Source organism: Mesorhizobium sp. WSM4849 (assembly GCF_055811385.1).
Genome location: NZ_JBVVPW010000006.1, coordinates 51,912 through 108,686 on the forward strand (window position 1 = coordinate 51,912; position 56,775 = coordinate 108,686).

The window sequence follows — 56,775 nt, forward strand, 5'->3', positions numbered from 1 at the left end:
CGGGCCCCGCCCCCCCCCTTTCAAACCCCCCCGCCCAAACCGCGCGGTTGGGGGGGCCGCCCGGCGCCGGTTACCCCCCCCGCCGGCGGCGACCTTCGCCAGCACGCCGCAGCCCACCCCGCAATAGGGGCAGGTGGTCCTCACCTCGCGTGCTTCGCCGATCTTCATATTCAGGCCGCGCGGCTGGCCAGCGCTTCCAGCGCAATAAACAGACGCTCGCCCTCGATCCGCACCGGAATGGTGCGCACCGCGCCTTCGTCGGCGCCGAGCGCTTTGCCGGTCTCTAGCGAAATCACCCAATTATGCAAGGGACAGGTCACCGCTGCACCATGGACGATCCCCTGGCTGAGCGGCCCGCCCTTGTGCGGGCAATGATCTTCGATGGCGAAGACCTGGTCCTCCGCCGTGCGGAAGACGGCGACCTTGCCTTGCGGCGTGGCGACGCAGCGCGCGCCACGGCGTGGAATGTCTGAGATCGAGCCGATAGATACCCAGTTCATCACGGTCACTCCGCCGCCTGCGCGAAACCGACCGAAGCCATCGGCCGGAACTCGTGCTTGTCTTTGCCGGAAACGCGTTCCGACCAAGGGTCGACCTGCGCGAATTTCTGCGAAAAGACGAAGCGGTCGAAATAGGTCCTGCGTTTCTCGCCATCGTCCATGATCTGGCGCTTGATCTCGGCGATTCCGATGCGCTTGGCCCATTTGTAGATGCGCTCGAGATAACGGCCCTGTTCGCGATACATCTGCGTCAGCGCCACGATATGTTCCAGCGCCTCGTCCTCGGTTTTGACCAGGCCGAGCACCTCGGTGCCCTTGATGTCGAGGCCGGCGGCCCCGGCGAAATGGATCTCGTAGCCTGAATCGACGCAGATCACGCCGACATCCTTGCAGGTTGCTTCAGCACAGTTCCTAGGGCAGCCCGACACCGCCATCTTGACCTTGGCGGGCGTCCACGAGCCCCACATAAATTTCTCGATGCGGACCCCGAACCCCGTCGAATCCTGCGTGCCGAAGCGGCACCAGTCTGAACCGACGCAGGTCTTCACGGTGCGTAGGCCTTTGGCATAGGCATGGCCGGAGACGAAGCCGGCCTGACCGAGTTCGGCCCACACCGCCGGCAGGTCTTCCTTGCGGATACCGAGCATGTCGATGCGCTGGCCGCCGGTGACCTTGACCATCGGGATCTCGAATTTGTCGACGACATCGGCGATGGCGCGCAGTTCGGCGGCATTGGTGACGCCGCCCCACATGCGCGGCACCACCGAATAGGTACCGTCCTTCTGAATGTTGGCGTGGACGCGCTCGTTGATGAAACGCGACTGGTAGTCGTCGGCATACTCGTCCGGCCAGTCGCAGACGAGATAATAGTTGAGCGCCGGCCGGCATTTGGCGCAGCCGCAGGAGGTCGTCCATTCCAGTTCCTGCATGACGGCGGGAATGGTTTTCAGGCCCTTGGCCTTGATCAGCCGGCGAACCTCGTCATGGCCGAGCGTGGTGCAGCCGCACATCGGTTGCACTGCCGCCGGATTGTATTTGTCGCCGATGGTCAGCACCATCAGCTTTTCGACCAGGCCGGTGCAGGAGCCGCAGGAAGCGGACGCCTTGGTGTGGGCACGCACGTCGTCGAGCGAGGTCAGGCCCTTGGCTGTGATTGCGCCTGATATCTTTCCCTTGCAAACGCCGTTGCAGCCGCAGATTTCCGCATCATCCGGCAAGGCTGCAACGGCCGCCATAGGGTCCAGGGAGGCGCCTCCCTGGTATGACTGGCCGAAGATAAGCGTGTCGCGCATTTGCGATATGTCGGTCTGCTTCTTTTTGAGGTCGTTGAACCAGGCGCCGTCCGCCGTCTCGCCGTAGAGCACGGTGCCGATGATGCGGTCATCCCTAAGCACCAACCGCTTGTAGACGCCGGCGGCGGCATCGCGCAGCACGATCTCCTGGCGGTCCTCGCCCTCGGCGAAGTCGCCGAGCGAGAACAGTTCGATACCGGTGACCTTGAGCTTGGTCGGCGTATCCATATGGACGAAAGCCGCCGCCTCGTTGCCGGCAAGCTGGCTGGCTGCGACGCGCGCCATCTCGTAGAGCGGCGCGACCAGCCCGTAGACCTGTCCGTTGACCTCCGCGCATTCGCCGAGCGCATAGATGTCAGGATCGTTGCTGCGCATGCCGGCGTCGACGACGATGCCGCGGTTGACGGCAATGCCGGCTTCCTTCGCCAGCGCCGCATTCGGCCTGATGCCCACCGCCATGACGACGAGCGTCGCCGGGATGATGGTTCCGTCGGCGAGTTCCACCTGCTCGACCTTGCCCTTGCCTGTGATCGCCTGGGTGTTGGCCTTGGTGATGACCTTGATGCCGCGCTGCTCGACGGCGCGCTGCAAGAGATAGCCGGCGGCCGGATCGAGCTGACGCTCCATCAGCGTCGGCATGACATGCAGCACGGTGACGTCCATGCCTTGCGAGTTCAAGCCCGCTGCCGCTTCCAGCCCGAGCAGACCGCCGCCGATGACCACGGCCTTGGCCCGCGACTGGGCGGCAAGCAGCATAGCCTGAACGTCGTCAAGATCGCGATAGGTGAGCACGCCCGGCAGATCGTGGCCGGGCACCGGAATGATGAACGGCACCGAGCCGGTGGCGATGACGAGCTTGTCATAGGGCTCAGTGACACCGTGGTCGGAAGTAACGGTCTTTGCCGTCCGGTCGATAGCGACGATCTTGTGGCCCTTGTAGAGGGTGATGCCGTTGGCGATGTACCAGCCGTCGCCATGGATGATGATTTCCTCAAAGGCCTTCTCGCCGGACAGAACCGGCGACAGCATGATGCGGTCGTAATTGACCCGCGGCTCGGCGTTGAAGATGGTGACCCGGTAGCGACCGGGCGCCTGTTCGAATAGGTGCTCCAGCATCCGCCCGGGCGCCATGCCGTTGCCGATGATGACGAGTTTTTCGGTCACTGAGCTACTCCGCGGCTTCGACGAAGCGGTGGCGTTCGTAGAGGAACTTCAGCACCGCCTCGCGGCAGCGCAGGAAGGTCCGGTCGGAGGACAGCTCGATGCGCCGGCGTGGTCGGGCCAGCGGCACGGGAAGCACCTCGCCGATGGTCGCCGCCGGACCGTTGGTCATCATGACGATGCGATCGGACAACAGCACCGCCTCGTCGACGTCGTGGGTGATCATGATCGTCGTCGAGCCAAGCCTCGAATGGATATCCATCACAGCGTCCTGCAGATGCGCGCGGGTCAGCGCGTCGAGCGCACCGAACGGTTCGTCGAGCAGCAGGATCTTCGGTTCCATGGCCAGCGCGCGGGCGATGCCGACGCGCTGCTTCATGCCGCCTGATATCTCAGCGGGCCGCTTGTCCCTGGCATGTGCCATCTGCACGAGGTCGAGATTGCGCATGATCCAGTCGTGCCGTTCGGCCCGGCTCCTGGTGCGGCCGAAGACCTTAGACACCGCGAGGTTGATGTTTTCGTAGACGGTGAGCCATGGCAGCAGGCTGTGGTTCTGGAACACCACGGCGCGTTCAGGACCAGGGCTGTCGACCTCCTTGTCTTCGAGCAGGACCGCGCCGGCGGTCACTTTCGTCAGCCCGGCGATCAGGTTGAGCAAGGTCGACTTGCCGCAGCCGGAATGGCCGATGATCGAGACGAATTCGCCCTTGTCGATCGTCAGCCGGATGTCCTTCAGCACCTCGCTGACCTGGCCGCCGCGGGCGAAGGACTTGTCGATATGGTCGAGCTTCAGGTAGGCCGTCATAACGCCTCTCCTCACTTTGCCGTTGTGCCGCGGGTGACGAAGGCGCCGACCGCCGCGACCAGGCGATCGAGGCAAAAGCCGGTGACGCCGATATAGGCGAGCGCAACGATGATGTCGGGCAGCCGCGACGAGTTCCAGGCATCCCAGATGAAGAAGCCGATGCCGACGCCACCTGTCAGCATTTCGGCGGCGACGATGGCGAGCCAGGACAGGCCGATGCCGATGCGCAGGCCGGTGAAGATGTAAGGTGCCGCGGCCGGCACCATGATCTTCACGAAGAATTCGAGCTGGTTGAGCCTGAGGATGCGGGAGACGTTGCGATAGTCCTCTGGAATGTTGCGGACGCCGACGGCGGTGTTGATGATCACCGGCCAGATCGAGGTGATGAAGATGACGAAGATCGCCGACGGGCTGGAATCGCGGAAAGCGGCCAGCGACAGCGGCAGCCAGGCGAGCGGCGGCACGGTGCGCAGGATCTGGAACACAGGGTCGAGGCCGCGCATCGCCCAGATCGACTGGCCGACCAGAGCGCCGAGCGCGACGCCGACGATTGCAGCCAGGCCGAAGCCGATGGCGACGCGCTGCAGCGAGATCAGCACCCGCCAGGCCAGTCCGATATCCTGCGGACCATAGTCGAAGAACGGATGGGCGATCAGATCGTAGGCCTCGTTCCATACCTGGCTAGGTGGCGGCAAGCTGGCGTTGGGCGACGAGCAGGCGATCTGCCAGATGACGAGCATGACGACGATGACGATTGCCGGCGGTACCAGCGTGCTCGCCAGTTTGCCGGCGATCGCGCCGGGATCGAAGCGGCGCCTCACCTTGGCAGTGAAAGCTATGACCTCTGCGGGCTTGGCAGGCGTGGGGAACGCCTTCACCTTGGTGTCCTCGATGGCTTGGATAGACATTTCGCAAAAAGCTCCTTGAGCACTTGGAGTGACCCGCGGCGCAAGCAGCGCCGCTTGCCGTCAACGTCAGGCCGATGCCTTGATCTTCAGGCTGTCGAGATAGGCGGACGGATCGGCCGGATCGAATATCTTGCCGTCGAAGAAGGTCTCGACACCGCGCGATGAAGACGCCGGGATGTCGGCCGCAGCGACGCCGAGATCCTTCGCCGCCTCGCGCCACAGATCTTCCCGGTTGACCTGACCGACCAGCGCCTTGATGTCGGTGGTCGCCGCGAATTTGCCCCAGCGGATGTTTTCGGCGAGGAACCAGCTGTCGTGGCTCTTGAACGGATAGGACACACCGCCCTTCCAGAACTTCATGTAGAGGTCGGTGCCGGTGGCGACGCGGTCATTGCCGTAATTGATGTCGCCCTTAAGGCGACCGATGATGTCGGCGGTCGGCACGTTCATCCATTGCCGCTTGCCGATGATGGCCGCCATCTCGTCCTTGTTCTCCATGGCTTCGCACCATTGCTGGGCTTCCATGACGGCCATCAGGATCGCCTTGGTGGCGTTCGGGTTCTTGTCGATGAAGGCGGCGCGCAGGCCGAGCGCCTTTTCCGGATGGCCTTTCCACAACTCGCCCGTCGTGGCGGCGGTGAAGCCGACGCCCTGATGGACGAGCTGCTCGTTCCATGGCTCGCCGACGCAGAACACGTCCATATTGCCGACCTTCATGTTGGCGACCATCTGCGGCGGCGGCACAACGATGGTCGAGACATCCTTGTCGGGATCGATGCCGCCGGCAGCCAGCCAGTAGCGCAACCAGAGATCATGGGTGCCGCCCGGGAAGGTCATGGCGGCTTTCACCTCCTTGCCTTCGGCTTTCTTGGCCGCAAAGGCGTCCTTCAGCTTGGAGGCATCGAGGCCGACGCCGGTGCCGGCATATTCCTGCGCGACGGAAATCGCCTGGCAGTCGTAGTTGAGCCGCGCCACGATCGCCATCGGCATCGGCTGATTGTTCTGCGTCACCTTGCCGGTGTGCATCAGGTAAGGCATCGGCGTCAGGATATGGGCGCCGTCGATGCCGTTGGCTTCGCCGCCGAGCATCAGATTGTCGCGTGTCGCGCCCCAGGAGGCCTGCTTGAGCACCTCGACATCGGGCATGCCGAATTTTTCGAACAGGCCCTTCTCCTTGGCGATCATCAGCGGCGCTGCATCGGTCAGCGCGATGAAGCCGAGCTTGGCGCCAGTGACTTCCGGCGCCGCCGTTGCCGCATAGGCGCCGGACGGCAACAGCGCGCGTGCGGCCGCCAGCGTTGCCGCGGTGGCCGCGCTCATCATCAGGAAATCGCGGCGGGTTACGCCCGTGAGGGCGGATTGGGTTTTGATGCGTTTCGTCATCGTCATCTCCGTTGGGCGCGGCTTGGGATCTGCGCCGTCGATTGCGTGTTCGACCAAAACAAAAAAGCCGCCGGCCAGGCCGCCGCATCCGTTGATCCGGATCGCGTGTTGACCTGAGCGGCAGCTTTGCCTGTGGCGCCCGCCATTGGACGCCGTATTCAATGGCCCTGAAGGCCCACAGATTACTATGCAGGAACCGTGCCAGTTTGAAGAAACGGTAGATTCAGCAATGAAAACAATCGAGAGAGCGGGCGTAAAGGCTGGAGCGCCGGATTGTCGATGCTCATGCGACAGTCACGTTCATTGTGCAGCGGCACAAAAATTGTGCAGTGCACGATAGTGCGCAAGGAATGCTCAACCCGTCGGCATTGCCCAGTCGCGGATGGCGAGATAGTCGTCGATCCTGTCCGGATCGAAGATGCGGCCGTCGAAGAAACCATCCGGACCAAGGACGAGGCTGGCGCCCGCCGAGCCGACCGGCGTGGCAGCGGTCAGGGCCCCCTCGACCTTGGCATTGGCTCCCGGCAGGGCGACGCCGAGCGGCTTCAGCGCTGCGCGATAGAGGTCGGGCCGGTAGGTGTCGCGCGCGAGCGCCATGTGGGCATCGCTGTGCTTGACCTGCCCCCAACGGACCATCTGCGTGTAGAACCACAGCGCATGGCTCTTCCACGGAAAATTCGCCGCCTTGCCGAAAGGAAGAAAGAAGTCCTCGACGCTCAATTCCGCGACCCCGCCCAGCGCAAGATGTCCGGTCAGGATTGGCATCAGCAGCGCCGGCGAAACGCTGAGGAAGGAAGGCTGCGCCATCAGGGCGGCCAGTTCACCGCGGTTTGCCGGATCCTGGCACCAGCGCGCAGCATGATGCAGCGCACGCAGCAGGGCCGAAAGGGCCTCCGGGTGTTTTTCGGCCCAGGCCTTGCGCACGCCGACGACTTTCTCGGGGCTGGTCTTCCAGATAGCGGCCTTGACCGTGGCGATATGGCCGGTGCCGGCGACTACCGAGGCGCTGTTCCAGGGTTCGCCGACGCAGTAGCCGTCGATCCTGCCGGCGGCGAGTGCGTCGGCCATGAAGGGCGGCGGCACGATGACGATTTCTATTTCGCGCGACGGATCGATGCCGCAGGCCGCGAGCCAGTAGCGCAGTTCGTAATTATGCCCCGAGTGCGGATGCACGACCGCAAAGCGCATCGGCTCGCGACCGGCATTTGCCCGTTCACGGATCAGCGCTCCCAGGGCCTTGCCGGCTCGCGCCGGATCGAGATCGGGCAACGCGCCGTGCGCGGCCATGCCCGTCCAGAGCGTGTTCGAAACCGTTACGCAGTTGCCGCCCAGCCCAAGCGACAACGGCACGATCGTATCGGAGGCGAGTGGGGTGAGCCCCAGATTGCAGGCGATCGGCATCGGTCCCAGCATATGCGCCAGGTCGAAATGTCCGATCGCAATACGATCGCGGATGTTGGCCCAGGACGTTTCGCGACTGAGCGTCAGGTCGACGCCTTCGCGCGCGGCAAAGCCGATCTCCCTCGCTGCGACAAGAACCGCGCTGTCGAAGAGCGGTATGAAACCGGCATTGATCTGGTGTTCGGCCGCCATGCTCAACTCTCTCCGGGATCCAGAAGGCCTGCCGCCGTCACCAGGCTCTGCGCGATTTCGCTGATCTTGCGGTTCTGGTTCATGGCGGTCTTGCGCAGAAGGGTATAAGCGGCGTCCTCCGACAGGCCGCGCGACCTCATAAGGATGCCCTTGGCGCGGTCGATGACCTTGCGGTCCTCCAATTCACTGCGGGCCTCTTCCAGTTCGCGCGCCATCCGCGAAAAGGCGTTGAAGCGGCTGATCGCCATGTCGAGGATCGGCTTGACGCGCTCCTGGCGCAGCCCGTCGACGACGTAGGCGGAGACCCCCGCTTCCACCGCAGCCTCGATCGAAGCCTGGTCGGACCGGTCCACGAACATGGCGATCGGCCGCTTCACCACGCGCGAAAGCTGGAACATGTTTTCAAGCATGTCGCGGTTGGGATTTTCGAGGTCGATGACGATCACGTCCGGTTCGATCTCGGCGATCCGCCGCGCTATTCCGGCAACATCGTGAACGACCGTGACCTGCTGATGCCCGGCCTCCCGCAATCCCGCCTCAATGATGGAGGCGCGGATGTGGTTTTCGTCGATCACCAGGACGGTGAGGGATTTCCGGATCATGCCGCATTTTGCGCACGCCGCGCGATTGTGCAATGCGGCATGGTGAGAATTGACGCAGTTATCGCTTCGGGGGCTACCACATGTTTGCGGAGCCGACCCGTCAAGCTTCTTTAAATACCATTCATAGGGACTACTTTGCTTTTGTATCGACCGCGCTATCTCTTGAGTTTGCGAACCTTGTCTCGCTGGCTAGAAGATTGGAGGTTTCCAAGGATCGGCGATCATTTTGACAGGAACGTTTGGCATTGCTGGGGCAGCAGCCCTTGCGAGCGCAGTTCGGCCAATTAACGCGACCTCTACGCATTGCATGATGATGCTGTATGGTTCTCCGGCGCCCCGAGACACGCGCATTATATTGGCAGCAAGCTGTCGTAGAGGCCATTCGATATCTTGCTTTGCCCAGGCCTTGTCGACCGTCTTCTTGTCGTTTTCGACGGCCAGTCGGATATGTGGCTTCTTATCGTCTTCAGACAAATCCCAACCCTCCCCAGCAGGCAGGGGTGACAATTGCGCAGCCGGCAGGTTACGGCAAGACCCCAGTTCTGCGGCGGCGGTTGAACCTTTTGAACCTTTTGAGTGTTCTCCATAGGGGGCCTATGCAAAAATTCGCCGCTGCACCACTATCAGAACGGCCCGTTGCTATAGCGTGGTAATCGCGGCCATTACCCACTATTGGGGAGGGTAATTTCGGGACCGGTACGCGCATGCTCGCGAGGGGGAGTTAGTTCAAAAGCCCCTATAGAGGACAATGGCTTAGGCCGATTTAATTAACGATTTTCCGGTTAATCGATTCTGTGCCCTGCATAGACTTCGCAGGCAGGTGACCTTTTGAACCTTTTGAGTGTCCGCTCTAGGGCGCTCATAGGAAATTTTTTGCGGCCTGGCTGACTTTCCGGCAAATCTGCCGAAAGTCTATCGGAACGGTCGGTTACTGTTCGCTGAAAACAGCGGGAGAAACTACTCGGGCGGTTATATGGACCCGTCTGCGAACCTATAGCGAGCTAGGCCGCGCGTCTGAAAACAGACGGGAAACAGATGGGCGCGCCGTTCCAAGCTTGCAGGTTCGCGATATATATTACTATGACCATCTCGCTCGCAGGATGCGTTTGCCGCGCGGGATGGCATAGCAAGCCCCGTAATGAGTGAGAGCAAACAAGCCTTCCTTGCCGCCGATAGGACCAGCCTCTCGTAGGTGTTATGCTGATACTGGTTTTGGGACTCGTGATTTTCTTCGGTATCCATTCGATCCGGATCGCCGCCGGCGACTTTCGTGATGCGCAGATCGCGACAAACGAGCGGCGCTGGAAAGGCATCTATTCGCTCGTATCGGTTGTCGGCCTCGCGCTGATCATATGGGGTTGGAATCTCTATCGGCCCGATGCGCTTGAGATCTACCAGGCGCCCGCTTGGGGCCGCCACGTCGCATCGGTGTTGGTGCTCGCCGCATTCGTCTTGCTGGCGGCCGCTTACCTACCTGCGGGTTCGATCAAGCACCGCCTGAAACATCCGATGCTGGTGGGCATCATCCTTTGGGCCATCGGCCATCTCCTGGCTAATGGCGACCTTGCCTCGCTGCTGGTTTTCGGTGCGTTCCTGGTTTACGCGATTGTCGATCTGATTGCCGTCTATCCACGCGGCGACCCGGTACCGGCGGTCGTGCAGCCGCGTAGCGACCTGATCGCTGCGGGCATCGGCTTGGTGGCTTTCGTGCTGTTCGGGCTCTGGCTGCACGGCTGGCTGTTTCGGGGTCTCGCCCTTCGCTTGAATGCGGCGCTTACGGAGCGCCAACTTCGGAAGTTTGCATGCGGCAGACGGGCATCCACTGCTACCGATTCCCACCAGATGAGAATCCGCAGGAAAACCCCGCCGCCCGTTCGTAGGGCGCGTTCATTGCGTCGGCTGGGGGAAAGACCGGGGAACCCAGAATTGCGCTCCTAGCGCCGCCTTATATCTCGCGGCAAACGCCAAGATTTGAGATATTGTGTCTTCGGCAGATCACCCCGATCTGCCCGATTATGGAGGAGAATGTCCTATGCCATTGTTCATAATCACAGGGTGCTATTCAGCCACGTCAGCGAAAGGAATGATTGACAAGCCGTCGGACAGAGAAGCGGCGGCTCGTGGCATAATGGAAGCAGCAGGCGGGAGAATGCATTCTTTCTACGTCACGACCGGCGAAACCGACTGGATGGTAATCGCGGAATTCGCCGACGGTGCTGACCTGATCCCCGCACTTCTCGTCGTCGGCGCATCGGGAGCAGTATCGAATGTCAAAACCGTGCGGGCATACTCGGGCGCGGAATTCAAGGCTGCTCAAGAGAAGGCGGGCAAAATCGTATCTTCCTACAAATCCCCGGCAAAATAAGCAGACCACTGGTTGAAACATCTCTGGCAGCGGAGCGAACCTCCGCTGCCAGTTCGTCCCGGCTCCGCCCTCTTCTTCGCGACGAGCGCGAGGCGTAGTGGAAACGAGAGCGAAAATTATTTTTCGAGCCCCAAAATGCGTCTGGCGGTGCCCTGGCGGTGCCCCGAAAGCTTCCGGGGCAAGAGACCCCCAAAGGGCTGACTGCTAATTATCTGAAAACACTAGAGAAATTTTGGTGGAGCCAATCGGAATCGAACCGACGACCTCTTGAATGCCATTCAAGCGCTCTCCCAACTGAGCTATGGCCCCACTCCCGGCAGTCAACCGGCGCCGTTGCCGGCGAAGAGATCCGGCGCGGGTTGAGACCGCGCCGTTAGTGCAGCGGCTTCTAACCCCGCCTTACGTCAATATCAAGCCTTCAAGAGCCGCTTTTTATTAAGACGCCGCGAAAGTCGGCAGGTGCTTGCGTCAGAGGCCGGATCAGACTTCGTCGTCGTCGTCGCCGACGCCGATCATGTCGGCGACATCGTCGTCTTCTTCCTCTTCGTCGGCGAGGAAAGTATCGTCATCGTCGTCACCGAGGTCCACATCGTCCTCGTCATCGCCGAGATCGGGAAGATCGTCGGGTTTCGCATCCTCGTCCGCCTCTTCGAGCGAGACGACTTCGACGCCCTCTTCCTCCTCGGCGTCCACTTCCTTCTCGGCAACTTCCTCTTCCTCCTCGAGGGCGGTGATCTTGCCTTCCTCGAAATAGGAACGTGGATAGCTCTTGCCGGTATAGGGCGAGACGATCGGATCCTTGTTCAGGTCGTAGAATTTTTGACCCGTTTCGGGGTCGATGCGTTTGGTGCCAAGTTCGGGTTTTGCCACAGCAAGCCTCGTCGATGAAAGTTTGGTCCCCATAACCACAGTTTGCGGCGCTGTCAAAGCCTAAAGCCAGCCTCATAAATCGCCGCGTTGAGCGACCTCCTGCAAGGGGATGACCATTTCCGTCCGCCGTGATACGAGACCGCCCAAACCAAAAGAAAAAGGCCGGCCACCGGCGTTTTCAGCCAGGGAAAAGCCATGTCGCATACTGCCGCCCCGAAACCGGCCACCGCTCGCAAATCGTCAGCGCTTTCAGGCGCGGCGCGGGTGCCTGGCGACAAGTCGATCTCGCATCGCTCGTTCATGTTCGGCGGCCTCGCCTCCGGCGAGACCCGCATCACTGGCCTGCTGGAAGGCGAGGACGTGATGCGCACCGGCGCCGCGATGAAGGCGATGGGCGCGCATATCGAGAAGCGCGGCGCCGAGTGGGTGATCCGCGGCACCGGCAACGGCGCGCTGCTGCAGCCGGAAGCCCCGCTCGATTTCGGCAATGCCGGCACCGGCTCGCGCCTGACCATGGGCCTGGTCGGCACCTACGACATGGAGACGACCTTCATCGGCGACGCTTCGCTGGCCGGCCGGCCGATGGGCCGCGTGCTCGAACCTTTGCGCCAGATGGGCGTGCAGGTGCTGAAGGCGACGCCCGGCGACCGCATGCCGATCACGCTGCACGGGCCCAAGCACGCCGCGCCCATCACCTACCGCGTGCCGATGGCCTCGGCGCAGGTGAAGTCGGCGGTGCTGCTCGCCGGGCTGAACACGCCCGGCGTCACCACCGTCATCGAGCCGGTGATGACGCGCGACCACACCGAAAAGATGCTGAAGGGATTCGGCGCCAATCTGTCGGTCGAGACCGACGAGCGCGGCGTGCGTCACATCTTCATCGAGGGCCAGGGCAAGCTCACCGGCCAGACGATCGCTGTGCCGGGCGACCCGTCCTCGGCCGGCTTCCCGCTGGTGGCCGCACTCATCGTGCCGGGCTCGGACATTACAATCGAAAACGTGCTGATGAACCCGACCCGCACCGGTCTTCTTTTGACGCTGCAGGAAATGGGCGCCCGGATCGACATAGTCGACCCGCGCAATGAAGGCGGCGAGGATGTCGCCGATCTGCGCGTGCGCTATTCCGAGTTGAAGGGCGTCACCGTGCCGCCCGAGCGGGCGCCGACGATGATCGACGAGTATCCAGTGCTTGCCGTCGCCGCCAGCTTCGCCGAGGGCGAGACGCTGATGCAGGGGCTAGAGGAGTTGCGGGTGAAGGAATCCGACCGGCTGTCGGCAGTCGCGAACGGGCTGAAGGTCAACGGCGTCGACTGCACCGAAGGCGAAGCCTCACTGGCGGTGCGTGGGAAACCGGGCGGCAAGGGGCTCGGTCAACACCCCAATGGACAGAGCACAATCGTCCAGACTCATCTCGACCACCGCATTGCCATGAGCTTTCTGGTCATGGGACTGGCAACGGAAAAGCCGGTGACCATCGACGACCAGGCGATGATCGCGACGAGTTTTCCTGAATTCATGGGCCTGATGAAGGGGCTGGGCGCGAAGATCGAGTAGCGGTACTGCGAGCAGGACTAGCCGCGCCAGCGGTCTTGTGAGCGACTTTCGATTTCTTTGTAAGCAACCGCGCAGGGGGGGGCGAGTGGATGGCAAGTCCTGATTTTCAGAGGCCGGGGGCCAGGGGCTCTCATTGGCAAAGGCAAGCAGACGGTACTTTTCTGTTCCGCTTGGACAGGTCCGCCAAAACCCGGATCGTCAATGCCAATGAACTTACCAGCCTCATCGAGATCCAAAATCGCGAATGGGCGTTTGTTTTGTTCACTCTCATTCCCATGCTCGTGTTCATCGTGCTTTGGCTTTCCGACCGGATGGATAGTATCTGGGTTCTCCTTGCTGCAGCGATATGGATTGCCTTGAACCATCACATGCATCGCAAGTTGAGAGCACAGACTGGAGCTATTCTTTCTACTAGCCAACTGTCTTCCAATGAGTTCGTTTTTCCAAAAGCCTCGATCGATGGGATAGCTATTGAGATCGCAAAGAAGGTTTCTGCTCGCTCCGGTAATTTTTGTCTTGTGATGTCGATATTGTTTACCGGAGCTGGCGCGGTAGCCTTGGTAGACGGCATATTTCATCTGGGTCTTGGCGGGCAGGAGATAAGTCCGCTGGCCAGCGGCTATGCATTCGCCTTCTTTGGCCTCCTATCCTACCTATTTTATCGTGTCCGAAAGCTACGCCCTTGACCTTCACCATCGCCATCGACGGACCCGCCGGCGCCGGCAAAGGCACGCTGGCGCGGCGGCTGGCTGACCATTACCGCCTGAACCTGCTCGACACCGGCCTCACCTATCGCGCGGTCGCCCATGCGCTGCTTCGGCTCGGCCTGCCGCTCGACAATGTCTCGGCGGCGGAAACCGCGGCGCGGCAGGTCGATCTGGCCAAGCTCGACCGGTCGGTGCTGTCGGCGCATGCGGTCGGCGAGGCGGCTTCGAAAGTGGCTGTTATCCCGTCGGTGCGGCGCATACTGGTCGAAAAGCAGCGTGAATTCGCCAAGGCGCCGCCCGGCGCGGTTCTCGACGGCCGCGATATCGGCACCGTCGTCTGTCCCGACGCCGACATTAAGCTCTATGTGACGGCGAGCGCCGAGGTGCGGGCACAACGCAGGCTGGCCGAGATCGAGAGCATCGGCGGCACCGCCGGTTTCGACGAAATCCTGGCCGATATCCTGCGCCGCGATGAGCGCGACATGGGCAGAGCCTCCTCGCCCTTGAAGCCGGCCGCCGATGCGCACTTGCTCGACACGTCGGAAATGGCTATAGAAGCCGCGTTTCTTACGGCCAAGGCGATCATCGACGACGTTCTGGCCAAGAGAAACAAAGCCTGAGCCGGGGTTTCCTCCCGTTGCCGATTGCCGGCGGCGAAAAGATACCCCATATCGGGCACGAACCAGCCTGCCAGCATTTTTCATGCGCCGGAATTGCCGCTTAGGCGGCCAAGGGCTTTTTTGAAGCCCGGAACGCCGGCAGGCCAACGCAACGCTAACCCACGGCGCCCGCCCCGCTTGAGATGCGGGGCATTCCAGGAGAAACTATGTCAGTTGCAAATCCCACTCGCGATGATTTCGCGAGCCTGCTCGAAGAATCTTTTTCCGCCGGCCATTCCGGCGAAGGCCAAGTCGTCAAGGGCACGATCACCGCGATCGAAAAGGACATGGCAATCATCGACGTCGGCCTCAAGGTCGAAGGCCGCGTGCCGCTGAAAGAATTCGGCGTCAAGGGCAAGGAGTCGACGCTCAAGGTCGGCGACACGGTCGAAGTCTATGTCGAGCGCATCGAGAACGCGCTTGGCGAAGCGATGCTTTCCCGTGAGAAGGCCCGCCGCGAAGAGAGCTGGGTCCGTCTCGAAGAGAAGTTCACCAAGGGCGAGCGCGTCGAAGGCGTCATCTTCAACCAGGTCAAGGGCGGCTTCACCGTCGATCTCGACGGCGCCGTGGCCTTCCTGCCGCGCAGCCAGGTCGACATCCGCCCGATCCGCGACGTCTCGCCGCTGATGCACAATCCGCAGCCTTTCGAGATCCTCAAGATGGATCGGCGCCGCGGCAACATCGTGGTGTCGCGCCGCACCGTGCTTGAGGAAAGCCGCGCCGAACAGCGTTCGGAAATCGTGCAGAACCTCGAAGAGGGCCAGGTGGTCGAAGGCGTCGTCAAGAACATCACCGACTATGGTGCGTTCGTCGACCTCGGCGGCATCGACGGCCTGCTGCATGTCACCGACATGGCATGGCGCCGCGTCAACCATCCGACCGAAATCCTCAATATCGGCCAGACGGTCAAGGTGCAGATCATCCGCATCAACCAGGAAACCCACCGCATCTCGCTCGGCATGAAGCAGCTCGAGAGCGATCCGTGGTCCGAGATCGGAACGAAATTCCCGATCGGCAAAAAGATCAAGGGCACCGTCACCAACATCACCGACTACGGCGCGTTCGTCGAACTGGAGCCGGGCATCGAGGGCCTCATCCACGTTTCGGAAATGTCGTGGACGAAGAAGAACGTGCATCCCGGCAAGATCCTGTCGACGACGCAGGAAGTCGACGTGGTGGTGCTTGAGGTCGATCCGGCCAAGCGCCGCATCTCGCTTGGCCTCAAGCAGACGCTCGAGAACCCGTGGCAGGCTTTCGCCAGCAGCCATCCGGTCGGCAGCCAGGTCGAAGGCGAGGTCAAGAACAAGACCGAGTTCGGCCTGTTCATCGGCCTCGAAGGCGATGTCGACGGCATGGTCCATCTTTCCGACCTCGACTGGACCCGTCCGGGCGAGCAGGTGATCGAGGAGTACAATCGCGGCGACATGGTCAAGGCGCAGGTGCTCGACGTCGACATCGACAAGGAGCGCATCTCGCTCGGCATCAAGCAGCTGGCCAAGGACACGGCCGGCGAGGCGGCAACTTCAGGCGAACTGCGCAAGAACGCCGTCGTCACCTGCGAGGTCACCGGCGTCAAGGATGGCGGTCTGGAAGTGCGGCTGGTCGACAGCGGCATCGAGACCTTCATCAAGCGCTCCGACCTCAGCCGTGACCGCGACGAGCAGCGCCCAGAGCGCTTCACGGTCGGCCAGAAGGTCGACGCCCGCGTCATCGCCTTCGACAAGAAGACCCGCAAGCTGCAGGTCTCGATCAAGGCGCTGGAAATCGCCGAGGAGAAGGAAGCGGTCGCCCAGTACGGCTCGACCGACTCCGGCGCTTCGCTGGGCGACATCCTGGGCGCCGCGCTGAAGAAGCAGGGCAGCTAAATCTACAACGCCGCGCCTCGCGCGCGGCCTGTAAACAAAACCCCGCTGGAGCGATCCGGCGGGGTTTTTGTTTGACCATGGTCAGAGCATCGGACCCAAAGCCTGCATTCGGGCCTGACCCCGGGGGTGGAAACCGATTTTGGGAAATCCGCGCTCAACAAAAAAGATAGATCAGGCCCTGCCGTAAAGCGGCACCAGCGTGCCGCTCATCGCCAGATTGGCCGGCGAAGCGAGGTAGGCAATGGCCTCAGCGGCCGCTTCGAGGCTGACCCATTTGCCGAAATCGGCTGCCGGCATGTCAGCCCGGTTGGCCGGCGTGTCGAGGGTCGAGGGCGCGACCGCGTTGACCAGGATGCCCTTGCCCTTGAGTTCTTCCGCCATCGCCACCGTCATTGCCGCGACCGCCGCCTTGCCGGCGGCATAGGCGACCATGCCGGAACCGCGCCGCAGGTCGAGCCCGGCGCGCGCCGTGACATTGACGATGCGGCCCGACACGGAAGATTCCAGCATCGAGCGGATCGCCGCGCGGCAGCACAGGAAGGTGGTGCGGGCGTTGGTGTCCATCATTTCGGCAAAGGACGCGGGCTCGATCTTCTCGACCGGCGCGGCGGTGAAGCCGCCGGCCAGATGGATGGATGCCCACAAATCCGTAACGCTGGCGTAGAACGCATCGACCTTGGCGGGGTCGGCGAGATCGACATTGTGCGCCAGCCTGACACGCTCATGGGCCGGGAAAGGAAAATGCGCGGGCGCGGCGGCATGGGCATTGGGCACATGGCAGACCGCGCCCTGCTCCAGCAGTTTGCCGACAACCGCGCCACCGAGCGCTCCTGTGCCGCCGGTCACCACAACATGCCTGCCGTCCAGTGTATCCGTCATCTTCGACCGCTCCAGTCACTCTCTTATGCCGCGCCGCCGCCGAAGGGTCGCGCCTTTCGCGCGATCACTCAACCGAAATCTCGATGACGCGGCGTCGTTTGCGCGCCTCGAGCCGGCGGCCATCAGTCGAGGATCGCATCCCCAGGCAGACGCTGCCACAGCACTCAATCGACAGTGATTTCGATGACATACGGCAGTCCGGTCGCCCGCGCGCGCTTGAGTGCGTCTGCCAGATGACCGATGCCGGCGAGCCGCTCGGCGGCAATGCCATAGGCTTCGGCCAGCTTGCAGAAGTCAGGCGGCGCCGGCGAAACGCCGACCGGCTCGACCCCGACATCAAGCATCGAGGTTTCGATTTCGCGATAGCCGCGATTGTTCCAGACGACGAAGATCACCGGCGCCGAGGCGTCGAGCGCGGCGCCCAGTTCGGGCAGCGTGAACTGGAAACCACCGTCGCCTGTGAGACAAACGACCGGCGCATCGGGCACGGCGATGGCCGCACCGATCGCCGCCGGCGGACCATAGCCCAGCGCGCCGAAGCCGGTGGCGGCGTTGAACCAGCCGCCCGGGCGGTCGTGATCGTAATAGAGGTTGGCGGCATAGACCGGCTGGGTCGAATCGCCGACGATAATCGAGCCCGGCAACGCATCGCGGATCGCCTCGACGGCGCGTGTTTGCGCCTGGAGGGCCGGGCTGATTTCGGCGAAGGCCGCCTGCCTTGTTGCAGCGGCGCGAGCCGGACCGTCGTCCGATGGCGGCTGGCCCTTGCCGATTTCGGCAAGCAGCGCCTCGAGTGCTGCGCCGCAATCGGCCTGGATCGAAATCCGGGCCAGCCGGCGGACAAGCTGGTCGGCGCCGATGTCGATGCGGATCAGATTGGTCGGCAGGACAAAGCCGCCGTCGCCATACCCATCATAGTCGGTCGGGCCGAATTCGGTGCCGGCGGCAATGACCAGATCGGCGTCGGCCATCAGTGCACGCACCGCCTTCAGACTGGGGCTCGCCGGCACGGCAAGCGGATGGCGATGCAGCAGGCCGCGGGCATTGGCCGTCTGGACAACCGGCGCCCCCAGCCTTTCGGCAAGGCGCTGCAACGGCGCTTCGGCTCTCTTGGCGCCGCCGCCGGCAAGGATCAGCAGGCGGCGGGCAGCCGCGCAAAGTTTTGCCGCCTCTATTATCGCCGCCGGACCCGGCTCGGGCGGCGCGACATTGGCCAGCAAAGCCGCGATGCCATCGGCCGGCTTGACCATGATATCGGTCGGGATCTCGATATGGACCGGGCCGGGGCGCGATGACGAAAACAGGGCGAAGGCGCGGGCAAGCACGCCTGGCAGTTCGTCGGCGTCGGTGACACGGTGCGAGAACAGCGCGACCTTCTCCATCATGCCACGCTGGTCGGGCAGTTCGTGCAGATGACCAAGACCCTTGCCCAGGGTCGGCGTGGCGTTGACGCCCGAGATCACCAGCATCGGGACCGAATCGGCACGGGCCTGGCCCATGGCGGTGATGGTGTTGGTCAGTCCCGGTCCGGTGATGACGAAGGCGACGCCAGGCTTGCCGCTGGCGCGCGCATAACCGTCGGCCATGAAGCCGGCGCCCTGCTCGTGACGCGGGGTGACGTGGCGGATCTTCGAGCGCGCCAGCCCGCGATAGAGTTCTACCGTATGCACACCCGGAATGCCGAAGACCATGTCGACATCATGGGCTTCGAGCAAAGTGATGAGCGCTTCGCCGACTGTCGTCATTGTCTGAGCACCGGACGTGTGAGGCAAGTCGGTCCGCCCTCGCAGGCGATGCACAGCGCGTCCGCCTCGAAGGTCGAAACCCTGCAGCCGGCGGCCGCCATGGCCGCCGCCGTCTTCGGGAAGCCGGCAACGGCGATCACCTCGCGCGGCGCGGTCGGCAGCACATTGAGGCTGAGGCCGTTGGAGGCGAAGAACTCCTCAGCGTCGCCCTCGACCAGGCGAGTGCCTCGCGCCCGCAGCATCTGGTAGAAGGCAGCCGGCAAAAGCGGTGCATAGACCAGCGCCAGATCGTCGGCGAGCGGACTGATCACCGACATCAGATGCAGGCACGCCTCCTCGCCATGCCAGAGCGGCAGGTCGTAGCCATAGACCTGGATACCATTGGGGGTGAGCAGGTTGGCGAGTTGCTGAATGCCGTCCTGGTTGGTGCGCACGCCGCGGCCGACGGCCAGCGTCCGTGAGTCCACCCAGACGCAATCGCCGCCCTCGACCTGTCCGGGATGCTCGATGCGGCCGAGGATAGGCACGCCCATGCGCCTGTAGGCCGCCTCGTGCAGGCCGGGCTCGGCCCGGCGCAGCGCCTTGCCCATGGCAAGGATGATGGCGCCGTGGTCGGTCATCAACGAAGGATCGTGCGTGAAGACGGAATCGGCAAGCCCGTCATCGGCGTCGGTCAGCCATTCGATCTCGGCGCCGGATGCCAAAACCAGCGTCGTCAGCGCCTCATACTGGGCAGCGGCCTTTTGCGGATCGAAGCCCGGGCCATAGTGCCATTCCGATGCTCTGGCGCGGGGCATGGCGCTTGCGGCGGACCGCATCAGCACGCGCTGCAGGGGCCCTGCCATGGACTGCGACCCGTATGCTTTACCCACCAAGTGCTCCTGAAATGTCACATCCAGCCAATAGCCACTCAGCGAGCCGCGATCAATGGTCCAAAAAGCATGGTTGACGGAGGCAAGCGGAACGGTCCATCTTGAGAATGAGAAGTCTGTCCAGTGATGGTAATGGGTAAAAAATTCCAGCAGCGACGGGTCCAGCCGCTTCGTGAGGCACCCCAAAGGTGATAGCGCAAGGCACGGCCTCCGCCCCGAAGTACACGGCGCAGAACGACGCCGCCGAAGCCATCCATGTCGAGAACCTGCACAAAAGATTCGGCGAACTGCATGTGCTGAAGGGTGTTTCGCTGTCGGCGCGCGACGGTGAGGTCATCGCCATCATCGGCGGCAGCGGCTCGGGCAAGTCGACGCTGCTGCGCTGCATCAATTGCCTGGAGAACCCGACCAGCGGAATCGTCCGCGTCAATGGCGAGGAGATCCGGATGAAGGCCGACAGTCACGGCCACACCGTTCCCGCCGACCGCAAGCAGATCGAGCGCATCCGTTCCAGGCTCGGCATGGTCTTCCAGAATTTCAATTTGTGGAGCCACATGACGCTGATCGAGAACGTCATCGAGGTTCCGGTGCATGTTCTGGGCGTCAAGCGCGACGTGGCCATCGCCGAGGCCGAAAAGCTGCTCGCCCGCGTCGGCCTGGCCGAAAAGCGCGATGTCTATCCGGCCTATCTGTCGGGCGGCCAGCAGCAGCGCGCGGCTATAGCCCGGGCGCTGGCCATCAATCCGCGCGTCATGCTGTTCGACGAGCCGACCTCGGCGCTCGACCCGGAACTGATCGGCGAGGTGCTGAAGGTGATCGGCGATCTGGCGCGCGAGGGCCGCACCATGGTGCTGGTGACCCACGAGATGAAGTTCGCCCGCGAAGTCGCGACGCATGTGGTCTACCTCTACAACGGGCTGGTCGAGGAAGAAGGGCCGCCGGAGCAGATCTTCGGCGCGCCCAAATCCGAAAGGCTCAAGCAATTCATCCGCAACATCGGTTAAGCCGAGGCGGATGGAAAACGGGAACAACAACAAACTGGGAGTTATTGAAATGAACACCGTCCTTAAGACATTGGCCGCAGCGCTATTGCTCGGTGTCGCTGCGATGGGCATCGCCAAGGCCGAGCCGGTCAAGATCGGTGTCGCTGCCGAACCCTATCCGCCGTTCACCTCGCCGGATGCTTCCGGCAAATGGGTCGGCTGGGAAATCGAATTCATCGACGCGGTCTGCGCCGAGCAGAAGCTCGATTGCGTTATCACCCCGGTTGCCTGGGACGGCATCATCCCAGCGCTGACGACCAAGAAGATCGATGTGATCGCCAGCTCCATGTCGATCACCGACGAGCGCAAGAAGACGATCGACTTCTCCGACAAATATTACAACACCCCGACCGCCATTATCGGGCCGAAGGACCAGAAGTTCGGCGCCACCCCGGAAGATCTCAAGGGCAAGATCATCGGCGTGCAAGTCTCGACCGTGCATGCCGACTACGTCAAGAAGCACTTCACCGAAGCGGCGGAGATCAAGGAATACCAGACCCAGGACGAAGCCAATCAGGATCTTGCCGCCGGCCGTCTCGATGCGGTGCAGGCCGATTCCATCGCGCTCGATGCCTTCCTGAAATCGGATCAGGGCAAGCAATGCTGCGATATGAAGGGCACGGTCGCGCCGGATCTGGCAATCCTCGGGCCCGGCGTCGGCGCCGGTGTCCGCAAGGAAGACACCGAGCTGAAGGAGAAGATCAACGCCGGCATCAAGGCGATCCGTGCCAACGGCAAATATGACGAGATTTCGAAGAAATACTTCGATTTCGACATCTATGGCGACGACACACAGTCGAACTGACGGCGTGCATCCCTGAGCGAATAACCACGCGGCGCAGACAGCGCGCCGTGTGGCTTCGTCGAACTCTACCCATGCGAGCTTTCCGCTGACGGCATCGCCGGCGGTATTGGCGCCAGCAATTCGGGGGCGACGCTGATCGACGCATTTCTTCCGGCCTCTGTGGCCCGCATCATCGAACTGCTTTCGCCGACGCCGCCTGGCTGGGGCGGAACGCTTCTGGTCGGACTGCTCCACTCGGTCGAGATCGCTGCCGGTGCTTTCGGTCTCGGCCTCGTGATCGGCATTTGCGGTGCGTATGGCAAGCTCTACGGCGGGCCCGTGGTGCGCGATCTGCTGGCGGTCTATACGACGATCGTCCGCGCCGTGCCGGAGCTGGTGCTGATCCTGCTGCTCTATTATGCCGGCACCGATTTGATCAACCAGTTGCTGACGGCAATGGGATATCAGCGCATCGATATCAGCGGGCTGGTGGCCGGCATTGCCGTGCTCGGATTCGTCCAGGGCGCCTATTCGACCGAGGTGATGCGTGGCGCGATCCTTGCCATTCCGCAGGGCCAGATCGAAGCCGCGCGCGCCTATGGCATGTCTCCCGGCCTCCTTCTGCGACGCATCACGCTGCCGGCGATGCTGCCCTTCGCCATACCTGGCCTTGCCAATCTCTGGCTGATCGCCACCAAGGACACCGCCCTGCTGGCGGTCGTCGGCTTCTTCGAGCTGACATTGGCCACGCGGCAAGCGGCGGGCGTAACCAAAGCCTATCTTACGTTCTTCCTCGCCGCAGGCGTGATCTATCTTCTGTTGACGCTGGTCTCCAATTTGATCATCGGCCGCATCGAACTCCGGGCTCGGCGCGGCATGCCCTCCCTCAAGGAGGCGCGTTGATGGCTGGCGAAGCGATCATCATCAACGTTGCCCGCGCGTCGCTGTGGCTGCAGCCGCATCGCATCGTGCTGATCCTGACCGCGCTGGCGCTGGTTCTCGCGGCCGCCTTCTTCATGCGCTGGGACTGGCTGCCGCAATATTACGAGATGGCGCTTGTCGGCATCTGGCGCACGCTCTGGATCCTCGCCGTCACCTGCACACTCGGCTTCCTGCTCGCCGTGCCGCTCGGATTGGCGCAGGCTGCCGGCCCCGTCTGGCTCGCGGCGCCTGCAAAGGCCTTCTGCACCGTCATCAGGGGAACGCCACTGCTGCTGCAACTCTGGCTGCTCTACTATGGGCTCGGCTCGCTGTTTCCGCAGTACCCATGGGTACGCGAGTCCTGGATGTGGCCGTATCTCAGGCAAGCGTGGCCCTATGGCGTCCTGGCGCTGACCTTGTCCTTCGCCGGCTACGAGGGGGAAGTCATGCGGGGTGCCTTCGCCGGGGTGCCGAAAGGACAGTTGGAAGCCGCGCGTGCCTTCGGCATGAGCCGCTGGAAGATCCTGCGGCGGATCTGGCTGCCGCAAGCCTTCTACCGGGCGCTGCCGACGCTGACCGGCGAAACCGTGCTGCAGCTGAAATCGACGCCGCTGGTGGCGACCATCAGCGTGATCGACATATTCGCCGTCTCTTCCAAGGTGAGGCAGGGCACTTTCCTCACCTATGAACCCTTGCTGCTCCTGGCGTTGATCTATATGGCGATCACCGGCATCCTGGTCTTCGCCCTCGGCAAGATCGAGGCGCGGATCCCGAACAAGATTGGTTGATAGGGGAGTAGGGGAGTAGGGGAGCAGGGCCAGCCACTATTCACATACACATTTCCATCCTATTCGCATTCACTGCTCACTATTCCCCTATTCCCTTACTCCCTTACTCCCTTACTCCCTTACTCCCCTAGGATCGCTACAATGCAACTCAGTCTCGACCAGGCGACAGGGCTGTGCCGGATGGCGGCGCTCGGCGCCGGCGCCAATGAAGAAGCGGCGCAGTCGCTCGCAGCCTCCATCGTAGCGGCCGAGGCGGAAGGTCTGTCGACGGTCGGACTGTCGCATTTCATCGACTATCTCGAAGCGCTGGAGGCCGGCCGCATCGACGGCAAGGCCGAGCCGGTCATCACCAGGCCGGCTTTGGCAATCTATCTCTCCGATGCGCGCGGCGGTCTGGCGCATACCGGTTTCGACCGCACGATCGACGATCTCGCCAAGGCGGCGCGCCTGTTCGGCGTTGCCATCTTTTCGCAGAGGAACGCCTATACATGCGGCGCGCTCGGCTATTTCACCGGGCGGCTGGCCGCGCAGGGACTGGTGTCCTTTGCCGCGACCAATGGACCGGCCGTGCTTGCCGGCTCGGGCTCGGTCAAGCCGGTCTACTGTACCAACCCAATGTCCTTCGCCGCGCCCGCCGCCGACGGAGCGCCGCTGGTGATCGACCAGTCGTCGAGCGCCACTGCCTTCGTCAACATCCGCAAGGCGGCCGAGGACGGCAAGAAAATTCCCGAAGGCTGGGCACTGGACGCGAGCGGCAACCCGACCACCGATCCCGCCGCCGCCATGAAAGGCGCGATGCTTGCCTTCGGCGGCCAACGCGGCGCCAATATCGCGCTGATGGTCGAAGTGCTGGCGGCGGGCCTGTCGGGCGCCAACTGGTCGCTCGATGCGCCATGGTTCAGTGGCGGACCGGACAGTCCCGGAACCGGCCTCTTCGTGCTGGCCGTCGAGCCCAAGCTGCTCGATCCGGATTTCGAGAAGCGCATGAAAGACCAACTCGAACGGTTGCGCCGCCGCTACGGCGTGCATGTGCCCGGCCGTGCCCGGGCCGAAGCGGCTGAGAAGGCGGCGGCACGGGGCATAACGGCGCCCAAGGCCGTGGTCCAACGGATTTCCGAATTCGCCTCGCGCTACTCTTCCTAAAAAGTTTGTCTGCATTTTTTCGCCGTCGTTGAACCTTTTTGCGCGGTGCCGCGACCAATGCCTGTCCGGGGTGGGGTTTGCCCGGGCGGTGACATCCGGTCGAATGTCCAGGGCTGGGGCGGGCGTCTCATGCCGTCCTGATACCGTCTCAGGTCAGGCCGCCTCGTCGGACCCTGACTCCGACCATGGAAGTCACCCGGAAAACCCCGCTTCGGCGGGGTTTTCTGCGTTCTCTCGCATCTGGTCAGTTAACATGCCTGTTTTGGTCAACTTTTGTTCATTTGACTCTGACCGAGGTGGTCGGGTGTTTGCGCGGAGCAGCAGAGGAGCCCCAATGTCCGCAGGCACCGACAATTCCAGCAGAAGCCTTTTCGTCCCGGCCCTTGGCGGCCTCTATGCGGCGTTGAACACCGCCTCCGAAACCATCCTGCGTGCCGTGGCCGGCATCTTCCTCACCGTCTATGGCTCGCATAAGATCACCGATCCGTTTGGCGCCGCCGAGATGGTCGAAGGCCTCGGCTTCTATCCGGGCGCATTTTGGTCCCTGCTCTTGGCATGCACCGAGTTCTTCGGCGGCATTTTCATCGCAATAGGCCTCTTGACCCGCCCGGCCGCCTTCGCCGGAATGTTCGTGCTTCTGGTCACGGTCTGGTTCCACTGGGTCACCATGGGCGAGGGCTTTTCGGGCGCCGAAAAATCGCTGCTGTGGGCGGCGATCCTGTTCTTCTTCGTCATTCGCGGCGGCAACCGCCAATCGGTCGACGCACGCATCGGCAGGGCCTTCTGACGCGGTCAAACAAGGGCGTTGGCGACTTATCGTCGCCCTTTGCCTTTGGCGCGAAACCGACTATGAAACTGCTTCAGCCAAGCACCAGTAAATCTGGAAACTGCGCCGGAGCCAGCAATGACCGAAATCCTGCAGACCCCAAAGCTCGTCGTCGTGTTCGGCGGCTCCGGCTTTGTCGGCCGCCACGTCGTGCGGGCGCTGGCCAGGCGCGGCTATCGCATCAGGGTCGCCTGCCGCCGGCCCGATCTCGCCGGCCATCTGCAGCCGCTGGGCAATGTCGGCCAGATTCAGCCGGTGCAGGCCAATGTTCGCGTGCGTTGGTCGGTCGACCGCGCCGTGCAGGGCGCCGACCATGTCGTCAACCTGGTGGCCATCCTGCATGAGAGCGGTCGGCAGAAATTCACCTCCGTCCACGAGTTCGGCGCACGCGCGGTCGCCGAAGCGGCGCGCGCCGTCGGCGCCGGCCTCACCCATATCTCGGCGCTGGGCGCCGATCTGAACGCGCAATCGGACTATGCACGCACCAAGGCGCTCGGTGAAAAAGCGGTCCTGGAAACGATTAGCGATACCGTCATCTTGCGGCCATCGATCAATTTCGGGCCGGAGGACAGCTTCTTCAACCGCTTCGCCAGCATGGCGCGCTATTCGCCGGTCCTGCCGCTGATCGGCGGCGGGCAGACCAAATTCCAGCCGGTCTACGTCGGCGACGTCGCCGAGGCGGTGGCGCGCTCGGTCGACGGCAAAGTCGAGGGCGGTCGGATCTACGAGCTTGGCGGACCGCAGGTGCTGACCTTCAAGGAATGCATGCAGGAAATGCTTGCCATGATCGACCGCGAGCGGCTTCTGGTGTCGGTACCGTGGTGGGTGGCCAACATGCAGGCATCGATTCTCGGGCTTTTGCCCAATCCGCTGCTGACCAAGGATCAGGTCCTGCAGCTGCGCGAGCACAACATCGTATCGGAAGCGGCCATCAGGGAAAATAGGACGCTCGCCGGCCTCGGCATCCAACCGCAGTCGATCGGCAGCATCCTGCCGAGCTATCTCTGGCGCTACCGCGCCGCGGGCCAGTTCCAGCGAAAGACGGCGGCCTAGCCAATCAGACGCTCACTGAAGGCGTCGCGTAACCTGCATCGGCAGGCCGCCCCGCGGTTGCGTCGTCAGTTTCTGCACCGGCCACGGTTTGGTCTCGGCGGTGGTGTCGAAGCGGAAACGTGACAGCATGATGGCCAGCGCGATGATCGCCTCCTGCATGGCAAAGCTGGCGCCGATGCAGACGCGAGGGCCGGCGCCGAACGGCAAATACTGGAAGCGGTCGATTTTTTCGCGATTTCCCGGATGAAAGCGTTCCGGCATGAAGGCGTCAGGCCGGTCCCACAGCTTGCGGTGGCGATGGACAACCCAGGGCATGACCAGCACCGCGGCGCGCCTCGGTATATAGAGGCCGTTCCAGATTTCGGGCTCGATCGGCTCGCGGTTGATCGACGGCGCCGGCGGGTAGAGCCTAAGCGCCTCGTCGAAGGCGGCGCGGGTGAACGGCATGGCGTCGAGCCACTTTGTCGGGTCGGGTTCTCGCGCCAGCACGGCGTCGATCTCGCGCTCGATCTTTTCGCGCTCCCAAGGCGCTTCGGCCAGGCAGTAGAGCGTCCAGCCAAGTGCCCGCGCCGTGGTCTCGTGACCGGCGCCGATGAAGGTGATGATGTTGTCCTCGACCTCGGCGCGTGTCAGCCCGTCCGGTCCCTCCGCCTTGAGCAAAAGCGTGAGAAAATCCTGCGGCACCTTGTCCGGATCGCGCTTGAGCCGCTCTTCGCGCATCTTGACTGTGTCGGTTACGATCTTGCGGAAATAAGCCATGGTCTTGCGGCCGCGGATGCGGGTCAGGCGCGGCAGCCAGTCGGGCGCCCGCAACAGGTCGAGCGGATCAACCCGGCCCATGGTCTCGAACAGTCGGTCGATCTCCTTGGCGAAGCTGCCCGGCTCGCCTGATATCTCGCCGGAAAACAGCGTCTCGGCCAAGATATCAAAAGTAAGCAGCGTCATGTCGTGGGCGATGTCCGACGTGCCGCCGCCCTCATAGCGCGTGACGAACTCCCGCGTGCGCCTCAGCATCGGCTCGGCAAAACCAAATATGTGGCGCGGCGTGAACACCGGCGCCATCGCCTTGCGCGAGCGCCTCCAGACCTCACCCTCGGCGGTCAGCAGGCCGTCGCGCAGGATCGGCCGCAGGATCATCTGGCGCACCGTCGCCATCTTGTAATTTTTGGCATTGTCGACCAGCACGTGGCGAATGAGGCCGGGGTCGTTGGCGATGACCAGCGGCCCGCCGATGCCGGTCACCGATATCCAGGGCTGGTTGTAGGTCGGCTCGCCCCACAGTTCGAGCGGGTTGCGATAGACGATGCGGATCATCTCGAGCGTCGACGGCGGCGACGTACGCGGCTTCGGCGCCGGCGGGACGAAGGGGGCGGGCTGACTGTCCATGGCGTGCTCCGCTGGTCACCTCAATGTAGTGGCTGGCAAGGCAAGCGTCCATGTCGCCGGCTCTCCGGAATGTGACCGGGCACTGGAAAGTGCCTGATCGTCGGAACAGGTCGGCCCTCTGTTGTTGCCGCCGCTCTGTTCCAAGTCCGGCTCCACTTTTTGGGTCCGATGCCCTGGCCGGTCAGGCGCGCTCTTCTTCCATTCGGAAATGCTTGCAAATCTTGGAAAAACCGCCTTTTGCACCTATATCTTGGACATCAAGGACGCGCGATTCGGAGCCGGTTTTTTGCGCTGGATGTGCGGCATCAATCAGACAGGTTTTCATGAGCGATCAGATCGACAACGCCAACGGCGCTGAGGCCGAGTACGGCGCCGATTCCATCAAAGTTTTGAAGGGGTTGGACGCCGTCCGCAAGCGGCCTGGCATGTATATCGGCGATACCGACGACGGCTCGGGCCTGCATCACATGGTCTACGAGGTCGTCGACAACGCCATCGACGAGGCGCTGGCCGGCCATGCCGACCTCGTCACCGTGACGCTCAACCCCGACGGTTCGGTGACGGTCATCGACAATGGCCGCGGCATTCCGACCGATATCCACACCGGCGAAGGCATCTCGGCGGCCGAAGTGATCATGACGCAGCTGCATGCCGGCGGCAAGTTCGACCAGAATTCCTACAAGGTGTCTGGCGGCCTGCACGGCGTCGGCGTCTCGGTGGTCAATGCGCTTTCGGCCTGGCTGAAGCTGAAGATCCGCCGTAACGGCCAGATCTACGAGATGAGCTTCACGCACGGCAATTCCGACGCGCCGCTAAGGGTCACCGGCACCTACGAACAGCGCAAGGTTGCCGGCACCTATGACGGACGCAGCGGCAGCGAGATCACGTTCTTTCCGTCGGCCGAAACGTTCACAATGGTCGAATTCGACTTCGGCACGCTGGAGCACCGGCTGCGCGAACTCGCCTTCCTGAATTCCGGAGTGCGCATCATTCTGACCGATGCCCGCCATGCCGACGTCGTGCGTCATGAGTTGCACTATGATGGCGGACTGGAGGAGTTCGTCAAATTTCTCGATCGCGTCAAGAAACCGCTGATCGACAAGCCGATTGCGATCAAAGCCGAGCGCGACGGCATCACCGTCGAAGTCGCCATGTGGTGGAACGACAGCTACCACGAGAACGTGCTGGCCTTCACCAACAACATTCCGCAGCGCGACGGCGGCACGCATCTTGCCGGTTTCCGCGGCGCGCTGACGCGCCAGATAACCGGCTATGGCGAATCCTCGGGCCTCACCAAGAAGGAGAAGGTGGCGCTGATCGGCGACGATTGCCGCGAGGGGCTGACGGCGGTGTTGTCGGTCAAGGTTCCCGATCCGAAATTCTCGTCGCAGACCAAGGACAAGCTGGTCTCGTCCGAAGTTCGCCCGGTGGTGGAAGGACTCGTCAACGAAGCGCTCGGCACCTGGCTCGAAGAGCACCCGACCGAGGGCAAGGTGGTCATCGACAAGGTCATCCAGGCGGCAGCGGCGCGCGAAGCCGCGCGCAAGGCGCGCGACATCACCCGCAAGAGCTCGCTCGGCGTCACCTCGCTGCCCGGCAAGCTGGCCGACTGTCAGGAACGCGATCCGGCGAAGTCCGAAATCTTCATCGTCGAGGGCGACAGCGCCGGCGGCTCGGCCAAGGGCGGCCGTTCGCGCCAGAACCAGGCCATACTTCCGCTGCGCGGCAAGATCCTCAATGTCGAGCGGGCCCGCTTCGATCGCATGCTCGGCTCCGACATGATAGGTACGCTGATCACCGCGCTCGGCACCTCGATCGGCAAGGACGAGTTCAACGCCGACAAATTGCGCTATCACAAGATCATCCTGATGACCGACGCCGACGTCGATGGCGCCCACATCCGCACCTTGCTGCTCACCTTCTTCTTCCGGCAGATGCCGGAACTGATCGAGCGCGGCCATCTCTATATCGCCCAGCCGCCGCTCTACAAGGTGACGCGCGGCAAGAGTTCGCAATACCTCAAGGACGAAAGCGCCTTCGAGGAATTCCTGATCGGCTCGGGGCTGGAGGAGGCGTCGCTTGCGCTCAGCACCGGCGAGGTGCGGGCCGGACAGGACCTGCGCAGCGCCATCGACGATGCGCTGGCGGTGCGCCAGCTCATCAACGGGCTGCACACGCGCTATAACCGGGGCGTGGTCGAGCAGGCGGCGATCGCCGGCGCACTCAACCCTGAGTTGTTCGCCGATCTCGGCCGGGCCAACGCCATGGCTGAGCGTGTCGCCCGGCGCCTCGACATCATTGCCGAGGACACCGAACGCGGCTGGACCGGCCGCATGTCGACCTCGAACGAAGGCATCGGCGGCTATGTGTTCGAGCGCACAGTGCGCAGCGTCAAGGAGTTCGCGCATCTCGATCTCGCGCTGATCAATTCGGCCGACGCCCGCCAGCTCGACCGCTATGCGCCGCGCCTCGCGGAAGTCTATGGCGAGCCGCCGCTGCTGCGCCGCAAGGATGTGTCGGAAACCATCTCGGGACCGCTGGCGCTGCTCAACGCCGTGTTTGCCACCGGTCGCAAGGGCCTGACCATGCAGCGCTACAAGGGCCTCGGCGAGATGAACGCCGAACAGCTCTGGGAAACCACGCTCGACCCGAATGTGCGCTCGCTGCTGCAGGTCAAGGTCACCGATGCCACCGATGCGGACAGTCTATTCTCACGGCTGATGGGCGACGAAGTTGAGCCTAGACGCGAGTTCATCCAGGACAATGCGCTGTCGGTCGCCAATCTGGATATCTGAGGCCCAATCAATCAGGGTATTTGAGGTGTTGGCGTGCTCCCGGCGCGCGTTTTTTATGCTTCAGGTCGTTTCTGTGCGGCCTATCGTCGGCACCGCCTGACTTGGCTCCAGTTTGCGACCGAGGTCGACGGCGTCGCGCAGCACGCCAATATGCGAGCGCGGCGGCGTGCCGGCGGCTGCGGCGACCTCGACGCCGGTCGTCTTCAGCGACCAGTAGAGCGTGTGCGTGAAGATGCGGCCAAGCGAACCGCACAGCTCGACCTGGATGTTGTCCACGCCGGGGCCGAAGTTTTCCGCCATCGGCCCGGAGATCGGGTCGCCCGTCAGCCAGCCATTGCCCCTGTCGAAGATGTTGGTCCAACGCGTCGCAGCAAACACTGCACCATGATGCACCGCCCGCTGTGGTTTGCCCGAACGGCTGCGCCCTTCCTGATAGAGGACGGTTCCACCGGCCGCCGTCTCGGCAATCGGCGGACATGCCGAGAACAGCCGCTCAGCGATGCCGCGCCTGAATTCGGCGAGGTTGTAGGTCACCAGAAATTCGCTGTGGGTCAGCGGACTGCCGAGCGTGACGAAATCGCTGATCTTCCATGGCAATGGATGATCGGCGTCCCTGGTGCGAAGCTGCCGATAGAGCTCCCATTGGGCGCGGCGGAATCCGGAAAAATCATCCAAGCCGTCGGGCCACGCAGAACCATCGGCGTGGAGCGTGGCCTCGTCGACGGCGCGGATCGCTTTCAGTCTCGCCTTGTCGCGGACGGCTTCCAGCTTTCGGGGCCTGAAATCGGCCCACAATATCTGCAGCAGATCATAGGCGATGATCGATCCCAGGCTGTGTGAGACCAGCACGATCCGATCGTAGCCATCGTCCATCATGAGACGCCTCAGCAGCGTCAGACCACGGTCGCGGACAAGCGCGCGCTTCTCGACCGTTGCCGCTTCAGCACGTACATAGGCGGCCACGTCGCCGAAATAAGGAAGGCCAAACCGGTCCACCAACCAGATGACGAACGAAGCCAGGATCGTGACGAGCGTACCCGTGGTCCAGGAAATATACCCTTGCGATGCCGACGTCGCGAGCAGGAGCGCTGCGCACAGGACTATTGTGACGGCCAGAAGCGTGACGACATACAGCCCGCGGGCATCGCGCGGGATGTCGGCGGGCTTGCGCCAAAGCAGATTCGTTACCCAGGCCGCAAGCCGGCCCCGCGTTGTGCCCTGCGTAATGTCGGCCCAGTAAAGCTCGTAGAAGTCGGTGCGGCGGCCATCGATATCGTAAGGGGTGGTGATCCGGCGAAGCTCGTGCGAGTTCGTCCGGCTGTCAGGCGTGATCCAGCTCTGGTTGATCTTCTCGCCGTCGGGGTCGGCCGGATCAGTGACACGGGCATAAAACGGCGCGCGGGCGGGATCATGACTCCAGACCGCCTGAACAAATTCCCTCAGCGTGCCCATGGGCCGCTGTTCGCCCATGCCATGCACGATCACCACGGCCTGGCTGAGCTTGCGCGGGGCCTTTCCGGAGGCCGGCGGACTGGTCTTGGCCGGCGACGCAACAGGATGAGGGTCGGACACCAGTGCCTCCGTTGGTGACAAATCCCGGAACAGAATTTGCCCATCGTAGCTCTGAAACCGGGGTGAGAGCAAAGACGCTCCAGGCCGGATGCTCAGGGCCAAGAAACAGCCCGGCGCGGAGCCAGACTTTTGGTTTCGAGCAACTGGCGGTGTACCGGCGCCGCTAACCCGGATCAGTGGTCCAAGGCCTTGACGATCTCTTCGGTCATCTTCTTGGCGTCGCCGAGCAGCATCATGGTACCGTCCTTGTAGAACAGCGTGTTGTCGATGCCGGCATAGCCGGAGCCGAGCGAGCGCTTGACGAACAGGCAGGTGCGGGCCTTGTCGACATCGAGGATCGGCATGCCGAAAATAGGGGAGCTCTTGTCGTCCCGCGCGGACGGGTTGGTGACGTCGTTGGCACCGATGACATAGGCGACGTCGGCCTGCGCGAATTCGGAGTTGATGTCCTCGAGTTCGAACACTTCGTCGTAAGGCACGTTGGCTTCGGCCAAGAGCACGTTCATGTGGCCGGGCATGCGGCCGGCGACCGGATGAATGGCGTATTTGACGTCGACGCCGGCGGCCTTGAGCTTGTCGGCCATCTCGCGCAGCGCGTGCTGTGCCTGGGCGACCGCCATGCCGTAGCCTGGCACGATGATGACTTTCTGCGCGTTCATCATCAGATAGGCGGCATCGTCGGCCGAACCCTGCTTGACCGTGCGCTCGATGCCGTCGTCGGCGGTGGCGAAAGTCTCGCCGCCGAAGCCGCCGAGGATGACCGAGATGAATGACCGGTTCATGCCCTTGCACATGATGTAGGACAGGATCGCGCCGGACGAGCCGACCAGCGCGCCGGTGATGATCAACGCCAGATTGCCGAGCGTGAAGCCGAGTGCCGCAGCCGCCCAACCCGAATAGGAATTCAGCATCGAGACGACCACCGGCATGTCGGCCCCGCCGATCGGGATGATGAGCAGGACGCCAAGGACAAGCGATGCCGCAACGATCAGCCAGAACACCAGCTTGGACTCGGTGGTGACCAGCAGCACGATCAGCACGATCAGCGCGATGCCGAGGGCCGCGTTGATGAAGTGACGGCCGCCGATCATGATCGGCTTGCCCGACATGCGGCCATCGAGCTTGAGGAAGGCGATGACCGAGCCGGTGAAGGTGATGGCGCCGATGGCGACGCCGAGGCTCATCTCGATCAGCGCCTGGGCGTGGATGTCGGCTGCCGTGCCGATGCCGAAACTTTCCGGCGCATAGACGGCGGCAGCCGCCACCATGACGGCGGCAAGGCCGACGAGCGAGTGGAAGGCGGCGACCAGCTGCGGCATCGAGGTCATGGCGATGCGCCGTGCGGTGACCGCGCCCACCGAGCCGCCGATCAGCAGACCGAGCACGATGAGGCCAAAGCCTCCCGCCGAAGGGGTCGCCAGCGCCAGCGTGGTGACAATGGCGATGCCCATGCCGATCATGCCGTACATGTTGCCCTGGCGGCTGGTGGTCGGGTGCGACAGGCCGCGCAACGCCAGGATGAACAGGATGCCGGAGACCAGATAGAGGAAGGAGGCGAAGTTGGCGTTCATGTCGCTCTACCTGTCCTTCTTCTTGTACATGGCCAGCATGCGCTGGGTGACGAGAAAGCCGCCGAAGATATTGACCGAGACCAGCATCAGCGCGACGAAACCGAAGCCGGTGGCGATGCCGGACGCCGAGATGCCGACGGCAAGCAGCGCGCCGACGACGATGACCGAGGAAATGGCGTTGGTGACGGCCATCAGCGGCGTATGCAGCGCCGGCGTCACCGACCAGACGACGTAATAGCCAACGAAGATCGCCAAGACGAAAATAGCGAAGCGGAAGACGAACGGATCGATCGCCCCGCCGGACAGCGCGTGCGCGGCGTCGGCTGCCGCATCGGTGCCGCCTGGAGCGGTGGCCAGATCCTGCACCGCGAGCCGGACGGCGGCGGTCGCCTGGTCGAGCTGGTCGAGGGCTTTCTGCAAGGTCTGGTCCATCACGCGATCCCTTTCGGCTTGGCAGCGGCAGATCTCTTGAGTGCGGCAGCTTTCTTTGGCGCAGTCGGTTTCTTCGCGGCAACGGGCTTCGCAGGTTCAGCCGAGGCGATCATCACCGCCGGCTTGCCGGCGAAGGCCGGATGCACGACCTGGCCGCCATCGGTCAGCATCGTCGCCTTGACCAGATCATCGTCGCGGTTGATGGCCAGCGTCTTCGTGGTCTTGTCGACCAGCGTCTCGAGGAACGCAAAGAGGTTCCTGGCATAGAGCAGCGAGGCGGAGGCCGCGACGCGGCCCGGCACGTTGAGATGGCCGACGATTTTTACCCCGTTGGCCGTGGTCACCACCTGCCCGGGCACAGCGCCTTCGACATTGCCGCCGCGTTCGACCGCGAGATCGACGATCACCGAGCCCGGCTTCATCGAGGCGACCATCGCGGCCGAAACCAGCTTCGGCGCCGGACGGCCAGGAATCAGCGCCGTGGTGATGACAATGTCCTGCTTGGCGATGTGCTCGGCGGTCAGCGCAGCTTGCTTGGCCTGGTATTCCCTAGACATTTCCTTGGCGTAGCCGCCAGCCGTCTCGGCCGCCTTGAACTCCTCATCCTCGACCGCCAGGAACTTTGCGCCCAGCGAGGCAACCTGTTCCTTGGCAGCGGGGCGCACATCGGTGGCAGTGACCACAGCGCCAAGACGTCTTGCCGTCGCAATTGCCTGCAGGCCGGCGACGCCGACGCCCATGATGAAGGCTTTCGCCGCCGGCACCGTGCCCGCGGCCGTCATCATCATCGGCAGCGCTCGGTCATATTCGGCAGCCGCGTCGATCACTGCCTGATAGCCGGCGAGGTTCGCCTGGCTGGACAGGACATCCATGGATTGGGCGCGCGTGATGCGCGGCATGAACTCCATCGAGAAGGCGGTGACGCCGGCAGTTGCCAGAGCATCGACGGCAGGATCGTTGCCATAGGGATCCATGATGGCGATGACGGCAGTGCCCGGGCGATAGGCCTTCAGCTCCGCCTCATCAGGCCGGCGAACCTTCAGCACCACATCGGCCTTGGCGACATCGCCGACCTTACCGATCACAGCGCCGGTCTTGGCGAACTCCTCGTCGGGAATGCGCGATGCCGTGCCAGCGCCGCTTTCGACGATCACGGCGAATCCCAGCCCCGCCAGCCGCTTCACCGTGTCGGGCGAGGCAGCAACGCGCGGCTCGTTCGCATCGAGCTCACGAGGGATGAAAACCGTCTGTCCCACCGCATGATCCTTTCGGCTGGAACCTGTCTGCGCAGGACGCCGGCCGGATTTCCGGCGATGTCACGGGCAAGGGGTTTTGAAGAATTTACCGGAGAATGAAAGCGCCGACGGCGAGGATCAGTGCGAACAGGACAAATCCCGAGAAGAAGCCGCCCGCAAAGAAGCCGAAAGCCATTGCCAGAAGCACGGCGAGGCAAAAGAGCGATCCGTATTTCGCCAGCCTGAGGAATCCGACATAGGTGCGGTCGTGCTCGGCATAGTCCATCTTCGCGCCCAGTTCGACAGGACCGGTCGGCGAGTGATCAGCCATAGGAATACCCCTTCGAAGACATCTTTCAGGCACATAGCGAAAAGCCAGGCCGAGGGCAATGGCGCTATTGCCGCATCGCCGGAGACAACAGCCTCACAGGAAAGTTGAAGCCGCCGGATGCAGGAGGATGTTCCTGAGGTGACCGTGGCTGCCGCCTTGCGCTTCCTTGCGGCTGAGGCTTGTCACATCAGCCGGCCAGCTGCGGAAACAGCCCAAGCAGGCCGACGACGATCAGATAGAGCGCGACGATGTAGTTGAGGAGCCGCGGCATCACCAGGATCAGCACGCCGGCAATCAGCGAGATCAGCGGAGTGAGTGCGAGCGTGGAAATGGTCATGTCAGGTTCCTCTCGATAGAAATTGCCGCCGAAGCGATGCAGATTGACGTCGTCCGCGCGCCACCGGCGCGTCTTCCAGAACGCCGAAGCGACCTGAAAGCTCCAAGGCCGCGATGCACAATTGCCAATGTCAGGCGGCTTCGCGAAAATATTTGGCGGTCGGCAGGATGGTCAGCGGCGCGAGTTCACCAGCACTAGGTGTCTCAAACAGCATGCGTTGCTCCATCGGCGTCGACCGAAAGAAGGGGAAACGCTGGAGTACCCGCTCCAAATTGATCTCGTAGTTCGCGTCATAGAGTACCACGGGAACGGTGAATGGAGGATAGTCTCTCGGTTGCCCCACTTGCACGGCACCGAAAATCCGCTGGTAGAAAGCCGTGTGTTCCTTGCGGATCACGCCGAGACAGGCAGTCACGTGGAAGCGGATGCTGGCAATAAGTGCTAGCCGCAACGTAACGTAAGGCAGGGCACGATGCATCGATATGAAGTCCGGGTCGGCTGCCAGAAGCGTCGGATTGATGAAGGATTCGCCGCGAAGCAGGCGCGGATGAAGCAGATCGCCGAATCTGGTCATTGCGGGCGCGTAAGGTTCGTTCGGTGTCAGATGATGAATACGGAGCGTACACACAAGGGAATTGTCGACGAAGACACCAAAGCGATAACAGTTCGGCGTGTCGTCGAGCGCATCCGTCATCATCTGGTCGCTGGATTCAGGCAGAAAGCCGTTCAGCCGGTAAGCCTTGTAGCGAAGCCGGTAAATCGCCTCCATGTCTTCACCGCTTTCGCAGCGCCTGTATTCCACGCGCTCAAGAAGGGTCGAAACATTGCGCGAGAAGGAAGACATCCCGCTGAGGTCGGTCGGTCGGTCATCCACATGAACAACCCCTTCGGATACCGCCACAATACAATTCCCTTCTGCCATCTTCACTGCAAACCTATCGCGTGCGGTCGCGGCATAAAAGGTGGAAATCCAATCGACGTCGTTTACCTAATATTAACCTTAACTTGCCGCCGCGCGGCACGTCTGGTCGAGTTGGTCGAAAATGAAGCGCGGAAATCAGCTAAGCGCACGTTTGCCCGCAGGCTTTTTATCGATGGCGAATGGCCAGACCGTGGTAGCCATCGTTCCGATGCCGGACGCTGTCAGCGCTGAACCAAACAAAAAGCCCTGGACCATATCCGGTTTGATAGAATGCGTCAGAATCTTGAGCTGCTCGTAAGTCTCAACGCCCTCGATAGTTACGTTGAGACCGAGAACCCTGATCAGTTCGACCACGCCCTTCAACAGCGCGAGCGAACTCGGGTTCTGGGTGACGTCCATCAGGAACGAGCGGTCAATCTTGACCTTGTCGAGCGGCAGCTTGTGGAGATAGCTCAAGCTCGAATAGCCTGTGCCGAAGTCGTCTAGCGCAATGCGCACGCCAAGCCGTTTCAACTCCTCGATATACTCACGCGTCAGCGATTTGTCGTCGAGAAGCGCGGTCTCGGTGACTTCGATTTCCAGGCGGCCGGCGGCGAGGCCGGAACCGGCGAGCGCCTCACGGACTTTCTGGACGATGCCACTGCTGCGGAAATCCTTGGCCGAAAGGTTGACCGAGACGCTGGTCGGGTCGGGCCATTTGACGCATTCGGCGCATGCCGCCTGCAGGACAAAGGTGCTGATCTCGGAAATGATGCCCATTTCTTCGGCCAGCGGAATGAAGATGCTGGGCGAGATCGGTCCGAGATCGGGGTGATCCCAACGACACAGCGCCTCGCAACTGGCGATCCGCATCGTGCTCATCGCGACGATCGGCTGATAGACCACCCGCAACCCCTTGCTTTCCACCGCAGTGCGCAGATCCGCCTTCATCAGCTGACGGTCGCGAAATGCCGCATCCATGGATGCCTGGAATAACCGCCAAGTGTTCTTGCCGAGTTCCTTGGCCTTGTATAGCGCGAGGTCCGCCTTGAGGATCATGGCGGCGACATCGGTGTCCCTGACCCGCGACAGCACCGCGCCACCGCTGGCCTGGATGCGCAGTCCATGACCGGCGACGTCGACCTCGCCCTGCAGGTCAATGAAAATCTCGTCGATTTGGCTGATCAGATGGGTCTCGTCCTCGACGCGGTCGAAGAAGATCATGAACTCGTCGCCACCGAAACGGCTGACGGTGATGCCTGGTCCGGCGACCGCCGCCAGCCGTTCAGCGACGGCGTAGATCAATCCATCGCCGACCGGGTGGCCAAGCGTGTCGTTGACGCTCTTGAAATCGTCGAGGTCGAGCACGGCGAGCCCGCAGAGACGCTCGAGGTCGCCGGATGCCATCGCCTCTCCGATCAGCTCTTGGAAATAGGCGCGGTTGGGCAGGCCGGTGAGGCTGTCGTAACGCGCCATGAAGCGGATCTTGTCTTCCGCCTCGACGCGGGCCGTCACATCCTCGAAGGTGATGACACCCAGTTCCTGGCTGCCTTCGCGCGCCGAGAACTCATAGTGCTGACCGTTCGCAAGCGAGACGAGAACCTTGCGATCGCGGCCCTCGCGCAGGGCGCGCGTAAGCTGGGCTTCGATGTAGCGGCAGTCTTTCGGCGCCAGCATGCCGCCGGCAACGCCGCGCATCAGCAGACCGTGGATCGATCGCCCGAGCAGCGCGTCGGGCGACTTGAGCGACATCAGATGCGCGGCTTCGGCATTGGCCACCGCTACCCGGCCGTCGGGGCCGAGCATGACAAGGCCATGCGACATGGTGTTCAGGGCGCGATTGAAGCGCTGGGCGATGCGGTTCGCCTTCTTTTCTTCGCTGATTGCTGTAAACAGCACCTTTCGCACAAGATGCGCCATCTTGTTGATGGTGAACATGAACGGGATGACAAAGAGGCCCAGAATGACGTTGTAGACGTCGCCCTTCAGCATCAGGCCGACCGCAATCGGCGCGACCACGGACACGGACAGGATGGCGACCATCCTTCGGGAGCCGAAATTGCGGCCGGCGATGGTGATGGTGCTTGCCAACACCAGCGACACCGCTGCAATCTCGCCAAACAGGTCCGGAACCACGTAGAGGCATACGAACGCGAAAAGTCCGACCGCCGACCCATGAATCGTCCCGGCAACAATGTAGTAGCGTTCCCAGGCAAGCGCGGATTCGTAGGTGACGATGGTGTCGGGACTGACCCTCCGGATCGCAAGATAACGGCCGATGCTAGCGGCAACCATCAGGATGGCGAGCGCGAGATAGATTGCCGCAGACGTTTTCCAGTACACGAGCAGGCCCATAGCGCCTTGCGTGAAGGCGCCAACGAGCAAGATGCCTGCGTCGCGAAACAGCGAGCGAACGAAGCCAACGTATACGTCCTCGGATATGTCGTCGGGTCGATCTATGTTCATGACCTTGCGGGTGTCGCGCGAACCGCAGTCATGTCACAACCGCCTTAAGAAAGGTTTAGAGGGGCCATCTCGGGGCCTGCGTCAAGCCTGTTGAGCTTCTTCAGATAAGGCGCATCGATCACTCGGCGGCCTGGAGTTCCGGCCGCACCGGGGCCTTTGCCAGGCGATCGAGCAACCTCTGGCGCTCGCCAGCCGCCCTCTCGGCACTGGCCTGCCTGACGTGACCATAGCCGCGAATGAGCGCCGGCACCGAGGCAAGTGCTGCCGCGGCCTCGACCTTGCCCGGTGCCAGCGCGCCGGCGACAAGCTCCAGGTCGGCCTCGTATTGCGCAAGAAGCTGCCGTTCCATATGCCTTTCGGTGCTGTAGCCGAACACGTCGAAGACCATGCCGCGCAAGCCTTTCATCGCTGCCAGCAGGCGGAATCCCTTCATCATCCAGGGACCGAAACTCGACTTCCTCGGTTTGCCGTCCTTGCCGCGCCTGCCCATGATCGGCGGCGCGAGATGGAATTCGAGTTTGTCGTAGCTCTGGAACTGCTTCCCCAGCTCAGCGGCGAAGGAGCCATCGGTGTAGAGCCTTGCCACCTCGTATTCGTCCTTGATCGCCATCAGCTTGAACAGGTTCCTCGCTGCGGCTTCGGTCACAGCAGTCGAACCGGGCACCGCACTGGCTTCGGCCCTGCGCAGCGCGGCCAGCCTGTCGGCGTAGCGCTTGGCATAGGCGGCGTTCTGATAGCCGGTGAGGAAGGCGACGCGGCGGGCGATGATGTCGTCCAGCGTCTCGGCGACAGCGGCGTTCTGTGCAGCCATTCCCGGCTGGGCAACGAGGCCGCGCACGAAATCCGGCTGGTGGGCGGCGCGGCGGCCCCAGCGGAAGGCTGAGACGTTCATCGCCACGGCCTGGCCGTTGAGCTCGATCGCCTTTTCGACTGCCTCGGCCGACAGTGGCAAGCCGCCATGCTGGAAGGCGAAGCCGAGCATGAACATGTTGGCGCCGAGCGAACTGCCGAACAGCGCGGTGGCGGTGCGGGTGGCATCGAAGAAATGCGCCTTGTTATCGCCTGCGGCAGTGCGGATCGCCTTTTTCAGCCGCTCGACAGGCAGCGAGAAATCCGCCGACCGGGTGAACTCGCCGGGCATGATCTCGGCGGTGTTGGCGAGGAAGATCGTGTGGCCCTCGCGCACCGCAGCGAGCACCTTTTGGGCGCCCGACACGACAAGGTCGCAGCCAAGCACAAGGTCTGCCTTCCCCGCCGAAACGCGGATGGCATGGATATCGTCCGGGCTGCGCGCGATGCGGACATGGGTGAACACCGAGCCGCCCTTCTGGGCAAGGCCGGCCATGTCGATCATGCCGCAGCCCTTGTCTTCGAGATGGGCCGCCATGCCAAGCACCGCGCCGATGGTGACGACGCCGGTGCCGCCGACGCCGTCGATGATCGCCGCCCAGCCTTGTTCGCCGAGCGGGAATTCAGCGGGCGCGGGCACGCCGTCGAGCGGATCGGTCGTGCCGGCAATACCCTCGGCCTTCCTGATCTTGGCGCCATGCACGGTAACGAAGGACGGGCAGAAGCCGTTGATGCAGGAGAAATCCTTGTTGCAGCTCGACTGGTCGATCCTGCGCTTGCGGCCGAATTCGGTCTCGACCGGCTGGATCGACACGCAATTCGACTGCACCCCGCAATCGCCGCAGCCTTCGCAGACCAGTTCGTTAATGAAGACGCGCTTGTCGGGATCCGGGAAGGTGCCGCGCTTGCGGCGGCGGCGCTTTTCGGCGGCGCAGGTCTGGTCATAGATCAGCACGGATATGCCGCTGACCACGCGCAATTCGCGCTGGACGAGGTCGAGATCGTCGCGGTGATGGATGGTGGCGCCGGCGGGGAATTCGACCTTGCCGGTATATTTGTCCGGCTCGTCGGTGACGATGGCGATCCGCTCGACGCCCTCGGCCCGCACCTGCCTGGCGATCATGTCCACGGTCAGGCCACCCTCGTGCGGCTGGCCGCCGGTCATGGCGACGGCGTCGTTGTAGAGGATCTTGTAGGTGATGTTGGCGTCGGTCGACAGCGCGAAGCGGATCGCCAGCGCACCAGAGTGGTTATAGGTGCCGTCGCCGAGATTCTGGAAGATGTGATCGCGCTTGGAGAACGGTGCCTGGCCGACCCATTGCGCGCCCTCACCGCCCATCGCGGTGAAACCAACGGTGTTGCGATCCATCCACAGCGCCATGAAATGGCAGCCGATGCCGGCGGCGGCGAGCGAGCCGTCGGGCACCTTGGTCGAGGAATTGTGCGGGCAGCCGGAGCAGAAGAAGGGGGTGCGCGAGGCGATGTCTGACGTGTCGGCGAGCATCGCCTGGAACTGGCGAAGTCTCGCCACCCGCGCGGCGATTTCGTCCGACGGACCGATCGTTCGCAAGATTCTCTCGCCGAGCGCGATTGCGATGTCATTGGGGTCGAGCGCGCCCTTGGCCGGGAACAGCCCGTCGCCGCGCTCGTCCTTCTTGCCGACGATGACCGGCTGCATGGCGGTGCCGTAAAGGTTCTCGCGCAGTTGCACCTCGATCAGTGAGCGTTTCTCCTCGACGACGACGATGGTGTCGAGACCGCGAGCGAAATCCGCTATGTGCTGCAGGTCGAGCGGCCACGGGCAGCCGACCTTGAACAGCCTGATCCCGATGCGGTTGGCGGCGGCTTCGTCGACGCCGATGTCTTCCAGCGCCTGGCGGACGTCGAGATAGCTCTTGCCGATGGTGACGATGCCAAGCTTCGGGCTGCCGCCGCCGGAATAGACGATCCGGTTCAGCCCGTTGGCATGGATGAAAGCCGAAGCGGCGGCGCGCTTGTATTCATGCAGCCGCTCCTCCTGGCCGAGCATGTCGATCTCGTTGCGGATGTTGAGGCCGCCGGGCGGCATCTCGAAGTCCGGGGTGACGATATCAAGCCGTTCGAGCGCGGCATCGACCGAAGCCGTCGATTCGATGTTGTCCTTGACGCATTTGATCGCCGCCCACGTGCCGGCGAAACGCGACATGGCAAAGCCGTAAAGCCCATAGTCGATGATCTCCTGGACCCCGGCCGGATTGAGGATCGGCACCATGGTGTCGACGAACAGGAACTCGGTCGCGTGCGCGTTGGTCGAGGATTCGGCCATGTGGTCGTCGCCCATCAGGGCAAGCACGCCGCCATATCTGGACGAGCCGGCGAGGTTGGCATGGCGGAACACGTCGCCGGAGCGATCGACGCCCGGCCCCTTGCCGTACCAGACAGAAAAGACGCCATCATGCGTGCCCTCGCCCAGCAATTCGGCCTGCTGCGATCCCCAGCATGCCGTGGCCGCGAGTTCTTCGTTGAGGCCGGGCTGAAAGACGATGTCCGACCGGGCGAGCTGCTTCCTGGCCTTCCAAAGCTGCATGTCGAGGCCGCCGAGCGGCGAGCCGCGATAGCCGGAGACGAAGCCGGCAGTGTTCAGGCCAGCCCGGCGGTCGCGCTCGCGCTGCATCAGCAGCATGCGGATGACCGCCTGCGCGCCGGAAAGGAAGATGCGCTCCTTTCCCAGGTCGAACTTGTCGTCGAGCGCGACATCATGCAGCGTCATCAGGCATTTCCTGTGCGGAGGCCGCAGTTCGAGCGCAGCCAACGTCGGAGTCGAGTGCCTACAGTCTTTCTTCCCTTGCCGGGGAGGTCAAACAAAATCGAAGGTGCCAGACGGCGCGCAACAAATGATCCGTGCGCGGCCGTGTGGCGCCACGAAACGCCTGTCGGTGAGGATGGCCGAGCACGAAAATTCCGGCGGCGGTCAGTGCGCCGCTGGTGACGCATCATGCAGCCTTTGGGCAACTGGGCTTCGGTTCGCCGGGCAGCTTGCCGTCGACATGGCCGGCCAGGTCCTTGTTGAGCTCGTAGACTGGTCCGACCATGAGAGGCCGGTCGGGCAGGACCGACTGGTCGAGCGAGGACGTCAGTGTCGTCTCGAAACTCTGCAGCAATTTGCCGCTGGAATCCTCGATGCGGATCGACACCGCATAGGGCTTGTCCTTGACGACGCAGGTGAGCGGCGGGCTGGTCAGGGTCACATGCGGCAGCTTCGGCCATATTTTCTGGGTGACGATGATCGGATCACCACCGGCCGGGTTCTGGAAGAAGACCACGGCGACCTGTCCCTCACCCACCGGCCGCAGCGGATTGAGGGTGATGACATAGGTGGCGATGCCCAGCCGGTAGTTGAACTCGAACAGCTTCCCGGAAATGGCGAACAGCTGGTCCTTGCCGGAGTCACGGCAGGCGCCGAGAGCGGCCACCGCGAACAACGCCGCGACGACAATCATCGCGCGCGAAAATCTTTTAGACATTGGTGACCTCCCTCGCCGCGGTCCGGCGGCGATAGTATCGGTTTGCCTTCTGTCGGTTGCCGCACACCGCCATGTCGCACCAGAGGCGGCTGGAATTGCGGCTTTTGTCGACAAACAGCCAGCTGCAGTTCGGACATATCCTCAGCCTGGCGATTGTGTCGCCGCGCAGCAGCGACAGCGCCGAGACCGCAAGCGCCGCCTCGAAGGCAATCGGCGTCGCCGGATTGCCGAACGGTTTTCCGGGCCTCCCGATTTCGGTGCGGCTTTCGGCGAGTCCGTCGGCGCAGGCTTCAAGGAATTCAGGCATGTCTCCGGTGGCGATCGCACCTTCCGAAACCGCACGGCGAAACAGCCGATCGGTCGTCTCCCTGATCGACAGCACCACCGGCGCGATCTTTCCAGGCGCCGGCGCTGCGAGCGGCCTGCCGCCGAGCTCGGCGGCGCGAAAGCCGCTCGCCGCTTCGGCAAAGCGGGCGATCTCGGCCGGATCTTTGAGCCGGTCGAAGGTTTTCTCCGGATCGTTCCGCAAAACGACGGTGTTCGCCGTGTCGAGCGCAAGCATGCCACCGGTGAAGCGGTGCGGAGTCCAGGATACTGCCATATGGCGAATCTAACCGATAAAACGCATTTGACAAGTTAGATTCCGGGTGCAACGCTCGTCACGGAGGCGATCGCCATTGCCTTGTCTTGAGAATGTCGTTCGTCCCAAACCGCTGCGCCCCGAATGCGGGGGCATGCATCGAGGACATTGCATGCTCTATTTCTTCCAGCAGGTTCTGAACGGGCTGCATTCGGGCGCGCTCTACGCATTGCTTGCCTTCGGCTACGTGCTGACCAACGGCATCCTGCACCGCACCAATCTTGCCTATGGGGCGCTGTTCGCCTTTTGCGGGCATACGATGATCCTCACCGCGGCGTTCGGCTATCAGGCGCTGTGGCTGACGCTGTTTGCATCGGTCGCGCTCGGCGTAGCTGCGGCGTTCCTTTATGCGGCGCTGCTCAGCCGTGTCTTGTCGCGAAGCATCTTCGAACCGTTGGCCGACCGCTCGCCCAACGCCATCGTGGTGACGACGCTCGGCATATTGCTGGCCCTGTCGGAAGCCAGCCGTATCGCCGCCGACACCCATGATCTGTGGCTGCCGCCAATGCTGGCCCAGCCCATCATTTTTGCGCGGGGGGCCAATTTCAATGCCACGCTGACGCTCATCCAGTTGCTCGACTGCGCTGTCGTCGCGGCAACTATCGGGCTCGCCGCCTGGGCGTTCGCCCAATCAAGCTTCGGTCGGCGCTGGCGCGCCGTGTCCGACGATCCCAGGGCGGCAGCGATGTGCGGCGTCGATGTTCGCGCGGTGCTTCGGCGTGCGGTGCTTTTCGGCGGCCTTTGCGCGGCACTGGCCGGCGTGCTCGCCGCCTTCTACTACGGCAACATCAGCTTCGGCACAGGGTTGGTCTACGGGCTGAAAATCCTGTTTGTGACGGCGGTGGGCGGCTATCTCTCGCCGTTGCGGGCAGCACTTGGCGCCGCCGCTTTCGGCATGGCCGAATCGCTGTGGGCCGGCTATTTTCCGCTCGAATGGCGCGATGGCTGGATGTATCTGTTCCTCGTCGCCATGCTGGTGCTGATCGGCACCGGCCGCGATCAGGGCAAGATCGCCTGACTGTACCAAGCCTGGGTAGACTTTGGTTGCAAGACGTCTACAGCGCGCGCGTCCTCTCGGACGCGAAAAGGCGTTGTAGCACTTTGATTTTGCGCATGACCCCGAAAATCGATTCCGATTTTCGGGGTCATGCGCCGGGTCAGCCGGCTGTTTCGCTCCCTTCCTCATCTCAAAAGCCCCTTCCTCACCTCACAAGATTGTTTTAGTCGGTCTGCCCTGTGTTGACCCGCCGGGCCACGCACGGCATACCGTTGGGCCACATCGAGGCGGCGGAAAAACAAGCGGGAATTGGCGCGCCGCTGATACTTTGAGTCATGCATCGTGCTTTCCGAAAATCGACACCGATTTTCGGGCCGATGCGTAAAGGGAGGAATGCATGGCAGGGCTGCTCGCTCTATCCAGAACCATTGACCGGGTGAACGAATTCATCGGCAAATGGGTGTCGTGGCTGATCCTGCTGGCAATCCTGGTCAGCGCCGCCAATGCCGTCATCCGCAAGACGTTCGACATGTCGTCGAACGCCTGGCTGGAACTGCAGTGGTATCTGTTCGGCGCCGCATTCATGCTGGCCGCCGCCTACACGCTGAAGCAGAACGACCATATCCGTATCGACATTGTCTACGGCATGTTCTCGCGCCGCGTGCAGCACTGGATAGACCTTCTCGGTCACCTTTTTTTCCTGATGCCGTTCGTGACGCTGATGGTGATCTATTTCGTTCCCTATGTGTCGCTGTCGTTTCGCAGTGGCGAAATGTCGAACAATTCCGGCGGGCTGATCATCTGGCCTGCAAAGGCAATCCTGCTGGCCGGCTTTTTCCTGCTCGCGCTCCAGGGCATCTCCGAGATCATCAAGAAGATCGCCATCATGCGCGGCGACATGGACGATCCGACGCCGTTCATATCGGTGCATGAGCAGGCCGAGCTCGAAGCGAAGGCGCTCGCCGAAGAGGTGCGCTCGTGATCGAGTTCATCGCCCAGAACATGGCGCCGATCATGTTCGCCTCGCTGGTCATCTTCCTGCTGATCGGCTACCCGGTCGCCTTCTCACTCGCCGCCAACGGCCTGCTGTTCTTCTTCATCGGGGTTGTGCTGTCACCCTATTCGGGCGGCTCGATCAATCTCGCCTGGCCGCTGCTGCACGCGCTGCCGGACAATTTCTACGGCAGCCGGGTGATGTCGAACGACACGCTGCTGGCCATCCCGTTCTTCACCTTCATGGGCATCGTGCTCGAGCGATCGGGCATGGCCGAAGACCTGCTCGACACGATCGGCCAATTGTTCGGGCCGATCCGCGGCGGTCTCGCCTATGCTGTGATCTTCGTCGGCGCGCTGCTTGCCGCAACCACGGGGGTGGTGGCTGCCTCCGTCATCGCCATGGGCCTGATCTCGCTGCCGATCATGCTGCGCTACGGCTATGACCGCCGTGTAGCGTCCGGCGTCATCGCCGCATCGGGCACGCTCGCCCAGATCATTCCGCCCTCGCTGGTGCTTATCGTTCTGGCCGACCAGCTCGGCCGCTCGGTCGGCGACATGTATGCGGGCGCGCTGATCCCGGGGCTGGTTCTGACCGGCCTTTACACGACGTACATCGTGATCATGTCGATCGTCCGGCCGAAGTCGATGCCGGCGCTGCCGCTGGAGGCCCGCACGCTCGGCCACGGTGTCCTGTCGCTGCTGTTCGCAGTGTTGGCGGCAGTCGTGGTTTCCTACGCGGCGTATCGCTATCTTGCGCCATCGCAGGGCCAAAACGCCGACATTCTCGGTGCCACCATCGGCGTGATCCTCATCTACGTCGTGGCAATCGCCGACCAGCGCCTGAAGATCAACATGATGTCGCGGCTGGCGCAGCAGGTGATCATCGTGCTGATCCCGCCGCTGGCGCTGATCTTCCTGGTGTTGGGCACCATCTTCCTGGGCATCGCCACACCGACCGAGGGCGGCGCCATGGGCGCTGTCGGCGCGCTGATCATGGCGGCAATGAAGGGGCGGCTGTCGCTGGACGTGATCAAGCAGGCACTGGCGTCGACGACGCGGCTGTCGTCCTTCGTGCTGTTCATCCTGATCGGGGCGCGGGTGTTCTCGCTCACCTTCTACGGCGTCAACGGCCATATCTGGGTTGAACACCTCCTGACATCGTTGCCGGGCGGCGAAGTCGGGTTCCTGATCGGCGTCAACATCCTCGTCTTCTTGCTCGCCTTCTTCCTCGATTTTTTCGAGCTCGCCTTCATCATCGTGCCGCTTTTGGCGCCGGCCGCCGACAAGCTCGGGATCGACCTGATCTGGTTCGGCGTGCTGCTCGGCGTCAACATGCAGACCAGCTTCATGCATCCACCCTTCGGCTTCGCACTGTTCTATCTGCGTTCGGTCGCCGCCCGCGTGCCCTATCTCGATCGCCTCACCGGCAAGAAGATCGCGCCGGTGACCACCGGCCAGATCTATTGGGGCGCGGTTCCCTTCGTTTGCATCCAGGTCATCATGATCGGCCTGACCATCGCCTTCCCGCAGATGGTGATGCACTACAAGGGCACGGCAGTGGACCCAGGCACGATCGATTATCAGGTGCCGGAAACGCCGAGCTTGTCGCCGCTCGGCGCACCGCCGGCGGATGGCGGCACGGCGCCGACCGCGCCTGCACCGGATCTGTCGCAACCGCCGAATTTCGGTGAAACGCCGCCTGCCAAGCCAGCAGCGCCAGCACCCGATCTGTCCCAACCACCGAGTTTCAATTGATGCCGGAGGCGTAACAAAGATGAAAGCGGTGCGGCTGGAGGGCGTGGGCAGCATTGCCCTGCGCGAGGTCGGCAAACCGTCCGCCGGACCGGACGATCTCCTGGTGCGGATCGAGGCATGCGGCGTCTGCGGCACCGACCGGCATCTTTTCCATGGCGAATTTCCCTGTACGCCGCCGGTGACGCTCGGACATGAATTCTCCGGGATCGTCGAGGCGACTGGAACCGCTGTGTCCGGCTTTTCGGTCGGCGATCGCGTTACCGGCGATCCCAACATCGCCTGCGGGCACTGCCCGCACTGCCACGCGGGTCGCATCAATCTCTGCCATAATCTAGTTGCCATCGGCATCCGCCGCGACGGCGGCTTCGCCGAATATGTCGTGCTGCCTCAGAAGCAGGCCATTCTCCTTCCGAAAGACCTGAGGCCGACGCATGGCGCGTTCTGCGAGCCGCTTGGCTGCTGCCTGCATGGCGTGGACCTGGCGCAGATCAGACCCGGCTCCTCGGTCGCCGTGCTTGGCGGCGGGGTGATCGGCCTGCTCACCGTGCAACTGGCGAGGCTTGCCGGCGCGACGACAATCATCCTGTCGACGCGCCAGGCCTCGCGGCGCGCCCTTGCAGGAGAATTGGGCGCAACGGTGACGGTCGACCCCAGCGCTTGCGATATCATCGACACGGTCTTCGGTCCGTCGGGCCTCATGCCGGGCGGCGTCGATGTGGTGTTCGAATGTGCCGGCGTAAGAGAGACGGTCGAACAATCGATGCGGCTGGCCAAAGCCGGCGGTACGGTGGTCGTCGTCGGCGTGACACCTCAAGGCATGAAGGCCGAGTTCGAGCCTTTCAACCTGTTGTTCCGGGAATTGAAGGTGCTCGGCTCGTTCCTCAATCCGTTTACGCATCGCCGGGCCGCCGATCTCATCGCCTCGGGTGCGATCGAGATCGACAAGCTCATCTCACGGCAGGTGACGCTGGAGGAGGCGGCTGCGGTGATCGCCAATCCGCCTGCGCCAGGCGAAGTCAAGGTGCTGGTGGTGCCGCGCTGATCAGGCAAATCGAAATGTGACGGCGCCACGTGTCCGAAGAGCGCGTGGCGCCGTAACTGTTGTCAGAGCTTGCCGGTGCGCTGCTGGACCATCATGAAGGTGTCGTAATTGTACTCGGCCACCTGCGCCCAGAGATAGTGCTCCTTGCGGAAGGCCTTGATCGAGTCCCATATCTTCTTGAACGGCGCGTTCGAAGCTTCCATCTCGGCATAGACCTCGTTCGCCTTTTCGGAGCAGGCTGCCAAGATTTCCGGGCTGAACGGGCGCAATTTGGCGCCCGCGGACACCAGCCGCCTCACGGCCGCCGGATTCAGAAAGTCGTATTTCTGCAGCATGTTGGCGTCGGCGGCCTGCGCCGCGGTGCGCACCAGCGCCTTGTAGGCCGGCGAAAGCTCCTCGTATTTTGCCTTGTTGAACATCAGATGGACGGTCGGCCCGCCTTCCCACCAGCCAGGATAATAATAATTGGGCGCGACCTTGTAGAAGCCGAGCTTCTCATCGTCATAAGGGCCGACCCATTCGGCGGCGTCGATGGTGCCTTTTTCCAGCGCTGGATAGATATCGCCGCCGGCGATCTGCTGCGGCACGACGCCGAGCCTTTGCACCACTTTGCCGGCAAAGCCACCGATGCGCATCTTGAGGCCCGAAAGGTCGGCGACGGTGTTGATTTCCTTGCGGAACCAGCCGCCCATCTGCACGCCGGTATTGCCACCGGGCAGGCCAAAAAGGCCCTGCGTGGCCAGAAACTCGTTGAACAGGTCGATGCCGCCGCCGTGGTAATGCCAGGCATTGATGCCGCGCGCGTTGAGCGAGAACGGAACCGCGGCACCCAAAGCCCATGTCGGGTCCTTGCCCCAATAATAATATGCCACCGTATGGCAGGCCTCGACGGTGCCGGCGGTGGTGGCATCCGCGACCTGCAGGCCGGGCACCAGTTCACCGGCAGCGAAGACCTGGACCTGGAAGTTGCCGTCGGTCGCCTCCGAAAGCATCTTGGAAAAGACCTCGGCGCCACCATAGATCGTATCGAGGGATTTCGGGAAGGACGACGCCAGGCGCCATGTCACTTTCGGATTGGTTTGGGCGATAGCCGGCGCGGCAAGCGCCGCCGTAGCCGCCGCAGCGCCGACACCGGTCACACCGGCCTTGCGGATGAATGATCGACGATCCATGAAGTCCTCCCTATTGGATCAACAGACCGACGTTCGGGAGATGCTCTGTGCCCCGGATCGGCTTCGCGGCAAACAATACACGGGCAAGAAGTCGAGTCTAGCCATGGGAGCCGGTTTTGCCGGCGGCGTTTTCGCGAAAAACGCGGCGCGAACGCACCTCCCTGCAACTTAAGTCTAACGCCCCTTCCGTGGCCCATGCGACATGCCGAACTTGTCATGGCAAAGCGCCGTCGGATCGCCTATTTTAAAGGCAGAACATATCCTTGCACTGAATGGACCCGGATCAAAAATGCAGCAGCCGCTAGTCGCCATATCGACCGATGTCCGCCAGTTCGACAACTACACCTGGCATGCCGCTCCGCAGCAATATCTGGAGGCGGCGCTTTCGGCCGCCGGCGTGTTCCCGGTGCTGGTGCCGTCCTTCGGCGACCGGCTCGATTTCGATGAACTCCTGTCATCAGTCGACGGCGTCATGATCACCGGCTCGAAGTCCAACGTGCATCCCACGCTCTATGGCGGCGATGCCAGCGAGGCCAACGGCCCCTACGATCCGGCCCGCGACGCCACGACGCTGCCGCTGATCCGCAAGGCAGTGGAGCGCGGCGTGCCGCTGCTCGCCATCTGCCGCGGCATCCAGGAGATGAATGTGGCGCTGGGCGGCACGCTGGCCACAGAAATCCAGGAGCGCGAGGGATCGCTGGACCATCGCGCACCGGCGAGCGACAATCAGGACGAACGCTTCGCCATCCGCCAGACCATTTCGATCAAGCCCGCAAGCTGCCTCGCCGGCGTGTTCGGGGCGGGCGACATCATGGTCAACTCGGTGCATCGCCAGGCGATCGACCGGCTCGGCCCGAAGTTGCAGATAGAGGCCGTCGCCACCGACGGCACGGTCGAGGCGGTTTCGGTGCGGGACGCCCGTGCCTTCGCCGTGGGCGTCCAATGGCATCCCGAATACTGGGTCAATTCGGACAGCGTCTCGGCAAAGATCTTCCGCGCCTTCGGCGACGCGGTGCGCCTGCACGCCACGGCGAAATCCGGCGCGCGCACTGCCGCGGAATAATTCAGCCGTCGGGCGTCAACGTCGATCGCTGCTGGCCGCCAGCGACAGCAGCGGCAGAGTTGGTGCGTAGGATTCATAACCGTCGCCGTCGGCGACGCCGAACGTGACGATCGGGTCGATGCCGTTCACGCTGAAGATGACCGTGCCGTCATCCTGCTCACGCCAGAATTTCGCGCGCTCGATGCCAGGCAAAACCCGGCGGCAATTCGCAGTGACCGTCAACAGCGACAGGCCTTGCGCAACCTCAGTGCCGCGCTTGACCGCGCAGGACGCTTCGTCGCCATTGGCCACCAGCCTGTAATCGCCGGGCGACTGCGTTGAGTGATCGGCTGTGCGGCCTTCGCCGCTGCCGCCGTGAAACAGGTGAACGCTGCCGAACAGCGCCGCCACCGATATCAATGCAGCAAGTGCTTTCATCTGCGTTCTCCGCGTGTTTGGCGATAGATAAAAAATGATTTCAAAGCGTTAAGCCGACGTTAACAAATAGGAAAGCTTGCCGCTCAGCTGCGCGCCTTGACCTTTTCCGTTTCCGGCACCGGCGTCAGCGCCCTCCCTTCCGAAAACCAGGAAACCAGATTGTCGACGCACAGATCGGCCATGGCGCGGCGGGTATGTTCCGAAGCCGAGCCGACATGCGGCAAAAGCGATGTGTTGGGAGCGGCGAGCAGCGCTGGCGGCACGTTCGGCTCGTCGGCGAAGACGTCGAGCCCGGCAGCGGCGATGGTGCCATTGGCCAGGGCTGCCGCAAGTGCTGCCTCGTCCACCGTGCTGCCGCGGCCGATATTGACGAAGACGCCATTCGGGCCGAGCGCCGACAGTATCTCGGCATTGACCGCCTTTTCCGTCGAGGCGCCGCCGGGCGCCACCGAGATCAGCGTATCTACCGCCTCGGCGAGGCCTTTCAGCGTGCCGTGGTATTCATAGGACAGGCCTTCGACCTGGCGCCGGTTGTGATAGGCGATCGGCAGCCCGAAGGCCTCCAGCCGGCGCGCAATGGCAAGGCCGATGCGGCCCATGCCGAAAATACCGACACGACGGCCGCGCAAGGTCAGCCGGCTCAAGCGATAGTTGCCGTCGCGCGCCCAACTGCCGTCGCGCAGCCAGGTCTCGGCGCGCGGCAACTCGCGGATGGTGTTGATCAGCAGGCCGAGAGCCGTGTCCGCGACCTCCTCGGTCAGCACGTCAGGCGTGTTGGTGACCATGACACCGCGCTGTGCGGCGTGACGGGCGTCGACCGAATCATAGCCGACGCCGAAATTGGCGATGATCTCGAGATTCGGCAGTGCGTCGATGAGAGCTGCATTGATCCCGCCAAAGGCGGCAATGCCGCGCACCGACCGGCGCAACTCGTCGGTGACCAGCGACGCATCGGGCCGTTCGATCCACACGCGATTGAACGTCCTGTCGATGCGGCCGACCGCATGGTCGTTGAATTGGCCCGGCACCAGAATGGCGACTGCTTGCTGCTGTTCGGCTCTTGTCATGCACGTTCCACCGGTTTGCCGGTCGACTGACGCACATGCAGTTCCGGCTTGATCAGTTCCTGCGACGGCCGCACCATCTGCCCGTTGAGCTTGTCGAGCAGTGCGCTGGCGGCGCGGCGGCCGACTTCACGCTGGCCGTTCCACACGGTGGTCAGCGCCGGCGTTGCGATCGCCGCCTCCTCGAGATCGTCATAGCCGGTGACGGAGATGTCAATGCCCGGCACGAGCCCGGCGCGCGCGATGCCGTTCATCAGGCCGATGGCGACGAGGTCATTCCAGCAGCAGGCGGCGGTCGGCTTGTCCTTCAATGCCAAGAACTGCCCCGCCGCTTCGAAACCGGCCTGTTTGGTGCGCGGGCCGGCAATGCGCCAGGATGGCCTGACCTCCAGCCCGGCCGCCTCCATCGCGTTGACATAGCCCTGGTAGCGGTCGCGGCCGGTCGAGGTCTGGTCGGTGCCGCCGACCATGGCGATGCGCTTGTGGCCGAGCGAGATCAGATGGTTGGTGGCAAGCCCGGTGCCGTAGGCATCGTCGCCGCGAAACACCGGCACGTCGGCGCCTTCGACGGTGCGTGCGATCAGCACCGCCGGCAGGCCGTTTTCCTCGGCCATCAAGATGTCTTCGGGCGGCGTGCCGATGGCCGGCGACATGATGACGCCGTCGGCGCCGAGCTGCAAAAGCGTGTCGATGAAGGTGCGCTGCTTTTCGAGCTGGTCGTAGTGGTTCGACAGGATGAAGGTCTGCCGGCTGCGATCGAGCTCGCTTTCGATCGAGCGCAGTATCTCGGCGAAGAACGGGTTCATGATGTCGTGAACGACGACGCCGACGATGCCCGAACGCGAGGTGCGCAGGCTGGCGGCGCGGCGATTGTAGATATAGCCGATGGCGCGGGCATGTTCCTTGATGCGGTCGCGGGTGCCGCCGGCAACCAGCGGACTGTCACGCAGGGCCAGCGAGACCGTGGCCGTGGACACGCCGAGCGCATCCGCGATCGTCGAAAGCTTAATCTTCTGTGCCAGCGCCTTGCGCTCCCCCGACGATCTAGAGCCGATCCATGATCTCCAGCGAAAACCGGATTCCCACTTTTCGGGATCATGATCTAAACAGTTTAAACGCGGCCTTATGCCACCCTTCCGGAACAAATCAAAGTTTTTTTGTACACGAAGCCGGTGCTCGCGATGAACGTTATAAAGGCCGCTGGCGACGATGACGGCAGCGCCGACGAGCGTCCAGCGGTCGGGAACTGGTTGAAGACAATCCAGCCGGCAATGATCATCCCAATGATTTGCGAATACCGAGACGATAGCCCGCACCAGGTGCCAATGGCAGACGGCGCCGAACACGCTAAGCATCAGAAGGATGAATCAGCCGCCACAGGCTTGGTCTTTCTGCATGTCGTCATCCCAAAACCGCTACGCACTTTTGGGCGACATGCACTAGGGATGCATGCGGGCGCCCTTGGTGATCTTGTCGACAAGCTTCTTTTCGGCGCGCAGCGCGATACCGACGACCTTGGCGTCGTCGGGTGCGAATTCGGCAAAGACGGCGCGGTTCGCCGCGTCGTGGCCGGTCGAAAACATCTCGTCGACGTAGAGCGAGGTCGTCACACCGCGCTCCAGCGCCCGCCGGTGGATCGCACTGAGCGTCGGGCGATCGGCCGAAAGCACGATGACCGGCTGGATCGAGAGCGGATTGTAGATATTGCCGGCGCGGTCGCGATAGGGTTCGCCGATGATGTCGCTATACTGCGCGACAATGCCGCTGGTCAGGAAGGCGGTGACATTGAGCTTTTGCCAGACGGGAAGGTCGTCCTGCAGCACGATTGCAAATTTCGTGTCGAACATGAGACATTTACCATTCAAGTTTGTGAAATGAAGCGATGTCACACGGTCTAGATGGCGAGGCCTTTCAGGGTCTTGGACGTTTGTGCGTTGACGCGGCTGAGAACTGTGTCATCTCGGCCCCCGATTGCGTCGGAATGGAGCGTATCGAGGCCCGGTTCCACGGCAGCGCGTTCGATCTCCATCGTCATGATACCTACGCCATCGGCGTGACGCTGCATGGCGTCCAGACCTTCCGTTATCGCGGCGCGACGCATCACAGCCTGCCCGGCCAGATTATCGTGCTCCATCCCGACGAATTGCACGACGGCGGCGCCGGCACCGAAGACGGTTTGCGTTACAGGATGCTTTATCTGGAGCCGTCCATCGTGCTGGACTGCCTCGATACGATAGGCGCATCGCTGCCCTTCGTCAGGAATGCCGTGGTGACGGATCCTGTTTTCCGCACGAGGCTGCTTTCGGCGCTGGGGCCGTTGGACCAGAAGCTGGACGACCTCTTTGTCGCCGACTTCATTGCGCAATTGATGCAAAGCTTGGCACGGCATGCAGGGCTGCAGGCGAAACCGATCCCAAGGACAGCATGGCGGGCTGCCAGCCTGGCACGCGACTATCTGGAAGAAAATGTTTTCCGTATCGTCCGTTCCGAAGAGCTGGAGGCGATTACCGGGCTGGATCGCTATGCACTATCGCGGCATTTCCGTGCCGCCTTCTCCACCAGCCCGCATCGCTTTCACTTGATGCGCCGGCTTCAACGAGCACGCCGCATGATCGAGGCGAGCGAGCCATTGGCGCACATCGCGATAGCGGCCGGTTTCAGCGACCAAAGTCATTTTAACAGGCACTTCAAGAAGGCGTTCGGTGTCACGCCGGGCCGCTGGTCGGCATTGGTCCATGGATCGTCGGCAGCCGCAGCCTGATGGCGTCAGCCGCGGATCATTCGTCGGCGTCGATCTCATCATCGACGAGAACCATCTCGCCGTTCGAGAGGTTCGCCTCGACGCGGGCGAGCAGCTTGAACAACGCCTTCTGGTCCCTTTTATCGAGACCCTTCAGCGCCTGCTTCTCGGTCTTTTTCACCGATTTCTCGATGGCGTGGATGATTTCGCGGCCGGTGTCGGTCAGGAAGATGTGGGCCTGTCGGGCATCGGCGGAAGAAGCGCGCTTTTCCAGAAAGCCCTGGGCCTGCAGCCGGTTGATCGTCTTGGTGATGGTCGGCGGGCGCACACCGAGGCGGCCGGCGAGATTGCCGGGCGTCTGCCCGTCCTCACGGTCGAGCGCCAGCATGATCTGGTCCTGGCCGGCGTAGAAGCCGTGGGTCAGAAGCCGCGCGGCGAGTGCCGTACGCGCCAGCCGCGCCGCCGAATGCAGCCGGCTCATTGTCGCAGTCTTGTCCGCCTTGGCCATGGTCATCCCTCTTCGGGCCGAACCGGTGCGGACAGCATAGCGGCAGCCGCCCGGTTGGCAATCGACGATCAAACAGATCCGGCTTTGCAAAATAGCTTTGCCGGCAAGCAATGCGATGCCCGCCGTGGCTAATGCCAGAAGTTTATTTCAGTTAGATGACAAACGACTTTTCAGTGCAGGTGGAAGCTTTCCGCAGGAGCGACGCACACGCGAAACGGGACTCATGCAGCCTTTACTGCGACGATACTCAGGGCCTGATAGGCGTCCGCCACCTCGCGCAGCGCCGCCTGCGACAGCGGCCCGGCGCGCCGCGCGATACCGTCCCTGGCATTCGGCGTATCCCGCCTGCCGGACCGATCGGTGTAGGGCGCGACAGTGGTGAATATCTGCTCGCTCAGGCTGTCGGGGAAAAACAGCTGGCCGGTCATCACCGAATTGTCATCGGGAAAGACCTTGAAGTGGATGTGGGTGGTGCGGCCGCGATACCAGCCGGGATAGATGGTGGTGAACGAGACGATGCCGGTGTCATCCGCCTTCTGCCAGCCGCGCAGAAAACTCTGGCCTGACGTATCGACATCCTGGCCGTCGCCTTGTCCCGGATAGCCCGAATAATGGCCTTGCGCGTCGCAATGCCAGATGTCGACGCGCGCGCCGGCAAGCGGCCGGCAGGCCGCGTCGACGACCT

At 62.8% G+C, this 56,775-nt stretch carries 52 protein-coding genes, 1 tRNA gene and 1 pseudogene (1 of these 54 cut by a window edge); 20 read left to right on the forward strand and 34 right to left on the reverse strand.

Going from position 1 to position 56,775, the window contains the following annotated elements; translation table 11 throughout:
* Nucleotides 1–81: 81 nt before the first annotated feature.
* The 9 genes and pseudogenes from AC0L3L_RS08035 to AC0L3L_RS08075 form a co-directional block, all read right to left on the reverse strand.
* Nucleotides 82–168 (reverse strand): annotated as a pseudogene (locus AC0L3L_RS08035) (hypothetical protein); the annotation flags it as partial.
* Nucleotides 169–170: 2 nt separating this feature from the next.
* Nucleotides 171–500, reverse strand: a complete 330-nt coding sequence (nirD, locus tag AC0L3L_RS08040) for a nitrite reductase small subunit NirD (RefSeq protein WP_473544951.1) — start codon at nt 498–500, stop codon at nt 171–173.
* A 5-nt stretch (nt 501–505) separates the two neighbouring features.
* Nucleotides 506–2,956, reverse strand: a complete 2,451-nt coding sequence (gene nirB, locus AC0L3L_RS08045; protein WP_473637183.1) for a nitrite reductase large subunit NirB — start codon at nt 2,954–2,956, stop codon at nt 506–508.
* Nucleotides 2,957–2,960: 4 nt separating this feature from the next.
* Nucleotides 2,961–3,758 (reverse strand): ABC transporter ATP-binding protein, encoded by a 798-nt coding sequence (locus AC0L3L_RS08050; protein ID WP_292206307.1) that lies wholly within the window; start codon nt 3,756–3,758, stop codon nt 2,961–2,963.
* Between the two features lie 11 nt (nt 3,759–3,769).
* Nucleotides 3,770–4,666 (reverse strand): nitrate ABC transporter permease, encoded by an 897-nt coding sequence (ntrB, locus tag AC0L3L_RS08055; protein ID WP_473637184.1) that lies wholly within the window; start codon nt 4,664–4,666, stop codon nt 3,770–3,772.
* Nucleotides 4,667–4,732: 66 nt separating this feature from the next.
* Complete coding sequence (locus tag AC0L3L_RS08060; RefSeq protein WP_473637185.1) at nt 4,733–6,049, reverse strand: CmpA/NrtA family ABC transporter substrate-binding protein; 1,317 nt, start codon at nt 6,047–6,049, stop codon at nt 4,733–4,735.
* 354 nt (nt 6,050–6,403) lie between these two features.
* A complete protein-coding gene (locus AC0L3L_RS08065; RefSeq protein WP_473637186.1) occupies nt 6,404–7,642 on the reverse strand; it encodes a CmpA/NrtA family ABC transporter substrate-binding protein in 1,239 nt (412 codons plus the stop codon).
* Nucleotides 7,643–7,644: 2 nt separating this feature from the next.
* Nucleotides 7,645–8,244 carry an ANTAR domain-containing response regulator gene (locus AC0L3L_RS08070; RefSeq protein WP_473637187.1) on the reverse strand — a complete coding sequence of 200 codons (600 nt, stop codon included), beginning with the start codon at nt 8,242–8,244 and terminating at the stop codon, nt 7,645–7,647.
* 189 nt (nt 8,245–8,433) lie between these two features.
* On the reverse strand, nt 8,434–8,718 hold the full coding sequence (locus tag AC0L3L_RS08075) for a hypothetical protein (protein WP_473637188.1): 285 nt from the start codon (nt 8,716–8,718) through the stop codon (nt 8,434–8,436).
* Between the two features lie 738 nt (nt 8,719–9,456).
* Between AC0L3L_RS08075 and AC0L3L_RS08080 the strand changes: the two genes are divergently transcribed.
* Both AC0L3L_RS08080 and AC0L3L_RS08085 read left to right on the forward strand, forming a co-directional pair.
* Entirely contained in the window at nt 9,457–10,182 is a 726-nt protein-coding gene (locus tag AC0L3L_RS08080; RefSeq protein ID WP_473637189.1) for an NnrU family protein, read from the forward strand.
* A gap of 145 nt (nt 10,183–10,327) precedes the next feature.
* Nucleotides 10,328–10,609, forward strand: coding sequence for a GYD domain-containing protein (locus tag AC0L3L_RS08085; protein ID WP_473637190.1), 282 nt, complete (start codon nt 10,328–10,330; stop codon nt 10,607–10,609).
* A 233-nt stretch (nt 10,610–10,842) separates the two neighbouring features.
* On the opposite strand, the gene AC0L3L_RS08090 is transcribed toward AC0L3L_RS08085, so the two are convergent.
* Nucleotides 10,843–10,918 (reverse strand) — tRNA-Ala (locus AC0L3L_RS08090).
* A gap of 171 nt (nt 10,919–11,089) precedes the next feature.
* A complete protein-coding gene (locus tag AC0L3L_RS08095) occupies nt 11,090–11,479 on the reverse strand; it encodes a TIGR02300 family protein (protein ID WP_473484239.1) in 390 nt (129 codons plus the stop codon).
* Between the two features lie 195 nt (nt 11,480–11,674).
* Between AC0L3L_RS08095 and aroA the strand changes: the two genes are divergently transcribed.
* The 4 genes from aroA to rpsA all read left to right on the forward strand — a co-directional run bounded on the left by aroA (nt 11,675) and on the right by rpsA (nt 16,264).
* The gene (gene aroA / locus AC0L3L_RS08100) at nt 11,675–13,033 is read left to right on the forward strand and encodes a 3-phosphoshikimate 1-carboxyvinyltransferase (protein ID WP_473637191.1); all 1,359 of its coding nucleotides are present in this window, start codon (nt 11,675–11,677) and stop codon (nt 13,031–13,033) included.
* 89 nt (nt 13,034–13,122) lie between these two features.
* Nucleotides 13,123–13,719 carry a hypothetical protein gene (locus AC0L3L_RS08105; protein ID WP_473637192.1) on the forward strand — a complete coding sequence of 199 codons (597 nt, stop codon included), beginning with the start codon at nt 13,123–13,125 and terminating at the stop codon, nt 13,717–13,719.
* The gene (gene cmk, locus AC0L3L_RS08110; RefSeq protein WP_473637193.1) at nt 13,716–14,360 is read left to right on the forward strand and encodes a (d)CMP kinase; all 645 of its coding nucleotides are present in this window, start codon (nt 13,716–13,718) and stop codon (nt 14,358–14,360) included. Before AC0L3L_RS08105 ends, cmk begins: the two co-directional genes overlap by 4 nt.
* A gap of 206 nt (nt 14,361–14,566) precedes the next feature.
* Entirely contained in the window at nt 14,567–16,264 is a 1,698-nt protein-coding gene (rpsA, locus tag AC0L3L_RS08115; RefSeq protein ID WP_123146359.1) for a 30S ribosomal protein S1, read from the forward strand.
* 171 nt (nt 16,265–16,435) lie between these two features.
* On the opposite strand, the gene AC0L3L_RS08120 is transcribed toward rpsA, so the two are convergent.
* The 3 genes from AC0L3L_RS08120 to AC0L3L_RS08130 all read right to left on the reverse strand — a co-directional run bounded on the left by AC0L3L_RS08120 (nt 16,436) and on the right by AC0L3L_RS08130 (nt 19,733).
* Nucleotides 16,436–17,143: an SDR family NAD(P)-dependent oxidoreductase gene (locus tag AC0L3L_RS08120; RefSeq protein WP_473637194.1), complete on the reverse strand. Its 708-nt coding sequence runs from the start codon at nt 17,141–17,143 to the stop codon at nt 16,436–16,438.
* Between the two features lie 164 nt (nt 17,144–17,307).
* A complete protein-coding gene (locus AC0L3L_RS08125; RefSeq protein ID WP_473637195.1) occupies nt 17,308–18,888 on the reverse strand; it encodes a 5-guanidino-2-oxopentanoate decarboxylase in 1,581 nt (526 codons plus the stop codon).
* The gene (locus AC0L3L_RS08130; protein WP_473637196.1) at nt 18,885–19,733 is read right to left on the reverse strand and encodes a dimethylarginine dimethylaminohydrolase family protein; all 849 of its coding nucleotides are present in this window, start codon (nt 19,731–19,733) and stop codon (nt 18,885–18,887) included. The genes AC0L3L_RS08125 and AC0L3L_RS08130 overlap by 4 nt, the downstream gene beginning before the upstream one ends.
* A gap of 218 nt (nt 19,734–19,951) precedes the next feature.
* On the opposite strand from AC0L3L_RS08130, the gene AC0L3L_RS08135 reads away from it, so the two are divergent.
* From AC0L3L_RS08135 to AC0L3L_RS08165, 7 genes are all read left to right on the forward strand, one after another.
* Nucleotides 19,952–20,764, forward strand: a complete 813-nt coding sequence (locus AC0L3L_RS08135; protein WP_473637311.1) for an ABC transporter ATP-binding protein — start codon at nt 19,952–19,954, stop codon at nt 20,762–20,764.
* Nucleotides 20,765–20,813: 49 nt separating this feature from the next.
* Nucleotides 20,814–21,608 (forward strand): transporter substrate-binding domain-containing protein, encoded by a 795-nt coding sequence (locus tag AC0L3L_RS08140; protein ID WP_095493885.1) that lies wholly within the window; start codon nt 20,814–20,816, stop codon nt 21,606–21,608.
* 216 nt (nt 21,609–21,824) lie between these two features.
* Nucleotides 21,825–22,490, forward strand: coding sequence for an ABC transporter permease (locus AC0L3L_RS08145; RefSeq protein ID WP_095494135.1), 666 nt, complete (start codon nt 21,825–21,827; stop codon nt 22,488–22,490).
* On the forward strand, nt 22,490–23,296 hold the full coding sequence (locus tag AC0L3L_RS08150; protein ID WP_473637197.1) for an ABC transporter permease: 807 nt from the start codon (nt 22,490–22,492) through the stop codon (nt 23,294–23,296). The genes AC0L3L_RS08145 and AC0L3L_RS08150 overlap by 1 nt, the downstream gene beginning before the upstream one ends.
* 141 nt (nt 23,297–23,437) lie before the next feature.
* Complete coding sequence (locus AC0L3L_RS08155) at nt 23,438–24,439, forward strand: Ldh family oxidoreductase (protein WP_473637198.1); 1,002 nt, start codon at nt 23,438–23,440, stop codon at nt 24,437–24,439.
* Nucleotides 24,440–24,773: 334 nt separating this feature from the next.
* Nucleotides 24,774–25,226 carry a DoxX family protein gene (locus AC0L3L_RS08160; protein WP_473637199.1) on the forward strand — a complete coding sequence of 151 codons (453 nt, stop codon included), beginning with the start codon at nt 24,774–24,776 and terminating at the stop codon, nt 25,224–25,226.
* A gap of 117 nt (nt 25,227–25,343) precedes the next feature.
* A complete protein-coding gene (locus AC0L3L_RS08165) occupies nt 25,344–26,318 on the forward strand; it encodes a complex I NDUFA9 subunit family protein (RefSeq protein ID WP_473637200.1) in 975 nt (324 codons plus the stop codon).
* A gap of 12 nt (nt 26,319–26,330) precedes the next feature.
* On the opposite strand, the gene AC0L3L_RS08170 is transcribed toward AC0L3L_RS08165, so the two are convergent.
* Both AC0L3L_RS08170 and AC0L3L_RS08175 read right to left on the reverse strand, forming a co-directional pair.
* Nucleotides 26,331–27,704 carry a cytochrome P450 gene (locus AC0L3L_RS08170; protein WP_473637201.1) on the reverse strand — a complete coding sequence of 458 codons (1,374 nt, stop codon included), beginning with the start codon at nt 27,702–27,704 and terminating at the stop codon, nt 26,331–26,333.
* A gap of 181 nt (nt 27,705–27,885) precedes the next feature.
* Nucleotides 27,886–28,029: a hypothetical protein gene (locus AC0L3L_RS08175; RefSeq protein ID WP_473484260.1), complete on the reverse strand. Its 144-nt coding sequence runs from the start codon at nt 28,027–28,029 to the stop codon at nt 27,886–27,888.
* Between AC0L3L_RS08175 and gyrB the strand changes: the two genes are divergently transcribed.
* Nucleotides 28,028–30,499: a DNA topoisomerase (ATP-hydrolyzing) subunit B gene (gyrB, locus tag AC0L3L_RS08180; protein WP_473637202.1), complete on the forward strand. Its 2,472-nt coding sequence runs from the start codon at nt 28,028–28,030 to the stop codon at nt 30,497–30,499. The two genes, AC0L3L_RS08175 and gyrB, sit on opposite strands and share 2 nt — an antisense overlap.
* Before the next feature lie 60 nt (nt 30,500–30,559).
* Here gyrB and AC0L3L_RS08185 read toward each other — a convergent pair whose 3' ends face one another.
* The 11 genes from AC0L3L_RS08185 to AC0L3L_RS08235 form a co-directional block, all read right to left on the reverse strand.
* Nucleotides 30,560–32,071 (reverse strand): hypothetical protein, encoded by a 1,512-nt coding sequence (locus AC0L3L_RS08185; RefSeq protein WP_473484264.1) that lies wholly within the window; start codon nt 32,069–32,071, stop codon nt 30,560–30,562.
* A gap of 173 nt (nt 32,072–32,244) precedes the next feature.
* Complete coding sequence (locus AC0L3L_RS08190; RefSeq protein WP_123146348.1) at nt 32,245–33,642, reverse strand: NAD(P)(+) transhydrogenase (Re/Si-specific) subunit beta; 1,398 nt, start codon at nt 33,640–33,642, stop codon at nt 32,245–32,247.
* 6 nt (nt 33,643–33,648) lie between these two features.
* Complete coding sequence (locus AC0L3L_RS08195; protein ID WP_123146347.1) at nt 33,649–34,074, reverse strand: proton-translocating transhydrogenase family protein; 426 nt, start codon at nt 34,072–34,074, stop codon at nt 33,649–33,651.
* Nucleotides 34,074–35,330: a Re/Si-specific NAD(P)(+) transhydrogenase subunit alpha gene (locus tag AC0L3L_RS08200; protein ID WP_473637203.1), complete on the reverse strand. Its 1,257-nt coding sequence runs from the start codon at nt 35,328–35,330 to the stop codon at nt 34,074–34,076. The genes AC0L3L_RS08195 and AC0L3L_RS08200 overlap by 1 nt, the downstream gene beginning before the upstream one ends.
* A gap of 85 nt (nt 35,331–35,415) precedes the next feature.
* Nucleotides 35,416–35,640 carry an aa3-type cytochrome c oxidase subunit IV gene (locus AC0L3L_RS08205; RefSeq protein ID WP_473637204.1) on the reverse strand — a complete coding sequence of 75 codons (225 nt, stop codon included), beginning with the start codon at nt 35,638–35,640 and terminating at the stop codon, nt 35,416–35,418.
* A gap of 187 nt (nt 35,641–35,827) precedes the next feature.
* Complete coding sequence (locus AC0L3L_RS08210) at nt 35,828–35,977, reverse strand: DUF3096 domain-containing protein (RefSeq protein WP_065006071.1); 150 nt, start codon at nt 35,975–35,977, stop codon at nt 35,828–35,830.
* Nucleotides 35,978–36,107: 130 nt separating this feature from the next.
* Nucleotides 36,108–36,878, reverse strand: a complete 771-nt coding sequence (locus AC0L3L_RS08215) for an N-acyl amino acid synthase FeeM domain-containing protein (RefSeq protein ID WP_473637205.1) — start codon at nt 36,876–36,878, stop codon at nt 36,108–36,110.
* A 156-nt stretch (nt 36,879–37,034) separates the two neighbouring features.
* Nucleotides 37,035–39,344, reverse strand: coding sequence for a putative bifunctional diguanylate cyclase/phosphodiesterase (locus AC0L3L_RS08220; RefSeq protein WP_473637206.1), 2,310 nt, complete (start codon nt 39,342–39,344; stop codon nt 37,035–37,037).
* A gap of 118 nt (nt 39,345–39,462) precedes the next feature.
* Nucleotides 39,463–42,942, reverse strand: a complete 3,480-nt coding sequence (locus tag AC0L3L_RS08225) for an indolepyruvate ferredoxin oxidoreductase family protein (RefSeq protein WP_473637207.1) — start codon at nt 42,940–42,942, stop codon at nt 39,463–39,465.
* Between the two features lie 223 nt (nt 42,943–43,165).
* Entirely contained in the window at nt 43,166–43,696 is a 531-nt protein-coding gene (locus AC0L3L_RS08230; protein ID WP_473637208.1) for a hypothetical protein, read from the reverse strand.
* Nucleotides 43,689–44,297, reverse strand: coding sequence for a CGNR zinc finger domain-containing protein (locus AC0L3L_RS08235; RefSeq protein ID WP_473637209.1), 609 nt, complete (start codon nt 44,295–44,297; stop codon nt 43,689–43,691). Before AC0L3L_RS08235 ends, AC0L3L_RS08230 begins: the two co-directional genes overlap by 8 nt.
* 151 nt (nt 44,298–44,448) lie before the next feature.
* On the opposite strand from AC0L3L_RS08235, the gene AC0L3L_RS08240 reads away from it, so the two are divergent.
* From AC0L3L_RS08240 to AC0L3L_RS08255, 4 genes are all read left to right on the forward strand, one after another.
* The gene (locus AC0L3L_RS08240) at nt 44,449–45,354 is read left to right on the forward strand and encodes a branched-chain amino acid ABC transporter permease (protein ID WP_095493901.1); all 906 of its coding nucleotides are present in this window, start codon (nt 44,449–44,451) and stop codon (nt 45,352–45,354) included.
* 376 nt (nt 45,355–45,730) lie between these two features.
* The gene (locus AC0L3L_RS08245) at nt 45,731–46,315 is read left to right on the forward strand and encodes a TRAP transporter small permease subunit (RefSeq protein WP_095493902.1); all 585 of its coding nucleotides are present in this window, start codon (nt 45,731–45,733) and stop codon (nt 46,313–46,315) included.
* Entirely contained in the window at nt 46,312–48,084 is a 1,773-nt protein-coding gene (locus tag AC0L3L_RS08250) for a TRAP transporter large permease (RefSeq protein WP_473637210.1), read from the forward strand. Before AC0L3L_RS08245 ends, AC0L3L_RS08250 begins: the two co-directional genes overlap by 4 nt.
* 19 nt (nt 48,085–48,103) lie before the next feature.
* On the forward strand, nt 48,104–49,126 hold the full coding sequence (locus tag AC0L3L_RS08255; RefSeq protein ID WP_123146338.1) for a zinc-dependent alcohol dehydrogenase family protein: 1,023 nt from the start codon (nt 48,104–48,106) through the stop codon (nt 49,124–49,126).
* A 62-nt stretch (nt 49,127–49,188) separates the two neighbouring features.
* On the opposite strand, the gene AC0L3L_RS08260 is transcribed toward AC0L3L_RS08255, so the two are convergent.
* A complete protein-coding gene (locus AC0L3L_RS08260; protein WP_123146337.1) occupies nt 49,189–50,298 on the reverse strand; it encodes a TRAP transporter substrate-binding protein in 1,110 nt (369 codons plus the stop codon).
* A 289-nt stretch (nt 50,299–50,587) separates the two neighbouring features.
* Here AC0L3L_RS08260 and AC0L3L_RS08265 point away from each other — a divergent pair, with 289 nt between their 5' ends.
* On the forward strand, nt 50,588–51,361 hold the full coding sequence (locus AC0L3L_RS08265) for a gamma-glutamyl-gamma-aminobutyrate hydrolase family protein (RefSeq protein ID WP_123146336.1): 774 nt from the start codon (nt 50,588–50,590) through the stop codon (nt 51,359–51,361).
* Between the two features lie 15 nt (nt 51,362–51,376).
* Here the strand turns inward: AC0L3L_RS08265 and AC0L3L_RS08270 are convergent, their stop codons facing one another.
* The 4 genes from AC0L3L_RS08270 to AC0L3L_RS08285 all read right to left on the reverse strand — a co-directional run bounded on the left by AC0L3L_RS08270 (nt 51,377) and on the right by AC0L3L_RS08285 (nt 54,689).
* Complete coding sequence (locus AC0L3L_RS08270; RefSeq protein ID WP_473526200.1) at nt 51,377–51,778, reverse strand: hypothetical protein; 402 nt, start codon at nt 51,776–51,778, stop codon at nt 51,377–51,379.
* Between the two features lie 83 nt (nt 51,779–51,861).
* The gene (locus tag AC0L3L_RS08275) at nt 51,862–52,845 is read right to left on the reverse strand and encodes a 2-hydroxyacid dehydrogenase (RefSeq protein WP_473526201.1); all 984 of its coding nucleotides are present in this window, start codon (nt 52,843–52,845) and stop codon (nt 51,862–51,864) included.
* Complete coding sequence (locus AC0L3L_RS08280; RefSeq protein WP_095494138.1) at nt 52,842–53,864, reverse strand: LacI family DNA-binding transcriptional regulator; 1,023 nt, start codon at nt 53,862–53,864, stop codon at nt 52,842–52,844. The genes AC0L3L_RS08275 and AC0L3L_RS08280 overlap by 4 nt, the downstream gene beginning before the upstream one ends.
* Nucleotides 53,865–54,281: 417 nt before the next feature.
* Nucleotides 54,282–54,689: a DUF2000 family protein gene (locus AC0L3L_RS08285; RefSeq protein WP_473526202.1), complete on the reverse strand. Its 408-nt coding sequence runs from the start codon at nt 54,687–54,689 to the stop codon at nt 54,282–54,284.
* Nucleotides 54,690–54,724: 35 nt separating this feature from the next.
* Between AC0L3L_RS08285 and AC0L3L_RS08290 the strand changes: the two genes are divergently transcribed.
* A complete protein-coding gene (locus tag AC0L3L_RS08290) occupies nt 54,725–55,603 on the forward strand; it encodes an AraC family transcriptional regulator (protein ID WP_473637211.1) in 879 nt (292 codons plus the stop codon).
* Between the two features lie 16 nt (nt 55,604–55,619).
* On the opposite strand, the gene AC0L3L_RS08295 is transcribed toward AC0L3L_RS08290, so the two are convergent.
* The gene (locus AC0L3L_RS08295) at nt 55,620–56,090 is read right to left on the reverse strand and encodes a MarR family winged helix-turn-helix transcriptional regulator (RefSeq protein WP_473484298.1); all 471 of its coding nucleotides are present in this window, start codon (nt 56,088–56,090) and stop codon (nt 55,620–55,622) included.
* 221 nt (nt 56,091–56,311) lie between these two features.
* Nucleotides 56,312–56,775: the 3' portion of an intradiol ring-cleavage dioxygenase gene (locus AC0L3L_RS08300; RefSeq protein ID WP_473637212.1), read on the reverse strand. It continues 268 nt past the right edge of the window; 464 of the gene's 732 nt are visible here — the last part of the coding sequence; its start codon lies off the right edge, out of view — the gene reads right to left on this strand; the stop codon is at nt 56,312–56,314.

Coding starts and splice junctions, on each gene's coding strand:
- rpsA (WP_123146359.1), top strand. CDS start 14,567: ATGTCAGTTGCAAATCCCACTCGCGATGATTTCGCGAGCCTGCTCGAA.
- AC0L3L_RS08220 (WP_473637206.1), bottom strand. CDS start 39,344: ATGAACATAGATCGACCCGACGACATATCCGAGGACGTATACGTTGGC.
- nirD (WP_473544951.1), bottom strand. CDS start 500: ATGAACTGGGTATCTATCGGCTCGATCTCAGACATTCCACGCCGTGGC.
- AC0L3L_RS08050 (WP_292206307.1), bottom strand. CDS start 3,758: ATGACGGCCTACCTGAAGCTCGACCATATCGACAAGTCCTTCGCCCGC.
- AC0L3L_RS08285 (WP_473526202.1), bottom strand. CDS start 54,689: ATGTTCGACACGAAATTTGCAATCGTGCTGCAGGACGACCTTCCCGTC.
- AC0L3L_RS08060 (WP_473637185.1), bottom strand. CDS start 6,049: ATGACGAAACGCATCAAAACCCAATCCGCCCTCACGGGCGTAACCCGC.
- AC0L3L_RS08255 (WP_123146338.1), top strand. CDS start 48,104: ATGAAAGCGGTGCGGCTGGAGGGCGTGGGCAGCATTGCCCTGCGCGAG.
- AC0L3L_RS08085 (WP_473637190.1), top strand. CDS start 10,328: ATGATTGACAAGCCGTCGGACAGAGAAGCGGCGGCTCGTGGCATAATG.
- aroA (WP_473637191.1), top strand. CDS start 11,675: ATGTCGCATACTGCCGCCCCGAAACCGGCCACCGCTCGCAAATCGTCA.
- AC0L3L_RS08165 (WP_473637200.1), top strand. CDS start 25,344: ATGACCGAAATCCTGCAGACCCCAAAGCTCGTCGTCGTGTTCGGCGGC.
- AC0L3L_RS08245 (WP_095493902.1), top strand. CDS start 45,731: ATGGCAGGGCTGCTCGCTCTATCCAGAACCATTGACCGGGTGAACGAA.
- AC0L3L_RS08125 (WP_473637195.1), bottom strand. CDS start 18,888: ATGACGACAGTCGGCGAAGCGCTCATCACTTTGCTCGAAGCCCATGAT.
- AC0L3L_RS08270 (WP_473526200.1), bottom strand. CDS start 51,778: ATGAAAGCACTTGCTGCATTGATATCGGTGGCGGCGCTGTTCGGCAGC.
- ntrB (WP_473637184.1), bottom strand. CDS start 4,666: ATGTCTATCCAAGCCATCGAGGACACCAAGGTGAAGGCGTTCCCCACG.
- AC0L3L_RS08105 (WP_473637192.1), top strand. CDS start 13,123: ATGGCAAGTCCTGATTTTCAGAGGCCGGGGGCCAGGGGCTCTCATTGG.
- AC0L3L_RS08295 (WP_473484298.1), bottom strand. CDS start 56,090: ATGGCCAAGGCGGACAAGACTGCGACAATGAGCCGGCTGCATTCGGCG.
- AC0L3L_RS08120 (WP_473637194.1), bottom strand. CDS start 17,143: ATGACGGATACACTGGACGGCAGGCATGTTGTGGTGACCGGCGGCACA.
- AC0L3L_RS08160 (WP_473637199.1), top strand. CDS start 24,774: ATGTCCGCAGGCACCGACAATTCCAGCAGAAGCCTTTTCGTCCCGGCC.
- AC0L3L_RS08230 (WP_473637208.1), bottom strand. CDS start 43,696: ATGTCTAAAAGATTTTCGCGCGCGATGATTGTCGTCGCGGCGTTGTTC.
- AC0L3L_RS08130 (WP_473637196.1), bottom strand. CDS start 19,733: ATGGCAGGGCCCCTGCAGCGCGTGCTGATGCGGTCCGCCGCAAGCGCC.
- AC0L3L_RS08190 (WP_123146348.1), bottom strand. CDS start 33,642: ATGAACGCCAACTTCGCCTCCTTCCTCTATCTGGTCTCCGGCATCCTG.
- AC0L3L_RS08260 (WP_123146337.1), bottom strand. CDS start 50,298: ATGGATCGTCGATCATTCATCCGCAAGGCCGGTGTGACCGGTGTCGGC.
- AC0L3L_RS08240 (WP_095493901.1), top strand. CDS start 44,449: ATGCTCTATTTCTTCCAGCAGGTTCTGAACGGGCTGCATTCGGGCGCG.
- AC0L3L_RS08205 (WP_473637204.1), bottom strand. CDS start 35,640: ATGGCTGATCACTCGCCGACCGGTCCTGTCGAACTGGGCGCGAAGATG.
- AC0L3L_RS08065 (WP_473637186.1), bottom strand. CDS start 7,642: ATGGCGGCCGAACACCAGATCAATGCCGGTTTCATACCGCTCTTCGAC.
- AC0L3L_RS08265 (WP_123146336.1), top strand. CDS start 50,588: ATGCAGCAGCCGCTAGTCGCCATATCGACCGATGTCCGCCAGTTCGAC.
- AC0L3L_RS08140 (WP_095493885.1), top strand. CDS start 20,814: ATGAACACCGTCCTTAAGACATTGGCCGCAGCGCTATTGCTCGGTGTC.
- AC0L3L_RS08210 (WP_065006071.1), bottom strand. CDS start 35,977: ATGACCATTTCCACGCTCGCACTCACTCCGCTGATCTCGCTGATTGCC.
- AC0L3L_RS08225 (WP_473637207.1), bottom strand. CDS start 42,942: ATGACGCTGCATGATGTCGCGCTCGACGACAAGTTCGACCTGGGAAAG.
- AC0L3L_RS08150 (WP_473637197.1), top strand. CDS start 22,490: ATGGCTGGCGAAGCGATCATCATCAACGTTGCCCGCGCGTCGCTGTGG.
- AC0L3L_RS08290 (WP_473637211.1), top strand. CDS start 54,725: ATGTCACACGGTCTAGATGGCGAGGCCTTTCAGGGTCTTGGACGTTTG.
- AC0L3L_RS08195 (WP_123146347.1), bottom strand. CDS start 34,074: ATGGACCAGACCTTGCAGAAAGCCCTCGACCAGCTCGACCAGGCGACC.
- AC0L3L_RS08155 (WP_473637198.1), top strand. CDS start 23,438: ATGCAACTCAGTCTCGACCAGGCGACAGGGCTGTGCCGGATGGCGGCG.
- AC0L3L_RS08070 (WP_473637187.1), bottom strand. CDS start 8,244: ATGATCCGGAAATCCCTCACCGTCCTGGTGATCGACGAAAACCACATC.
- AC0L3L_RS08170 (WP_473637201.1), bottom strand. CDS start 27,704: ATGGACAGTCAGCCCGCCCCCTTCGTCCCGCCGGCGCCGAAGCCGCGT.
- AC0L3L_RS08235 (WP_473637209.1), bottom strand. CDS start 44,297: ATGGCAGTATCCTGGACTCCGCACCGCTTCACCGGTGGCATGCTTGCG.
- AC0L3L_RS08175 (WP_473484260.1), bottom strand. CDS start 28,029: ATGAAAACCTGTCTGATTGATGCCGCACATCCAGCGCAAAAAACCGGC.
- gyrB (WP_473637202.1), top strand. CDS start 28,028: ATGAGCGATCAGATCGACAACGCCAACGGCGCTGAGGCCGAGTACGGC.
- AC0L3L_RS08275 (WP_473526201.1), bottom strand. CDS start 52,845: ATGACAAGAGCCGAACAGCAGCAAGCAGTCGCCATTCTGGTGCCGGGC.